The sequence below is a fragment of the Kutzneria buriramensis genome, from assembly GCF_003387475.1.
GTDB lineage: Bacteria > Actinomycetota > Actinomycetes > Mycobacteriales > Pseudonocardiaceae > Kutzneria > Kutzneria buriramensis.
Genome location: NZ_QUNO01000007.1, coordinates 460,528 through 518,198 on the forward strand (window position 1 = coordinate 460,528; position 57,671 = coordinate 518,198).

Genomic DNA, 57,671 nt, shown 5'->3' on the forward strand with positions numbered 1-57,671 from the left:
GGCGTTGACCAGGACCAGCGCGTCCACCCGCTCGGAGGCGTCCAGGGCCAGGTTCCACGCGATGTTGCCGCCCAGCGAGTTACCGACCACGGCGAAGCGCGGTACTTGCAGGGCGGTCATGAACCGGGCGATGGTTCCCGCGTAGGTCCGGACGCGGTAGTCGCGGTCGGGACGTGGTCCCGTCCGCCCGAATCCGGGCAGGTCCGGGCGGATCACGTCGTAGGACGCCGACAACAGTGTTGCGACCCGCTCGAAGCCCTCCAACGACGACCCGCTGCCGTGCAACAGCACCACCGCAGGCCCTTGACCTGCGCGTTCGTAGTGAACGCGCAGGCCGTCGACCGAAACTGACTGCGTGTGGGCGCTCTTCATAATGGCAACAGTGTTGCCGTTATTGTGCCGGGTGTCAACCTGTGGTCATACTTTCGGGGTGTCGAGATCCTCCCTGTCAGCCGAAGTCACCGCGTCCGCACGACGATCGCGGGGCCGTCCTGCCGTCCCGTTGGACCGGATCCTCGCCGCGGCGCTGCAGCTCGTCGACGAGGAGGGCGCCGAGGCGCTGTCCATGCGGACCCTCGCCCAGCGGCTCGAATCCGGCACGGCCACGCTCTACCGTCACTTCGGCAACCGGGCGACCTTGATCACCCAGGTCATCGACCGCGTCTTCGGTGAGGTCGACCTCGACTCGCGGGCACTGGCGGAGCTGGGCTGGGACCAGGCCTGCCAGGCCGTCGCCCAGGCGATGTTCGACACGCTGGGCAAGCACCGGAAGCTCGCACCCCTGTTGATCGAGCAGACCCCCACCGGGCCGAACGCCATGGTGCTCCGGGAACGGTGCCTGGCCGTCCTGCTCGATGGCGGCCTCTCCCCGAGCGTCGCGGCGCGGGCCTATGCCACCCTCTCGCGGTACGTCCTGGGCTTCGCCATCCAGCTCACCGGAACCGGGAACGACGCCGAGCAAGCGCGGGTCTCGGCGCACTTCCACGACCTGCCGTCCGCGGAGTTCCCGGCCACGCTCGCGGTCGCGGACTCGTTGCCGGTTCCGCTGGAAGACGAGTTCACCTTCGGGCTGGAGCTGATCGTCGACGGGCTGCGTCAGCTGCACGCTCCTGCCCGGTGACGTCGTCAGCGCCTGCGCTGGGGTAGCACCAGCCTTCGTCGTCCTGTATCAACCGGGTGAGCCGGTGCCCCAATCGCATTTCGACATCCGAGTGCTCCGCGAGGGCCGTCCGGAGCTGCTTGTCCAGCAATGGCTGGTAGATCGCCGAGATCCACGGATGTCCCTGGAGCTTTCTCCATCGGCAGCGCAGATCCAGCACCGAACTTCTCGGACTTGACTTCGCGTTAATGGGTGTGCACGTCGCTGGACGATGTAGCGTAACGGTCTTTTCGGTGGCGTCGGCGGCTTCCGCGTCACCAGACGAGTGCACTCGGTCGGTGCATGATCGGTGCGCTGCCAGAACCCGAACTCGCCGCGGGTGCCCGACGGGTTCGCCGTGCCGCAGTTCATACCAGGGGTCGGCCAGGTCGGTCCGGTTCGGGCCGAACACCTCACAGGCGATCGCCAACTCGAAAAGCGGCATGTCGTCGATCACTGCCAGCGCGACCGGCCCGGTGCCCATGCCCCCAGCCTACGGCAGGAATTTTGCGGATACGGGCAGTCCTGCCACTCGTCACCACCACACCGTGATTGGCATTGTCCTCGGCCGTGAGGCCCATGAACGTCGTCGAGCTCCGGCAGTACACCCTGCGCCCTGGGCAGCGAGACGTGTTGATCGACCTGTTCGACCGCGAGTTCGTGGAGACCCAGGAGGAGGTGGGGATCCGCGTCATCGGCCAGTTCCGCGACGAGGACGAACCGGATCGATTCGTGTGGATCCGCGCTTTCCCTGACATGGACGTCCGACGCGACTCGCTGACCGCGTTCTACGTCGAGGGAGTTGCCTGGCGGGAACACCGCGCCGCGGCCAGGGCCACCATGCTCGACACCAGCAACGCCCTGTTGCTGAGCCCGGCCCGGCCCCACTCCGGCTTCACGCCGATGTCCCCACGCCCCCCTGCGGGCGCGGACACGCCGCCGGAGTCCCGGATCGCGGTGACCATCTACGCCCGCGACACCGCGCTCGACGAGGACTTCCTCAGCTTCTTCGAGGACGGCGTGGCGCCGGTAATGGCCGCCACGGGGGCAACGCCGCTGGCGTACTTCGCCACCAAGACCGCGGAGAACACCTTCCCCACCCTGCCAGTCCGCGAAGGGGAGAACGTCTTCGTCTGGCTAGCTGCCTTCACCAACACCGCCCAACGCCGGGAACACGAGCGACAACTGGCCCAGTCCACGCGGTGGCACCAGAAAGTGCTACCGGACCTGTCACAACGGCTCAGCGCCCCACCACAACACCTCCGGCTAGCTCCCACCGCACGGTCCCAGCTACGGTGACGGCCGCGCGTGCGCACTCTGACGCCGCTGGTCGAGCGTGCGCGACACGTCCGCTGGCCGATGGGTGGACGAGGCCCGGCAGCGTCACGTCTGTTTTCCGCCGGCATCGGGCTCCGACGGTCCAGCACGATGGGGACGTGCACCACAACGTTGACCTCAAAGTCCTCTACTTCGGCACGCCAGTTGTGCTGATCAGCACGCGCAACGCTGATGGAACGGCGAATCTCGCGCCCATGTCGTCGGCGTGGTGGCTGGGCCAGCAGTGCATGCTCGGCATGAACACCGCCTCGCAAACCACCCAAAACCTGTTGCGGGAGCGCGAGTGCGTGCTGAACCTGCCGTCCTCGGATCTCGTGGACAAGGTCGACCGGCTCGCTCTGCTGACCGGGTCGCCAGTGAGGACACCGCACCGCATCGAGAAGGGCTACCGGTACGAGCCGGACAAATTCGGGGCCGCGCGCCTCACCCCGCTGGCCGCCGATCTGGTCGCCGCACCGGTCGTGGCCGAATGCCCGATACAGTTGGAATGCGAACTGGTGTCGGGCACGCCGTTCGACCGCGACAACGAGATCACCGCGCACACCGTCCGGGTGGTGCGCGCACATGTGGACGAGCGGCTCGTCGTTCCGGACACGCAGCACATCGACCCGCTCAAGTGGGATCCGCTGATCATGAAGTTCTGCGAATTCTTCGGTGAGGGCATCCGGGTGCGCTCATCACGGCTGGCCGTGGCGTGGCAGATACCGCAGACCGCACACGCTCGCCGAGTCGTCGCGGCCGACGCTCACCCGCACCGATGAGCGCTCATTGGTGGCGAGGGAATCCAATGCGTGCCGGATTCCTCCGGCGGCAGTTCGACAGCGTTGTGAGGATGCTCGAGGGCCCACTGCGCGGTCGACACGGCCGTAAGGAGGCCTGTCGCCGTTCGGGTGGACCCTTCGAGCGCCTCGACGAGGTGTCGCCGGCGCGATCCGGTGCGAGCTCGCCTGGAGTTCCGCGAGCCTGCTCGCGCTCACCCGCCGCTGGAGCGGCTCGTCACCGCCGGATGCCCCGGCCGTGGCGTAGGTGACTTCGGCTGGCTGCGTCAGTCCAGACAGAACTCGTTGCCCTCGGGGTCGGTCATCACGATGAAGCCGGTGCCCATCGGGGGAGCGGGTTCGTAGCGACGTACCCGGGTCGCTCCCAGTGCGACGAGCCGGTCGCACTCGGCCTCCAGCGCTGCCATTCGCTCCTCTCCCCGGAGGCCGGGAGCGGCCCGGATGTCGAGGTGGACGCGGTTCTTGGCGACTTTGTCCTCCGGCACCTGTTGGAAGAACAGCCGCGGGCCGTGCCCGGTCGGGTCCTCGAGGGCCGATCTGGTGTTGCGCTGGTCCTCCGGCACGCCGATCTCTGCGAGGAAGTCGTCCCACGCGGCCAGTGGGTCGGCGTCGGCGGGCAGATCGACTCCGGGCGGACTGGGATGGACGTAGCCCAGCACCTCGCGCCAGAACCTGGAAGGCTGGACACGGCGCCGGACCACCGCTCAGGGACTGGCCATGAGAGCAGAGCACGAGCCCTCCGAGCAACGACCGCCAACCACCAACTGCGGGCGCGCTGAGTGGACTGTCAGCCAACAACTCGGTGGAATCGTCGGTGCTCCACAAGACCGCGGCGCCCACCGTGAGCCCAGTGCCCCCAAGACCACCGAGATCCTGCCTCGTCATCGCCGCGCGGCGCCCTTCATCAATGCCGACCAGCCCGCGGCGACATTTCCTGGCAGCCCCACGCAATCGATCACTGCGTGTCCGTTTGGATGCCTCAGTCGGTGATGGTCACAACGTGCTTGCCCACGACACCGCCGCGCTCGAAGGCCGTGTGCGCGGCGGCGATGTCGGTCAGCGGGAACACGCTGTGCACCACTGGCAGGAGCGCACCGGAGGTGACGTGGGCGGCCAGGTCACTCAACAGGGCGGAGTCGGGATTGGCGCTGAACGCGCGGATGCGTCGGGAACCGTGCACCGCCGACGCCGCGATCGCGGCCAGGGCACGGACCGACAGTCCGACGGTGACCATCCGGCCGCCCTCGTCCAGCCTGCTGCGGTAGCAGCGCAACTCGGAGCCGACCGTGTCGACGATGACGTCGAACGGTCCGATCTGGTCCGAGGTGGTGCTGCCGTAGTCGAGGACCTCATCGGCCCCCAAGTCACGTAGTGCCGTGGCATGACGGCCACGGGCCAGCGCGGTGACGCGACCGCCCATCGCATGAGCCAGCTGCACGGCCGCGGTGCCGACACCGCCGGCCGCGCCACGGACCAGGACCCGCTCACCGTCGGCCAGTCCGACACAGTCGCGTAGCGCGATCAACGCGGTGCTGCCCGCGACGACCAGGGACGCCGCCTCCACCGCCGTGACCCCGGTCGGGGCGGGGCTGATGCGGCCGGCGGGAACCACGACGTACTCGGCCGCCCCAGCCACGGTGTGCCGCTTCCGGGGATGCACCATGCCCCACACCCGGTCACCCGCGCGGCAGCCCTGCACACCTGGGCCCATGCCGACCACGACACCGGCGAAGTCCAGGCCGGTCCCGATGGGGAATGTGCTGCCCGACACCACCTTTACCCGACCTGTGCGCACGAGTGCGTCGTGTCCGTTCACGCTGGAGGCCTCGACCGCCACCAGGACCTCGCCGGTGCCGGGCGCGGGTCGGTCGATCTCGCTGACCCGCAGGACATCCGGGGTACCGAAGCTGGTGATCTGTGCGGCCTTCATCCGGGGGTTCCTTCCGCGATCCGGCTGGGGTGGCACCGATCCTGAGTCCTGCTCGAGATGTAATGGTTGGTTCGCCTTGTCCCTAGGTCTGCCAGACCCACCGTCGTGGGGCGCCGCTCGGGCATACTGGCCCGGTGACCGACGACCCCCGCCGCGCGCTCGCCGATTTCCTGCGGACCCGGCGAACCCGGGTGCGGCCGCAGGATGTCGGATTGGAACCGGGTCCGCGGCGACGCGTCGCGGGGCTGCGCCGGGAGGAGTTGGCCCTGCTGGCCGGGGTGAGCACGGACTATTACCAGCGCATGGAGCAGGGCCGTGACGTGCGGCCCTCTGAGCAGGTGCTGGACGCCATCGCCCGGGCGCTGAACTTCTCTGCCGAGGAGTCCCGGCACCTGCACAGCCTCGCCGCGGCCGCGCGTACACCGCCCCGCCCCGCACGCTCGTACCCGCCGGAGGAAGTGCCGGCGTCCACGCTACGGCTGCTGCACACGACAACCTCGCCGGCCTTGGTCGTCGGCCGCTTTCTGGACGTGCTGGCCTGGAATCCGCTGGCGGGTGCCCTGCTGGGCGCGTTCACCGATCTGCCGTGGGTCGAGCGAAATCTGTTGGCGTTGTTGCTGGGCCCGGAGGCCGATCAGGCGTGTCCGGAGCGGGCGGCCTCGGTGGCCGAGCTGACCGGGATGCTGCGGGCTCAGGTCGCCGCCGAACCAGGTCATCCCCGCGCGGTGGAACTGGTGGGTGAACTGGCGGTGCGCAGCGACGAGTTCGCGACATTGTGGGCCCGCCACGACGTGCAGGACACCACTCGAGGTCGGATGCGCGTCTGTCATCGCCTGGTGGGGGAGTTGAACCTGGACTGGGACGCCTACCCGATGCCGGGCGCCTCTGGGCCCGTGCTGATCGTCTACACCGTCGAGCCGGGCGGCCCGGACGATGAACGACTCCAACTGCTGGCGGGCTTGCTCGACACCGCCGGTGCGGGCGCGTGACGCGTACGGCGGTCGTGATGCTCCGGCCTGCTCGCCACTGACGCCAATGCCGTCGCCGCGGGAGCCGGTGAACGGCTACGGCGCCTGGTCGATCAACAACGATGCGATGTTTCTGCGGGCGAGGCCCTGTCCAGCGCCTGCACACCGACAGGGCCGCTGGCGCGCTGGCCTACAGCTATGACGAACTCACCCGTCGTCAGGCGAACGTGCTGCACGTCGAGTCCGTAGCGGACACGGTTTCGGAGTGCGGTTCTAGGTTGCCGCGCAGACGCAGGAGACGGACAAACGCCGCAGATGCGGTGGCCGGGTGAGCTTGAGGGTCCGTAGCCATGTCGCCGATCATGAGGTGTTCGGCAAGCTCGGCGGAGTACTGGCTCGCCGGGCCAACATACCGTGCCGGCTGGTAGCGAGGGTGGGTCTGTCAATCCCAGGACACAGCGAACGACCGTGATCCCGAGACAGGCCTGCAAGATCTGTGGCATACCTGCCGATCACGGAAGGAACCTGCCATGCAGGCCGCGCAGATCGCCCGGTTCCGAGCACTCGACGTGCTACGGATCTTCGACATCGAACGTGCCGGATAAGGCAGTGCTCGGATTTCGACTCTTCCTCGGCGACCCCGTGTTCGCCCGGTTGGCCCATGCGATCAGGGACGGGGTGCTTCTTGCTTGCTGACAAAGGAGTTCTGACCGTCGACACGATCCGTCTGGGCCTGGCCGCGAGGGACAAGGCCGACGCGATCGACCAGTGCGGCGCGGTGTTGGTGGAGGTGGGCGCCGTCGAACAGCGGTACGTCGCGGCGATGCACGAGCGCGAGTGCACGGTGTCGACCTTCGTCGGCCAGGGCACGGCCCTTCCACACGGCAGCGCCACCGCTCGCCGGCACGTGCGGCGGACGGCCGTCGCCGTGCTGCAGTTTCCATACGGCGTGGACTGGGACGGCGACCACGTGTCGATCTGCGTCGCGATCGCCGCCGTCGGCGATGAGGACAGCGACCTGCTGTCCACGCTGGCTACGATGCTGCTCGACGAGTGGCGGATCACCGAGCTGCGTCTCGCTCGCGACGCCGCGACCGTGATGGGGTTGTTCCTGCCGCCCGACGTCAGGCTGGATACGCGCCCGTCAGTCGCGCGGTCGCGAGTTCCACCCTGGACCGGTAGCCGGTCCGCTGGAACAGCCGGCTCAGCGTACCTTCCACACCCTTCTCGCTGATCTGCAGCACCGGGGCCGGTTGTCGGTTCCTGAGCCTGTCGCCCGTAACGCCGCCCGGCCGTCGATGGTGCGGCTCTTCGTCACCCTTCGGCGGAAGCCCTGGACCCCGCGCACCCCGCACACGAGTGGATCCTCAACCACTACGACAGCCTCACGACCTGGCGCACCGCCGCCGTGTTGCCACGATGGACGGCCTGCAGCAGCAGCGGCGCGCCACGAGCGCGGGCTTCGACATGGCCGAGGAGTTCCGCCGCTACGTCGAGAGCCCGAAACACACCTGGAAGGCCTGAACTCACGCCCGGTCGGCGTTTGGACCGCCACGTCAACGTCATGGGCCAACACGCGATCCTCCCGTCGCAGCCTGCGCGGGGCCTGCTGCCGTTGCACGGCCCGGCCACGGTGGAGGAGAGCGACATCGACTTTTGACCGTGCGTGACCTGGAGAACACGGTCCGATGCTCCTGGTGGCGATCGAGAGTCCGGTGCTGGACCAGACGGTCCTGGTCCGCACGGTCACCGGCAGGCAGGGTCTGGTGGCGCAGTACAACAATGTCGCAGTGACGGTTGGCGGCCTTCGACGTGGAGGACGACCTCATGCCGTCGCGTGGAGTGCATGAAACGGATCCGTGCATTCGGCGTGACCGTGTGCGGACTTGCGGGTGTCGGGAGCGGGCCGGTGACCGGCGGGCTCGGGTGTGGGAGGCGCCGCGGGCCGGCTTCTGCGGAACGGGGCGAACGACCACAGCAAGTTCCTGGCCCCGCAGGCTCCCGACTTCCGGCCTGGGCACTCCGTCCGAGGCGGCTCGTGATGTTCATCGTCGGACTCTGCTGGACGCACCATCGACATAGCTAAAAGGTGTATGGTTATGTCAGGGTAGTGGCAGCGAGGTCCGTCGATCCGTCCAGTGCGAGGAGTAGCCATGGCACGGCAGGCACTTCGGTACGCGGTACGCGTTTCCGACATGGCGGAGTTGCCGACTCCGTCACCCGTGCAGTCGCCGCGCGGCGAGGTGCCGCACTGGTCGCCGATGGCCAGCACGCTCATCTACGGCGACACCGAGGCCGTCCTGGTCGACCCGCCGCTCGCCGCCTATCAGGCGGAGTCTCTGGCCGAGTGGGTGGCGGCCTTCGAGCGTCCGCTGACGGCTATCTATTCCACTCACGGCCACGGGGATCACTGGTACGGCACCAGCACGCTGCTCGAACGCTTTCCGAACGCTGTGCCGTACGCCACCGACGGCGTCATTGCGGAGATGCACAAGGGAACGCCTGGCGGGCAGCCGAGCGCCTTGTTCGCCAGCCTCTTTCCCGGCCAGCTCCCCGACACCCGGGTGACCGCCCGGCCGCTTCCCGACGGCGGGCTCACCGTCGACGGGCACGAGCTGCGCGCCGTGGAAGTCGGTCACAGCGACACCGATCAGTCCACGGTGCTGCACGTGCCGTCGCTCGGCCTCGTCGTCGCGGGCGACGTCATCTACGACAATGTGCACCAGTACCTCGGGGAATCCGCCGACGGCGGCTTGGAGGCGTGGCTGCGCGCCATCGACGTCGTCGAGTCGCTGGAACCGCGTTCCGTGGTCGCCGGTCACAAGGACGAGAACGCCGGCCGCGGCAACAGTCCGGTGATCATCGACGAGACTCGGCAGTACCTGCTCGCGGCGGCGGAGATCCTGGCCGGCGAGCCGACTCGGCTCTCCTTCTTCGACCAGGTTCTCGCGCGTTTCCCGGACCGGGTGAACCCGACCACCGTGTGGCTGTCGGCGCTCCGCCAGCTACCGGCCTAGGGCGTGTCTGACAAAGCTTTGGTCCACGTGACCACGGCGTGCAGGACGATCGCCGCCCGGTAGACCACAGCAAGCTTGTCGTACCGGGTGGCGATACCCCGCCACTGCTTGAGGACAGCGAAGCCATGCTCGATCACATTGCGGCCCCGATAGTCCGCCGCATCGAACGCCGGTGGTCGGCCACCCCTAGACCCCCGACGAACTCGGTGTCCGGCCTGGTCGGCCGGCTCCGGGATGACCGCACGAATCCCACGCGAGCGCAGATGAGCCCGGATCGCCCGCGACGAATACGCTTTGTCACCCCGTACCCGGTCCGGCCGGGTCCGCGCCCGGCCTCGACCCAGACGAGGAACCCGCAGATGCCCCATCAGATACGGAAACACCGGGGCATCGCCGGCCTGTCCGGGGTCGATCAGCACCGCCAACGGCCGACCGTGCCCGTCCACCAGATGATGGATCTTGGTGGTCCACCCGCCCCGTGAACGTCCCAGCGCGTGATCAGGCGGCTCAGTCAGCGGATTCGTGTAGTTCGACCCAGCCCCCTACGTCCCGGGTGATGGCAGTGGCGTGCTAGTGGGCCCGGGCGATCGTGGAGTCCACCGACACCGACCAGTCGACCTGCCCGGCCGCATCAGCCACCGCCAGCAGGCGGGACAGCAGCACATCCCACGTGCCGGCGGCCGACAGCCGACGGTGCCAGGTCCAGATCGTCTGCCACGGCCCGAACACCGCGGGCACGTCCCGCCAGGCGATCCCGCACCGGTAGCGGCAGATGATGCCTTCGATCATCGACCGCGCGTCGGCGAACGGCCTGCCCTGCCGATGCGTCCGCGCCGGTAACAGGTCCTCGATCAACGCCCACTGCTCGTCAGACAACAGCTGGAACCGTGTCATGACGATCAGGATCCCAGCACCCACCAAGATGTTTGTCAGACACGCCCTAGACCGTTGGCGTCCCAACACTTTCGGCAGGACGAACCGATCACCTGATCGGCCGGCTCGATCCCACATGGGACACCTTGGTTCACGGCGTCTTCTTGATGAGTTTGCCGTCGGCTCCGACGACGAACCACGCGTTGTCGACGTTCTGGCCGTCGACGTCGCCGGGCCCCTGGTCGCCGACGTAGTAGTAGAGCAGCCACGAGCCGTACTTGGCTTGTTCGACGCCGTCCGTTCGTTTGGTCTCCGACAACAGCTTCCCGTCCACGCCGTCGCCCGGCGTGAACGCCTTGTCGGAGACCAACGCGGGCCAACTGGCCAGACAGTCTTTCGCGCAGGCGCTGTTGCCCGTTTGGTCGTTGGTGAACGCGTAGAGCGTTCTACCCGACAGGTCCGTGAGGATCGGCCCCAGACTGGACTGCCCGACCCGCACGCCGACCGCGTCTCCCGGCGTCGGGCCCGCCGCAGTGCTGGTGGGCGACGTGCCGCAGGCCGCGAGGCCGCTGAGCAGGACAACGCCGAGCAGGGCGAGACGAGCGCGCATGATTGCTCCCTGATGAGGTCGATCGTGGATTCGTGACACACACGGACGGTCGGTGGCTTCGGTTCACTACGAACTCGGATGAACCGGTACGCGCCGGAGTTCGTGTTGGTGTCGAATCAACTCCTCAGGTCCGTCCTGAAAGGACACATCATGCGAGTGCGCATCCTGGCGCTCACGGCGTTGACCGCCGGTCTCGGCCTGCTCGGCGCGGCGGCGGCCGCCGCGGACCCGATGCCGGGAATGCCCGGCATGGACATGCCCGGCATGACCGACAGCAAGGCGCCGCCGACACCGGTCCCGTCGCTGTCGTCCGCGATCGACCGGTCCAGGCAACGACCGGTGTTCCTGGCGGCACAGCTGAGCGGGGCCAACGAGGTGCCGGTCGCGGGCAAGCCGCCGGTCGGTGACCCGCGGGGCAGCGCCACCGGACTGGTGGAGATCCAGGGCGACAAGGTGACGTTCGCCTTCTCGTGGAAGGGAATCAGCGCGCCGACCCTGGGGCACATCCACCAGGGGGCGGCCGGCGTCAACGGCGACGTGAAGGTGCCGCTGTTCACGACGCCCATGCCGGCCAGCGTCACTGCCGCCGCGGGCGCAGTCACCATCACCGATCAGGCCACTGCCGACGGGCTACGGACCAACCCGTCCGGTTTCTATCTCAACCTGCACACCGCCCAGTTCCCCGGCGGTGCGGTGCGCGGACAGTTGGCCCCGCTGCACGGTTCTTCCGACCTGCTCCAGCTGCTGCAGGGCGGCGGCCTGCACGCGTTTCTCACCGGCCACCAGGAAGTCCAGGTCCCCGGGCAGCCGCCGGTCGGCGACCCCAGGGCGAACGCCGTCGCCTTCATCCAGCCCGGTGGCACGTCCGTCGGTTTCGCCTTCGCGTGGAACAACCTCCAGCCGACGCTCGCTCACATTCACAAGGGTGTGTTCGGGCAGAACGGCCCGGTGGTAGTGCCACTGATCGCCAGCGCCGTGCCCGCCGGCGTGTTCGCCGTCGCCGGCGCCGCGACCGGAGTGGACCCCGCGCTGGTCGCGGACATCGCCCGGCATCCGTTGCAGTACTACGCCAACCTGCACAGCGCGCAGTTCCCAGGTGGCGCGGCACGCGGTCAGCTGTTCTGACACGGCGGTGTCGCCCGTACGTCGAGGACCGACGGGCGACACTGGGCCATCCCCGAGCGCCGCCGACGAGGGAACCTGACATCCATCGCGGAACATCGCCGCCGCCGACCTACCGCGACCGCCGAGGACCTCACCCGCTCAGTTGGCAGACCCTGTGGTGAGTGCGCTGGCGGCGCACAGCGTTCCCCAGAGTCCGGCCACGGCGGCGGCTTTCTGCCGCGCCCGCTGGTCCGGCAACCCAGCCCGAGGCAGACGGCGTCGGCGAGGTCGCACGGCTTGGCCAACAGTGCTGGCCAAGCGATCAGGCCGACGCCGTATGCCGCGGTCACCGCGCCCAGCAGCCGGGGGAACACGGTCATCAGCGATTCTCCCCTTCAGGGTGGTTTGACGGCCGAGGACGTGCGCCAGCGCCTGGTGCACGTCCTCATGCCGGCGGAAGCGATAGCAGGCTGGCTGGCGCCGGCCAGCTCATCGGCGCCTTCGGCGCCGAGCAACAGGCATGGGCCCGCTATCCGAAACCGATCCGAAAACGATTCATCGCACAGCCGTGGTCGAGCGACATCGTTAGGCACGAGGTCGCCCGTCCCCTGCGCCCGGCAAACGGTTCACCGGATGGGGCTGAGCACCGTGAACTCGCCGTCGGCCCGCTCACAGAGCACGCGACCCACCGGGCTTGGCGCTGTGAGACAGATTGGCAGCTCCGCGCGACGCGCCAGAGGGGCATAGGAACCTGGAGGCTGAGTGCCTGAAAGACCTCCGGCGCACCCAGCCTCAGAGCGATGGACGGTTAACCACAACGCTCGCTCATGCCACGGGAGCCGCGCAGTGGTGTCCGCTCACGCCGACGAGCGAGCACGTGCAAGGATCCACCTCGTGGAAGCGGAGATCGTTTCGCGTGCGACGACCGCGGCAACAGCACTGGCGGGAGAGCTGCGTCTGCGGGTCGACGACGCAGTCGTGATTCACAATTCGAACAAACTCGCCCTACACCTGCTGCCGTGCGGCGTGTTCGCCCGAGTAGCACTGGTGGGGCAAGAGGTAGCTGCGCTTGAGGTCGAACTCGCTATGCAACTCGCTGGAACCGCGAGCCCGGTCGCCGCGCTGGAACCCCGGATTGCGCCGCGGGTCTACGAACGCGACGGCTTCGCCGTGACCTTGTGGACTTACTACGAGGTCGTGGCGCCTGACCTGCACTTCCCGGACGCATACGCAGACGTTCTCCGACGCCTGCACACCGGCATGCGATGCTTTGGGGCTCGCAAAGTCATCGTCGCAGGTGGAAGCCTGCGTGCACAGCCCCCCGGTGGCAGCTGAGATGCTGCCCCGATGATCGTTTCGATACTGTATCGAGCAACGCGCGCGCTGCTGTCCGTACCGGCGGTACTGCTGCGTAGGGACACCGCCACCAAGGCCGAACTGCTCGTGCTGCGGCACGAGAATGCGGTGCTGCGACGACAGTTCAACGGTCCAAGCCGCTACGAACCCGCGGATCGGCTCTGGCTGGCCGCGCTGTCGTCGCTACTGCCGCGCCACCGCTGGCGCAGTGTCTTCCCGGTCGCCCCGGGGACGCTGCCGACCTGGCATCGCAGACTGGTCGCCAGGAAGTGGACTACACCGCCCGACGCCAACGCACCGGCCGCCCACCTACTGTGGCCGGGCTCAAGAAGTTGACGCTGCGCTTGGCACGGGAAAACCCACGGTGGGGCCACCGCAGAATCCAGGGCGAACTGGCCTGGCTGGGGCATCGGATCGCACCGTCTACGGTCTGGAAGATCCTGAATGCAGCCGGTATCGACCCCGCTCCGCGCCGCACCGGCCCCAGTTGGCGTGAGTTCCTCACCGCCCAGGCCGAGGGGATCATCGCTGCGGACTTCTTCCATGTGGACACGATCACCGGCAGACGGCTGTACGCGCTGGCGTTCCTCGAGCATCACATCCGCACGCTCCACATCACCGGCGTCACCGCGCACCCGACCGCGCAGTGGGCGACCCAACAGGCCCATGACCTCGCCAACGACCTGGATAGCCGTGTCGAGTCCCTCCGCTTCCTCCTCCGCGACCGAGACAGCAAGTACACCGCCTCCTTCGACGCTGTCTTCGAAGCAGACGAGATGAAGGTGCTGCTCAGTGCGCCTCAGGCTCCGCGCATGATTGCCCACTGCGAGCGAGTGATCGGCACCATCCGCCGAGAGGTCCTCGACCACGCTCTCATCATGAACGAGGCCCACGCCGAACAGGTCCTCGCCGAATACCAGGAGCACCACAACAGGCATCGACCACACCGGTCCCGAGACCAGCGGCCACCCGACGCCCAAGAGCACCCCTGTCCCGTCCGGGACTTCGAGGCCCGCAGGGCTGGTACGCACCCGCGTCCTCGCGGGGGGTCATCAACGAGTACCGCTACGCCTCCTAAGCTGCAGCGACGACTTTTCGATGCTGATGGCCTTCTCGTGGCCGCCGGGCACGAAGACGGCCGGGTCGAGGATGGCACCGAGTTCGGCGAAGCCCTGGCCGGCGGCGGCGCGTGGTGTGACGCAGTCTCATGTGAGGTGGCCGAGCGTGTCGAGCTGCCGTCGGATGCGGTCGGCCTCCTGGGTCCGGTCCTGATCGCGGTAGAGGTCGAGCGCCTGCTGCCAGGCGGTGCGGGCTGGTTCACGGCGGCCGAGGGCGACGTGAGGGTGTCCGAGGGCGGCGAGGATATCGGCGGAGAAGAACGTGTTGCCGAGGCGGCGGTTCAGGGTGAGGGCCTGTTCATAGAAATCGACGGCTCGCTGGTAGTGGCCGGTGTGGTGCTCGATGTAGCCCAGGCTGTCCAGGGCGGCGGCGAGGCCATCGGGGTTGTCGTGGTGTCGGTGCAGGGTCACGGCGGCCTGACAGTAGGTGCGAGCGGTGTCGTAGTCGCCGAGGCGCGCGGCGTACCAGCCCACTGCGTTGAGCGCGTAGGCCTCCGGCACCGGCTGGTCGAGGGTCCGATACAGGTCCAACGCGCGCATGGCATGCTCCAGCGCCCGCTGGTCGTGTCCTCGTCGCGCCCAGGCTCTGGCGAGCTGGCGGTGGGTGTGGGCCTGCTCGACAGGTTCGCCGCCGATCGTCGTGGTGGCCAGGGTCAGGGCCCGGTCGAGGTGGGCGATCGCCTCGTCGTGGTGTTCGAGGCCGGCGTACGCGACACCGAGCAGACGGTGGGCGCGGATGAGGGTGACCGGGTCGGGCAGGTGCGCGGCGGCTTCCGTCGCGGCCTGCCACACCGCGAGCGCGTCGTGGCGGCGGGCTCGCCGGTCGTGGAACGTGCTCAGGGCCCAGGCGAGCTGCCACACCGTGGGATGCCACGCCTGCGCGGCGGCGACCTGCTGGGCGGCCAGCAGGTTGGCGTGCTCGGCCCCCAGCCATGCTGCCGCTGCCGACGCGTCGATCAACGGGTCGACGCCCGGGACGCGCGGGGTGGGCGGGAGAAGTTGGATGAGCGCACGGTGGGGGTCCAGCAGGCGGTCGGCGGTGTGGGCGGTGTCGGCGTAGAAGTCACACAGCCGGCGTAACGCCTCGTGCCGCTCGGCCGGGCTGTCATGGGTGTCGGCCTGTTCGGCCGCGTAGGCGCGCAGCAGGTCGTGGCTGGTGTACCGGCCGGGCGTGTGCTCGGTCATCAGCTGAGCGTGTGTCAGTTCGCCGAGGGCCCGGCGGGCGCGGTCGGCGTCGAGGGCCGCTAGTCCGGCCGCCGCCGGCAGGCTGACGTCCGGCCCCGGGTTCAGGCCCAGCAGCCGGAACAGGCGAGCCGCCGGCGGGCTGAGGGTCTGGTACGACCAGGAGAATACGGCGCGCACGTCCGCCGCGGCCTCGCCGACGGCGAGGGCGTCCAGGCGCCGGCGGGTGTCGCGCAGTTCGTCCACGAGATCCGGCAGCGGACGTGTCGGACGCAGGGCGGCGTGGGCGGCGGCGATGTTCAGGGCCAGCGGCAGACGCGCGCACGCCTCGATCAGCTCGCCGGCCGCCCGCTCATCGGCGAGAACGCGCTCGTGTCCGAAGCGGTGGATGAGCAGGATCCTGGCCTCCTGCTCGGTGAACAGATCCAGGGTCACCGGCACGGCGCCGTTCAGGGCGACGAGGCCGCCGAGCCGGTCGCGGCTGGTGACCAGCACCAGGCAGCCGGGCGCGCCGGGCAGCAGCGGCCGCACGTGCTCGACATCCCGCGCATTGTCCAGCAGCACCAGCATCCGCCGCTCGGCCAGCTGCGAGCGGTACAGCGCGGCCTGATCGTCGGGACGGGCCGGGACCAGCCGCGCGGGCACGCCGAGCGCCTCCAGGAACCCGCGCACCGCCGTAGCCGGCGCCACCGGCGCGCCGGACGGATCGAAGCCGCGCAGGTTGACATACAGCTGCCCGTCGGGGAAACGGTCGGCGTTCTGATGCGCCCAGTGCACCACGAGCGCCGTCTTGCCGATGCCCGCAGTGCCGCCGATCACCGAGGTCACCGCCGCCCCGCTTTCAGAGGCCTGACTCAGCAGCTCGGACAGCACCTTGAGCTCATCTGCGCGGCCGACGAAATGCCGTACGTCGGCCGGCAACTGTCGCGGCACCACGGACTGACCGGCCAGCGGCGACATGCTCGCCGAACGCGGCGACGTAAGCAGATCGGCATCCCCGGCCAGAACACGCTCGTGAAGCTGCCGAAGCTCGGGTCCGGGCTCGATACCCAACTGGTCTATCAGCACCTGGCGTGCGTCTTGATAGACCATCAGAGCCTCGGCCTGGCGCCCGCCACGGTACAGGGCGAGCATCAGCTGCACGTGGAAACGCTCGCGCAATGGGTGTTCGGCGATCAGGGTCCGCAGATGCGGGATCAGCCGGTCATGCCGTCCCAGGCGCAGCTCGGCCTCGGCCCTCCATTCCAGCATCTGCACGCGTTGCTGATCGAGGTGTGGCGCCCACGCGTCGCGTAGCGTCTGGCTAGGCACATCGGTCAGGGGCGTGCCGCGCCACAGGGCCAGCGCCTGGCCGGCTGCGGTCGAGGCCCTGGCCCAGTCGTCGGCGCGGATGGCCACACCCACGTCCTGGCAGAGCACCTCGAACCACGAGGCGTCCACTTCGTCGGCGGACGCCTCGATCAGGTAGCCGGGGGCACGCGTGCGGATCCGCGCCCCCGCCTCGGGCCCGAGCGCCCGGCGCAGTCGCACGATCAGGCCGCGTACCGCCGCCGGCGCCCCCGCCGGCGGGTTGCGGTCCCACACGATCTCGCTCAACTCGTCGACCGGCACCGGCTGGCCCGCATGCCACAGCAGCGCCGCCAACAGCGCCCGCAGCCGACCCGCCGACACCAGCGACGGTTCTTGCACATCCTCGGCGACGACCCGCAACGGGCCGAGAACCGCGAACCACACCGACGCCCCCTCGCCAAGACGGCGAGCCCCGACACTCGCCCCCGCCGGTAGCAGGCGATCTCACACGGATATCGCAGAGATCTCACACGACCTGACCACTCTAGTCAGGCGCCATCGGCCACACCAAACGACAGTGACGGACCACTGGAGCCACCATCACAAGAAAGGGACCCATTTCATGCGGAGACTTCGCGTCACACTGGCGGCAGTCGCGCTCGCCGGCCTTGGAGCACTCGGCGGCATCGCCACCGCCACCTCAGCCGCCAGGGCAGCGGAGCCGAGCGCCACGCCCGCCACCCTCAGGCGCAGCCGGTCCGATTCGACGCCGGCCAGTGGCTCGCCCTGCCACAGCTCCAGTGCGTCGGCGAAGTGGCTGGCGGCACGATCCCAGTCGGCCGCCGCGTAAGCGGCGTACCCGCGCTCGCACAGCGTCTCGAACCGGCGCAGGTCCAACTCATCAGCCCGGAGATCGAACACATAGCCCGGCGCGGCAGTCCGGATCCGCGGCGCGACGGAAGCGCCGACGACCTGGCGCAGCCGGGTGAGCATGGTCTGCAGCGCGGCGCGCACCTGCCGGGGCGGATCGTGATTCCAGACGTAGTCGGCCAGCGGGTCCACCGACACCACTGTGCCGGCGTGGACGATCAGCGCCGCCAGCAGCACACCGCCGCGACCGGTCGGCACCGGGCGGGTGACACCGTGGTCGTCACAGATCCGCAGCGGACCGAGCACGACGACATCCACGACTCCCCCCGAAGCCCGCCGGCCACGCACATGATCTTGTAAGCCACTGGTAAGCGGTCCGTATGCGTGGACCGGCAGTGTGGCCGCACGCCGTCCCGGTGGGCGGCCCGATACGGCGAGTCCACCGCAACCGTGGCGGAGGACTCACCTCTCGGCGATCACGAAACCCATGTGATCAAGCTCCACCGCACACGATTCGCGGCCCCTGACCGCCTCGCCATCCTCGTCGCGGCGTGACGCGGCGATCGGCGCCACCACCCGGGCCCGTCGGCGATCCCTGCTCCGCCGCGCCCACAGCAAGCCCTGGTGCACCACCTGCCCAGGGAACGACCACCAGAGGGGAACCCATGGGACTGGGAACGAGATATTTGCGCAGATTGTTGGGCGTCACGGTGCTCGCGGTGGCGACCCTGACGTTCGCGACCACGACCAACGCCAGCGCGGCGGCGCTGCCGATCCTGCACTCCGGCATGACCGGCACCGGACAGGAAGCGCATCAGTGCACGGTGATCGGAAATGACGGCACCACCGAGGGGGTGGTGTGCATCGACATCCTCACCGGGGTCTACGAGAGCAACAGCGGTCCTGGCACCTACGCCAAGGACCAAGCCGAGGTGTTCTGCCAGAACATGAACACCAACCAGCCGGTTCAGTGCGCGAATGCCCTGGTCACGTTCGGTCTCTACAACGCGGCCGGGGGTGCCAACTCCGGTACCTACGAGTGCGGGCACTCCTACGGCCCGTGTTCCGGCGGGCGCAACTACTACACCAACACGACATTCGACTACCCGTGGTCGAGCTGGTCCGACAGCAACTGCGCCGCCAACGTCAGCGGACCGACTTCCGTGTGGGCCGTGGCTTTCGGAAGCAATGACAACACCGTCATCGAACTTCCCGGCTCGGACAAGTACGTGTCGTTGACCAGTGGTAACGACGGAACCAACGAGTCCAGCGGCCACTACTTCATCTGCCCGTAGCTTTCGCTGCACTGCTCGCTGTCTCTTCGACCTCAAGGAGTTCACGTGCGGATTCGAACGATGGCCGCGGCCGCCGCGGTGGCGGTCACGCTGGTCCCGACGCTGGCGGCCACCGCCGACGCGGCACCGGCCAAGCCCCTCGTGTCCCCCGTATACTACCTCCACAGCGCCAATGGCGGTCACTGTCTCGACGCGGAGAACGACGCCGGCGGCCAACCGTGGAACGACGGCGACAAGGTCCAGATGTGGCACTGCATCGGCGCCGATCTGCAGCAGCAGTGGGCCTTCTACAGCGACGGCACCATCCGGAACAACAACGGGCTGCTCTGCCTGGACGCGGAGAACGACGCCGGCGGTCGGCCATGGAACGACGGCGACAAGGTCCAGATGTGGCACTGCCTGGCAGGTGACGCACAACAGCAGTGGACCTACTACGTCAACGGCGACGCCACCATCCGCAACGGCAACGGTGGCCTCTGCCTGGACGCCCAGACCGACGCGACCCACAGCCCGAGCACCGACGGCGACAGGGTTCAGGTGTATCACTGCATCAGCGGCGACGAACAGCAACGGTGGCTCTGGGAGCAGGTCTGACAAGGCCCGAGGCCGGTCGGCATCGCCGACCGGCCTCACGGTGGTAGGGCCGTTCGGCTCTTGACGATGATCAAGCAGCCGAGAGGTCCCGGGCATTGCACCTAGCTTGAGTTTAACCTGTTCGGCTGTGGGGTCCCAGAAGTCGGCCCACGCATCCGACCTGCGACGACAGGCACGATCAGCGGACACGGCATGATCGCCGGTCGTGGCGGTGCGTCTGCTCTACCTGATCTTCCTTCGGCGTGCGGGACTGCTGGTGCTGCTCAGCCGCTCGTCAGCATCCAAAAACGCCGAGTTACTGGTGCTCCGCCACGAAGTCACCGTGCTGCGCAGAAGCAACCCGAAACCGCGCCTGGACTGGGCCGACCGGGCTGTGTTCGCCGCGCTGGTCCGGCTGCTGCCCACAGGGCTCCGGCTACACCGGCTGGTCACCCCGGGCACGATCCTGCGCTGGCATCGGCGCCTGGTAGCCGCGAAGTGGACCTACCCACACCGCGTCGGCCGTCCGCCCATCGACGACGCGATCACGAGACTGATCGAACGCATGGCCACCGAGAACCACAACTGGGGCTACAAAAGGATTCAAGGCGAGCTACTCAAGCTCGGCCACCAGGTCAGCGCCTCCACCATCCGACGGATCCTGAAACGAGCGCGCATACCTCCCGCTCCGGACCGGCACACCGACACATCCTGGCGACAGTTCCTGTGCACGCAAGCCTCGACGATACTGGCGTGTGACTTCTTTCACGTCGACTGCGCGCTCACCCTCAAGCGGATCTACGTGTTCTTCGTGCTGGAAGTCGGCAGCCGCTACGTCCACATCCTCGGCACGACAACCAGTCCGGACGGCACGTGGACCACCCAGCAGGTCCGCAACCTCGTGATAGACCTCGGTGACCGAGTCGACGAGTTCAGGTTCCTCGTCTGCGACCGGGCAGGCCAGTTCACGGCCTCGTTCGACGCCGTCCTGACCGACGTGGGCATCACGACGGTGAAGATCCCGCCGCGTTGCCCACGGGCGAACTGCTACGCGGAACGGTTCGTGCGCACCGTCAGATCCGAGCTCACCGACCGCATGCTGATCCTGAGCCAGCGGCATCTGCGCGCCGTGCTCGCCGATTACGTCCGGCACTACAACGGTCGACGGCCGCACCGGTCCCGCGAACTTCGCCCATCACGGCCGACCCACCCGGCGGCGCCCCTCAACTCCCAGTGGATCAAGCGACAGCGGCTCCTGGGAGGCCTGATCAACGAGTACGAGCAAGCCGCGTAAAGCTACTGGTCAGAGCCGGTGGCTGACTTTTGGAACCCCACAGGCTGGTGGGCCACAGCGGCACGGCGGTGACGGAGGCGGTCTACCGCCACCAGATCAAGCCGGTGATGGAGGAGGGGGCGACGGCGATGGACCGGATCTTCCCGGGCAAGCCGAGGCCGTAGTCACGCAGATAGTCACTCAGCAAGGCAGAGGCCCTGCCACCTGTGATGGTGGCAGGGCCTCTGACCTGCTACTTCGACCGTCGGGACGACAGGATTTGAACCTGCGACCCCTTGACCCCAGTCGTGCCCGAATGACGCGCTGACCTGCGGAAACAGAGAATCTCCTGCGTGCTGTGGGTCTGTTGACGGCGGATGATGGGGGATTGATGCCGTTGCCGTAGGTACGTCGCTCCTGTTTCGCTCCTGCTCCTGCAGACCTACGAGACCGTCACGGTGGAGTTGTCTCCGGATTTGGGTTTGCTGCTTGACCTGCATGGACGTAGTTTTCGGCACGCACAGGATCGACCCGACCATGGACGCAGCCGGGATGGCGCACCGAACCGCAAGCATCGTCGCGTTCGTCTGCCTTCCGCTGGCCGTGCTCGCTTCGGTGCGCCGGGCGTTCCCTTACGCACCACGACGGCGACTGACTGCGCGGCTGCCGGAACCCGGACAACACGGTCCGGGCATCGACACCGGCCCCGAGCAGGGCGACATTGCCCACTGCGGCTCCTTCGTGATCGTTGCGGTTCCCCGGCCGAACACACATCGACACGACGACGCCGTCCCATGAGGTCGGCTGATCAACTCTCACCCTGCCGGACCAGCGCGAACCCACCCGGACGATAAAGAACAAGCTTAGGCCGGTGGAAGGCGGGCCGGCCGGCTCGGACCGCGACACAGATCCCGGCCGCCCCGAGCCCGAGGACGGCGGCCGGGATCAGGACGCGGAACCAGTCGTGTGTGCCGTACAAGGCGGACAGGTACGCCCCGAACACCGTCAACACTGCCCGGATCGCGTGCGGGGGCGCACATCGCGCCATGCGCACATCGCCGCAGGGATGGCGGTTGCAGAACTTCCCATCACCGTGGGACACGACGCCGGAAGAGCGTAGCTGTCGCGCGCGGAGCGTGGGCACCCTGGTGTAGGCAGGTAGAAGTGGCTCGTCGCTGGTCATGATCTAAAGAAGATCGAACTTCGATGGTGGTACGGGCCGGTAATGACCCGTACCACCAAGGCTTCCCGTCGACACCCTCGGACTGCGCCCAGCATGAGCAAAACGGACACGAGGCGACCACGCCGAGGCCCTGGAGGTTGCTGTACTCCTCTGCCGTACCGTCACCGCCTGGCCCTCGCAGACGGTGACGGTGCCGGCGTGGCCTGCGCTCGCTCAGGTGACCCGCGCGGCCACCAGGGTCTCGAAGGTAGAGGGCCGCAGGCCATCGGTACGGCCGGCGAAGTACCGCTGCTGGAGGTCTGCACGTGCGGGGTGGTCCACGACCTTCAGCCCGCACCGGCTGACCAGCCTCTCGATCTCGGATACCGGCCAGCCAGGCTGAAGAGGCTCGCCGGCAGCAGCCGCGATCGGCGTGTAGATCCGGGCGAATTCCGTCCCCGCGTCGTCGAGCACACAGTCCTCGGCCCGGTAGGAGAACACCACCTCAGACCCGGGAGCAGCCGCCGCGATCGTGCGCAACGTCGACTCGATCGCCGGTGCCGTCAGGTAGGGGGCGACGCCCGTCCAGCAGAACATCGCCGGCTGCGCCCAGTCGAACCCGGCCGCGCCCAGAACATCCTGAACCGGTCCGGCCTCGAAATCAGCCGGCACGAACACCTGCGAGGCGCTGAGCGGCAGGCCGAGCTCCCTGACCCGCTCGAGCTTCCAGGCCTGGGAGGCAGGGTGATCAACCTCGAACACCGTCAGCTCGCCGAGCAGATCCGGCCGTCGCCACGCGAACGAGTCAAGTCCCGCGCCGAGAATCACGTACTGCGTGAAGGCACCGGCTGCCAGCCGGTCCTCGGCGTACCGGCTGCGGGTGCAGACAGCCGCGCGGGACTCGCGGCGGACCGGGCGGGGGAACAGCGGATCGAACTGGTCTCGCAGCTGCTGCCATACCGGGCCGACAAGCACCAGGGCCAGCACATCGTCCAGTACCCACGGCGACGCCGTCTCCAGGCGAAACAATCCACGCGACACGGCCGCAAACATCGCCGTCCTGCTCGGCGCGCTTTCCATGCATTCCTCCTCGCCGGCCAGAACCCAGCATGCTGGCCACGCCCGCGCGCCCCGCGCATTTCACAGGATGCGCCTGAAGCGCCCTGACGGCCACAGCCAGATCGCCTGGCAGCCACGATCTGCTCGCCATCGGGATCCTCCAAAACGGCCGGGCACGCCGGCATCACAGCCGCCTGCACGCCACCACGTCCGGGACGCCACCAGGACCCCCGAGACCCTCCGACTCGACCCGGCGTGAATAGAACGGACATAACGCTATGCCGAGGCCTTGCGATTCCACTGCCTGTAGGATCCCGTTCCGCAGTGTTCCTCGACGGCGTGAACACCACACTGGCGGCGCGCGGTCCGAGTCCACTCAGAGCCCGCTCACATCACAGGTATCCCACGGTGCCGGCGGCACTCTTGTGCCCGCAGGTTCACTTGGAGGGCCGCGTGGAAATTCGGCTACTTGGGGCCATGGAGGTTCGCCTGCGCGGCCGGCCGCTGGCGCTCGGACCGCGCCAGCGGCGGCTGGTGCTCGCGTTACTCGCGTGCGAGGTCAACCGCGTGGTGGCGGTTGGCCGCCTGGTCGAGTTGGTGTGGCCGTCTTCGCCGCCCCAGTCTGCGGTGCATGCCATCCAGGTGAACGTGTCCGGTCTACGGTCCGTGCTGGCGGATACCGGTGGCCAGATGACGCTGGAGACGCACGGCGCCGGGTATCTACTGCGCGCCGATCCGCTGTCGATCGACCTCCACCGTTTCACCGCGCTGCTCACGCAGGCCCGGCAGACCAACGACGATCTGGGTCGAGTGGCGCTCATTGACGAGGCGCTCGCGCTGTGGCGTGGTCCGATGCTCGTCGACACCGCCTCCGAGTTTACCCAGCACCGGCTCGGCGCAGGACTGTTTGAGGCGCGCCTGGTCGCCATCGAGGACCGTCTCGATGCGCTGTTGCGGGTCGGTCGGCACGGCGAGGTTGTCGACGAATTGATTGGCTTGGTCGACGCTCACCCGACCCGCGAACGGCTGATCGGGCAGTTGATGCTCGCGCTGTACCGGGGCGGGCAGCCCGGCCAGGCGCTGGAGGTCTTCCGCCGTGCCCGCAAGCATCTCGCCGACGAACTCGGCATCGACGCGGGCGTCGAGCTGCGGCAGCTGGAGATGGCCATTCTCAATGCCGATGCCGCGCTCGCCCGCCCTTCACGGGCCGCTTCGGCTCGGTCCAGCCCGCGGTTGGGGTCCGGGAGCATGTTCGTCGGTCGCCGTCGCGAGCTGGCGCAGCTGGCCGAATGGCGGGCCAAGGCGATGTCCCGCCAGACCACGGTCGTGCTGCTGGAGGGTCCGGCCGGCATCGGCAAGAGCACGCTGCTGGACTCCTTTTCCAAGGCCGGCAAGGTGTTGCGCGGCAACGGGGTCGGCGACGAGGGTGCGCCGGCGTACTGGCCGTGGCGGCAGGTCTTCCGCCAATGGCTGGCCGGCGTGGAGCCGACCGTGGCCGCCGACACGCTGGGCGACGCCGCCGACAAGATCGCCCGGATCGTGCCGGAGCTGCACCGGTTCGCCGGTCGCGCCACCGAACTGCGGCCCGCGACAGCCGAGGAGCGGTTCGCGCTGTTCGACCAGGTCACCGAGTTCGTCACGCGGATGGCTGCCGACGGTCTGGTGATCGTGATCGACGACCTGCACTGGGCCGACCCGGCCTCGCTCCTGCTGTTCGGCCACCTCGCCCGGAGCGTGCACGCCCGACTGCTGCTGGTCGGGGCGTTCCGCCCGTACGAACTGCGCCAGATCCCCCGTGGCGTCGCCGTCCTGGCCGAGGTCACCCGGCTTCCCGGGGCCCGCCGGCTCGAACTGACCGGCCTGTCCACGGCGGAGGTCGCCGAGCAGTTGACGGCAGAACTCGGCCGGCCGTGCGAGCCGGACGAGGCCGCGACGGTGGCCCGCCGCACCGGCGGGAATCCTTTGTTCGTCAGGGAAATCGGCCGCCTTCGCCGTACTGATCCGAACGCCGTGCCGACCGGCGCCCGGGACGCGATCCACCAGTACCTGAGCGTGCTGTCCCCATCCTGCCGAGGGCTGCTCACCACCGCGTCCGTACTATCGACCGACATCGACCCGGTGGCGCTCGCCGCCGTGTCCGACGCGACCATCGAGGAGGCGCTGAACGCACTCGACGAGGCCGTCGCCGCCTCGGTGGTGGACCCGGGTTACCGGTTCGCGCACGACCTCGTGCGGGACTGCCTTGCGCTGGACCTCGCCGCCGCGGACCGGGCGCGGATCCACCTGCGGGCAGCGGAGGATCTCGAGGCCCGCAACGGCCATCCCGCTCAGATCGCCCACCACCGCCTCGCCGCATTGCCTCTGGGCGACGCGGCGGCCGCCACCGCCGCCGCGGTGCGGGCCGCCGAACAGGCGGTGTCCCAACTGGCCTACGAAGACGCCGTCCGCCTCTACGACGAGGCGATCCGCGCCAACGGCGGACCCGACGTGAATCTGCTGATCGGGAAGGCGACCGTCCACTACCAGTACTACGACGACGAATCTGCCCGCCAGGCCCGCGCGCAGGCGGCGGAGCTGGCCCGGGCCACCGGTGATGCCACCGGGTTGGCACGCGCCGCGCTGGGCCGGCTCGAACGGGCGGATCCGACCTGGCAGATGGATCCGGCCTGGCTGGACACTGTCATGCCGTGGTGCGAGCAGGCGCAGGCCGAGCTGCCCGAAGGCGACAGCGTGCTGCGCGCCCGGCTGCTCACACTGTGGGCGACGATCACGTTCTCGGCCGGCGACGAGAACGCCGCCGTGTGTGCCGTCGACGCCGCGTTGGCGATGGCGGAAAGACTGGGCTCGCCGGAGGCTCTGGCGGCCACGCTGTGGGCCCGGCAGCATGTGAACTCAGGCCCGGACGGCAACCACGAACGGCTCGCCCTAGGCACCCGCATGATCGGCCTCGCCGGCCGCATCGGCAGTTGGACCGCCGTGTGGGGGCATCTGTGGCGGTTCGACGCCCTGATGCAGTTGGGCCGCGTGCCCGAGGCCGATCTGGAACTGGACTTGCTCGAACCGGTGGTTGCCCGGCTCAACCGCCCGGTCGACCGCTTGCATCTGCACCGCAGCCGGGCCGGTGTACTCCAGGGACGCGGCCGGTTCACCGAGGCCGAGCGGCACCTGGCCGAGGCGGCCCGGCTCGCCGAACGCGGGCGGAACCCGTACGGCATCGCGGTGATCGCGATGGGCCGGGCGTTCATCGGCATCTCCACCGACATCGCGCCCGGGGCGGTCCCGGAGGACGTGCTGGACCGGGGCTTCGGCTGGCGGATCATGGCCCGGATCGCGCTGGCTGCGGTCAGTGTCGAGGTCGGGGACCTCGACCGGGCGCGTGAGATCTACCGTGGGCTGCCGCCTCTGGCCGAGGTGCCCAAGCCAGCCTGGTTCACGGTGCTGGTCCTCGCCCAGTATGGAGGGGTCGCCGCCGCGCTCGGCGACGTCATGACTGCCGACGCCGTGTACCGGGAGCTGCTGCCGCACGCCGACCTGCACATCACCGCCGGTGCCGGCGTGATGCTGACCAGCGGCTCGGCGCGGCACATTCTCGGTCTCACCGCCGCTGTGTGCGGCCGCATCGACGACGCCATCGACCACATGAGCACCGCCGTCGCCGTGAACACTGAGGCCGGGTTGGACGCGTGCGCCGCCGATTCCCGCTGCCAGCTCGCCCGGCTGCTTCGGCAACGTGGCGATCATGCCGAAGCCCAGCGGCACGCTCGGGAGGCCCACGCCGCCGCCGTCCGGCTAGGCATGCCGCGCCTCGTCGCCCGCGCGACCGCGCTGATGTGATGGACGAAAAGAGGACAGGTCCGCGCCGTCACTGCCGGGGGATGCCGCCGCACCTCGATGGCATGCTCAGCGCGCTGCGCAACGACCCCCATCCGCGCCCGGGCAGCCGGCGACGCTGCCCAGTACGATTGCCTTGGCGCCAGTCATGGTTCGCCCCATCGCTGCTGGACCTGCTCGCGAGTGGCCACGTCAAAGGAGTGCTGAATGGGGGTTGCTCGCGTTTCTCTGGTCGTCGGTGCCGCGTTGCTCGTGGCGACAGCGGTACTCGGTCTCGTCCCCATGACCGTGCCGCTTGACCGCGGGCACAGTGCGCCAACAACGTTGTCCTGCGGCACAGCACTGGCGGAGTCGGCCGAGTATCAGTCACTTCGGTCGGGCGGCGCACCTGAGACCACGCCATCGGCGTACGTTTTCATGTCTGCCGAGCAATACCAGGCTGTGTCGGCTTGCCGGAATGGCTTGCGGAACCTTCGGATCGCGGCTGGGGCTGCCTTGCTGCTCGCCATCGTGTGCGCCGTGGTCGCGCTGACCGCCTGGCGCCGAACCCGACGTCAGCTGGACCCGTCCTAAGGGCTTCTCATAACCCGATGGCAGACGCGACGCCGTGATCGTTAATCGTGGTGGGATGCAGGTGATCACGGCATAACGCCCGGAGTGGATCACGCCGTTCACCGGCCTACAGCCCGGCCAGTTCCGCTAGCTCGTGCGCGTCGTGGCCCAGCGCGGCGGGGACGAGATCGCCGACGGCCGCCCTAGCCGACCGCGTGCTACTGGTCGCCGCCTACTGGCGCACCAACCTCACGATGCGCCAGATCGGACCGCTGTTCGGCGTCTCGCACTCCGCCGCCCATCGCGTGATCGACACCCTCGACCCGCTACTGGCACTGCCCCCGGTCCGGTGCCGCCGGATCGACCAGGTCGCCATCGTCGACGGAACCTTGGTCCCCACTCGTGACCACCGACTGGCCGCACCCAGCAAGAATTACAGCTACTCCGCCAACGTGCAGGTCGCCATCGACGCCGACACCCGTCTGGTCATCGCCACCGGCGACCCATAACCGGGCAACCGCAACGACTGCACCGTCTACCGCACCTCCGGCATCGACCAGAAACTGGCCGGCCGCCCGGTGATGGCTGACGGCGGCTACCAGGGCAACCCCGACGTGATCATGCCCCACCGCAAACCCGCCGACGGCACACTGACCAACTGGCAGGAAGATCTCAACGCCATCCACCGCAAGGTCCGCGCCCGCGTCGAACACGCGCTGGCGCGGGTGAAGTGCTGGAAAATCCTGCGGGACTACCGACGCGCGGCCAGCACCCTGGCGGACACCGCCTCGGGCATCGCCCACCTGCACAACCTCCCCCTCACGGGCTGACCGCGAGTCGGTCAGTGGTCACTACCAAGAAAAGTCACGAGACACCCTTAGCTCGGCCCGGCTTAGCTTCCGGCCATGGCGATGACCAGTTGCCGCCCTTCGGACGCTGCTCGCACTCCAGCGCCGTCAGGGCGGGAATCGCCTCGGCCAACGGGACCGTACGGGCGATGGGCAGGCGCAGGGTCCGGGCCACCTCCTCCAGGTCGCCGGTCACCGGCCGGCCCATCATCGCCCGGAACGGGCCGGGCAGTGCGCTTCTGATCATTTTGGCCGGGGTTGGGACGATGTCGACGATGGTTCCGCCGGGCTTCAGCAGCGTTCGGGCCGCGGCGAAGGGAAGCATGCCGGGCGTGTCGAGGACGAGATCGAACCGTTCCGCGAGGGCGGCCGGGTCGAAGCCGAAACCCACGACCGGTTCGACGCCGAACTCGCGGGCCTCGTCGGTCGCTGGGTTGCGGCAGCTGCCGGCGACCGAGGCTCCCCGCGCCCGGGCGAACTGGGCGGCGGCCCGGCCCACACCGCCCAGGCACCCGTTGACGAAGACCGCCTGCCCGGGCCGGATTTCCGCCGCGGCCTGGTAGGCGGTCACGCCCACGGTCGGCAGGGCGGCGGCCTGCTCGCACGAAAGGTCCACCGGTTTGAGCACGACCGCCTTCTCCGGGGCCGTCACCATCTCGCCGAACGCCCCCGCCTGCCGGAACCGAGCCGGGCCGAGTACCGCGTCGCCGGCCTTCAGGCGGGTGACGCCGGCGCCGACCGCCTCGGCGACTCCGGCGAAGTCGTGCCCCATCGCCCGGGGAAAGGAGCGGCCGGTCATCAGCTTCATCTCGCCGTTGCGCATCTTCCAGTCCAGCGCGTTGGAAGCCGCCCCTCGGACGCGTACGAGAACCTCATCCGGACCCGGGCGTGGTGGCTCGAACTCAGCGAGCCGCATCACCTCCGGGCCGCCGTAGCGGTCGTATTGAAGGCGCTTCACGAGGCGTATTCGTTCGAGATCTCGGTGGCGTAGTTCTTCCAGAGCGGTTTCATGGTCTCGGCATTGACCGGCTGCCCGGAATCGATCATGGCCTTGAAGTCGCGGAAGTACTGCACATACAGGTCCGGCGTGAAGGTGTTCAGCATGACCGCGTTCTCGTCGCCGACGTTGGCGAACGTGTGCGGCGCCCCGGTCGGCACGATGACCCAGGTGCCCGGCCCGGCGTCGTATTGGTCCTCGCCGACGGTGAACCGGAAAGTTCCCGCCAGCACGTAGAAGCCCTCGTCATGCTGGGCGTGGCGATGCTGCAACGGGCTCGGGGTGCCTGGCGGAATGGTGACCTCGGCGAACCCCAGCCGGTGGCCGGTGTGCTCGCCGTTCTCCAGGATACGGATCTGCTGTGCCCCGCTGCCGAGGATCTCGCCCTCACCGGGGCGGACGATGTTTACCTTCGCCACGACTTCTCCTATTGCTATTGCCTGCCTTGGTCACCACCATCCTTTCCCGGGCAGGCTGTGCGCGTCTTGGTCGTCTGTGCACGGTTGCTGGTTACCAGTGCGCGGGCGTTGTAGCCGTACGTCGCCTTGAAGAGCTTGCTGAAATGGGTGGGATCGGAGAATCCCCACCGGGCGGCCACAGCGGTGACAGTGCGTCCGCTTCCGGTCAGCTCGGCTCGGCAGCGCTCCAGGCGGCGACGGCGGATCAGGGCCGCGACGGTGAGCGGCTGGTCCTCGAACAGCTTGTGCAGCCGGCGTACTGAGATGTAGTGGGCCGCGGCGATGCCGGGCGGGGACAGATCGGGATCGGCCAGCCGGGCCTCGATGTAGCCGGTGATCCGGTCCCGCAGCCACTCGTCCGGGGCCGGTTGTTCGTCGCCGAGCCGGGCCTCCAGCGCGACCGCGATCAGTTCGACGACGGCCGCCGCCGACCGCAGCGCCTCCGCCTCGCGGAACTCGGTCGCCGACCGCGCCGACTCCCGGGCCAGTACGGAGACGAGAGCGCCTGGGCCGTAGCTGCCGTCAATGCGTACGCCGATGAGCTGGTCGATCTGCGCGGGCCGGATCCGAAGCTCCCGGCGCGGAACCAGGATGGTGACGTGCGCCGCGGCGGTGCTCTCGAACCGGAGCGTACGCGTGGGATCGAGCAGCACCAGGTCGGTCGGCCCAAGTTCGGCGTCGCCGCGCCCTTGCTCGATCCGCGTCCGGCCCCGGGTCATCACCTTGACCGCCAGGTTCTCGCCGTCGGAGGCGTCGCGCTCCCGCCCGATGCAGGAGCTCTCGGGCGTGTCGAGGGAGACCAGCCGCAGCGGCCCGAGGTCGCGGGTGGCGATCCGGCCCCGGAAGCTGGCCCCGGCCAGCTTGTTGACCAGCGGCGGAAACCCGCTGGCGGCCAGCTCGTCCTGGAACGTCTCAAGGTTGCCGATCACCGGTCAACGATAACGGCGACACTTCTGCTCGGGCACGGTGTTCGGCGGGCGTTAGAGCGGAGCCGGCACGCATCTGCTCTACCAGGCTCTGGTGCATCGTCTCAGGTTCGATGTGTGACCAGAGTAGGAAGGTGTTTGAGATCCTGTCCGCTCCCCAGTGCCACTGACCTCCGGCAAAGTCGATCAGATGGCACGCGACCACCGGTACCCCTCGGACCTGACCGACGCCGAGTGGGCAGTGATGGAGCCCCTGCTACCACCACCGACAGCACATCCCCAAGACGGACGCCGGGAGAAACACCCACGTCGCGACATCGTCGACGCGATCTTGTACGTGGTCCGCTCGGGCTGCTCCTGGCGGCAACTGCCGGTCGACTTCCCACCCTGGGAGACCCGTGCTGGGATCGCCGGCAGGGACAGCAGGCGGCGAACTGCTATGCCGAACGGTTCGTACGCACGGTCAGATCCGAGCTCACTGACCGCATGCTGGTCCTGAACCGGCGGCATCTGGACACCATGCTCGCCGAGTACGTCCGGCATTACAACGGTCGACGGCCGCACCGGTCCCGCAAGCTCCGCCCCTCCTCGGCCGACCGACCCGGTGACGAACCTCAACTTCCAGCGGATCAAACGACGGCGGCTCCTCGGAGGCTTGATCACCAGGTACGAACGCGCCGCGTAAAACTACTGGTCAGCACCGGTGGCTGACTTGCGAAACCCCGCAGGTTCGGCGCGACGCTGAGGAGAACCGGGAGCGGCTGCTCGCCGTGGCCGCCCCGATCGCGCTGCGCGAGGGCCACACCGTGCCGCTGGCCGCGATCGCCGCCCGCGCCGGTGTCGGCGTCGCCACGCTCTACCGCAGCTTCGCCGACCGCGACGCGCTGTTGTATGCCTTGCAGTTGCGCGCCTACGGCATTCTCAACCGCATCCTCGACGAAGTGGAGCCGCTCGGCTTGTCCGGGCTGGACTCGGTCGGCGAGTTCCTGACCCGGGCGTTGGCCGTCGGCGACCAGCTCGTGTTGCCGCTGCACGGCGCGCCGCCCCTGGTCAGTGCCGAAGCCACTGCGGCGCGGCAGGCGATCGACCGGCGTCTGGAGCGGTTCATCGAACGCGGACGGGCCGAGCACGGCATCCGGGCGCCGGTCAACGCCACCGACGTCATCGTGTTCAGCGCGATGATCACCCGCCCGTTGCCGCACAATCCCGGCTGGCCACGGCTGGCCGCCCGGCAGGTCGCGAACTTCCTCAACGGCCTGGCCGGCAACGGCCCCATCGAAGTGCCCGGACCGGCCGTGCCCCAGGCCGAGATCGAACGGGCCTTCGCGTCCGACGCGTGGGCCGACGACTGACCGGTGGCCGCTCGGGCGATCAGGTCTTCGTGCCGGGCTTGGCGACGGTGTCGACGAAATCGCCGATGGCGGCGAGGGTCGCTGCTGGGTGGTCCCGCGGTGAGCATCCCCGGAACCGTCCAGGCCACTCTCGGACTGTTCAGCTGGAGCGGCTTGGCGTTCATGGTCGGTGTCTCCGCGGCGCCGAGCGTGTTCCTACTTCGTCGCCCGTGCCCGCTTGCGTCGGGGCAGCTTGTCGAAGATCGCTGCCAGCCGCTCGGCCTGCTGGAACGCTTCCTGCGAGCGGGTGGGGTCCTGCTCGATGTGCGTCAGCGCCTGGGTACCCAGGAAGTACGCCACCGCCGCCCGCCCCACCACCCGCGCATCGACCAGCCGCGCCAGCGGTTTGCCCCGCAACAGCGTTCGCAGCACCTCCTCGGCCAGGTCTTCCCAGCGACGGGTCTGCTCGGCGACCGCTACGGCCAACGCCGTGCCGGGACGCGCCGCGGTGACCAACTCCTGCACCGCCTGGACATGTCCGGATTCGGTGTCCTCCGCGTACAGCGAACGCACCAGCCGCACCATGGCGGCGGCACTGGTCACGCCGGTCATCGCCGCCCGGTACTGGGCCTCCCGCGCCGCGCTCGCGTACGCCGCGGTGGCGACCAGCAACTCGTCCAGATCCGTGAAGTGGTAATAGATCACCCCCGGCGCGAAGCCGCCCAGCGTCGCGATCGAGCGGGCGGTCGTGCCGGCGTACCCGTGCACGCCCAGGGCGGACACCGTGGCCCGGAGGATGCGGTCACGCGCCTCGGATCGCGCACTCGTCACGGCACGACCACCGGACGCACGCCGGCATGAGTCAAATAGGGATCGAGCCGGCGGCTCAGCTCGGCCAGGTGATGACTGGGCACCTGCGGGTAGAGGTGGTGTTCGAGGTGGTAGGTCAGTTCCAGGAAGATCGCGGGAATGATGCGGCCTCGCAGGGTTCTGGTCTGGGTCAACGGCTCCGTGCCGTAGCCGTGGTGCGGCAGATAGACGGTCAGCAGCGGGTAGACCCAGCTGCCGACGATCGCCATGATCGCATAGACCAGGACGCCAGGAGTCGCCGGCCACAGCAGCACGCCCGCCACGACGGCGGAAACCGGCGCCAGCGCCTCGACCGCGAGCCAGGCCCGATCGCGGCGCCGCGCACGCCGGAACGACCACATCCACAGCCGCACCAGGAACACCGGGCCGTAGCAGAGCGCACCCACAAACGACAGTTCGGCCGGGTATCCCTCGGGATCCTCGGGGCTGGGAAACAGCTCGTGGTGCTGGCGATGGCTGATCCGGTAGGAGTGCCCGCTCTCCAGCAGCACCAGGCCCAGCACGAAGAGCCAGCGGTTCGACGCGGTCTCTGAGAGGCCGAGCGTCCGATGCACGACGTCGTGCGTCACCGTCACGACCGCGACGAAGATCCCGAAGACGACCAGCGGGGTCGGCCACCACCAGCCCAGCCAGGCCAGGAGCGCGAAGCACGCCACCCCGACGAACGGTCGAGCCAACGCGACGACGCGCTGCCGTCGCGTGGTCACGAGCAGGTCGGCGCCGAGTTCGGCCAGCGTGGGCAGAGTCATCGGATCCTCCGGTGGTCCCGGCGAACGCCGTCGGCGACGATGCGGCTGCCGAGCACGCACGCGACCGTGCCCAGGCCGGGCCAGGTGGTGTCGCCGACCAGCCACATTCCCCGCCCGCCGAGGTCGTGGGGGATGGCGAACTGGTTGGAGTTGCGGATGTTCTGCCGCACCCCGCCGACCGCGCCGCCCGGACGGAAGGCGAAGCGTTCGAACGTTCTGGGCGTGCCCACGTCGGACACCACCGCACGCTGCCCCAGGGCGGGGTAGACGCGACGGGAGAGTTCGATCAGGCGTGCGCCGATCTCCTTCTTGCGCAGGGCGTATTCCTCGCCGCGTAGATCGGCCCATTCGGACAGCTCGGTGTGCGTGGAGATCATGACCGCGCGATGGCCGCGGGGCGCGCTGTGCAGGTCGCCGGGCGCGGACACGGAGACGAACATGTTGTTGCCGTCCCCCAACGGTTTGTCATATGAGTGCAGCAACTGATGGTGGGTCAGCCGCTGGCCGTCGACCTCGGCGTCGGGTACGCCCAGGAACGCGATGATCGCGCCTCCGCAGGCGTTCCGGTCCCGGCGCAGGTAGCGGTGCAGCCGGCGGGCCACCGGCTGGTCCGCGCAGATTCGTGCCGCTGTGGGTGCCGGCACCGCGAGCACAACCTGGCGCGCTGTGCGTTCCCCACGCGGGCCCCGCACCACGAAGGCGCCCGGCTCGCCGTGGACACGTGACACCGGGCTTCCGGTGCGCAGTTCGCCGGCAAGGCTGCGGTAGTGCCTGACCAGGTCCCGCCAGAAGCCGTGCATGCCGCCCTCGTGCCGGGTCAGGCCGGCGCCGCGGATCGTCACCCCCAACGCCGAGTTGATCAGCGGCGCGCGGTCCACGACGCTGTGCACGGTGTCTTCGACGAGCATGCCGAGCAATCCCGCCAGGGCGCGGTCACCGCGCAGCCCGTAGCGGCGCAACGCCTCGCCCAGGGTCACGGTCAGGAACCTGGCCAACGGCAGGCCCCGCACGCCGACAATGCGCACGTCGTGCGCGACGTCCCGGACACTGCGCAGCGGCACCCTGATGCCGTCGCGACTCGCCCGCCAGAAGACCTCGGCGAGCCGGTCGAGCAAGTGCCAGAAATCGCGGTGCGCCGGGTCGTCGCCGAAGGCGTGCAGCCGCTCCGCATGCCAGGCCGCGGGATCGCGGCTGAGGGTGACTTTCCGGTCCGGCAGCCACGCCTGGTAGCCCTGGAGTTGTTCGCCCCGAACCGGTGGGGCTCCGATGGTGTCGAGCAGTTCTCCGCCGACGCCACCGGGCTCGAAGTCGACCAGCGTCGTCGCGCCGACGTCGAAGGAGAAGCCACGATGGGTCCAGTAGCCGGCGCATCCGCCCACATGCCCGTGCGCCTCGAAGACGACCGTGGACAACCCCTGCGCCTGCAACCTCAGCGCGGTCGCGAGGCCGGCGAGGCCCCCGCCGACGATCGCCACGTCTTTCGTGTCCGAGCACCGCGTACCCGAGTGAACCGACGTTTGAACATCTGTTCTGAACACATGTTCAAAGATGGCGTCCGCCGGCCGATTCGTCAAGGCCGAGCAAGGATCGACAGTCCGCGCCAGGTCAGGCCGGGTCGGATGGGCCTGTACGTCGCCCTTGACGTTCGGCCGTCGGTCGCCGGGTGTCCGGCGTCGTCGACCACGATGCGCCCGCGGTGGCCCGCTCAGCGTTGAAAGCCGGCTGTAAGCAACGGCCGGCCAGACTGGGCGCGCACTTGACAACACGTACCGTCTGGGGCCTGATGCCGTGCATACCGTGACCCGATTCTGCCTGCGCCACAAGGGCTTCGTCATCCTGGCATGGCTGGTCCTCGCCGTGCTCGGCGCACTGAGCACCGGTCCGGCCGTCGACCGGCTGACCCACTCCTTCGCGACGCCGGGCATGGCCGGCTACGACACCAATCTGCACCTGCTGCAGACCCTCGGCATCGACGGCAATGAGCAGCCCAGCATCGGCGTGCTCACGTTGCCCGCCGGGCAGGGCATGGACACCGCCGCCGGGCGGGACATCGCGGCCAGGACTTTCGCCGCGGCGAACCGCGCGGGGCACCTGGCCGTGGCGGACTACGCGAACACCGCGAACCCGGCGCTGATCTCCGTCGACGGCCGGACCACGTGGGCGGTGTTCGACATGCCCAACCCCGACCTCCCGTCCGGGGCTGGGGTCATGGACGGCATCGAGCCGGCGCTGAAGGCGGCGGCGCCGCCCGGCGTCACCGTCTCGGTGACCGGGTTCGAGCAGATCCAGACCACCGGCGCAAGTTCCGGCGGTCCCAGTGTGCTGGTCGAGACCGGGATCGGGGCCGTCGGCGCGCTCGTGGTGCTGCTGTTCGTCTACGGCTCGGCGATCGCGATCGTGCCGCTGCTGATCGCGATCCCGTCGATCCTGGCCACGTTCCTGCTGATCCTCGGACTTGAGCAGGTGACCGATGTCAGTTTCTTGGTCGAGTACCTCGTCGCGGTGATGGGGCTGGGCGTCATCGTGGACTACTCGCTGCTGCTGGTCACCCGTTGGCGGGAGGAGCGCGAGGCCGGCAAGTCGTACGAGGAGGCGATCCTCGCCGCGAGCCCCACCGCCGGCCGTGCGGTCGTGCTCAGCGGACTGACCGTCGCGATCGGTCTGCTCGCGCTGGTGGGGCTGCCGGTGCCGTTCCTGCGCAGCATCGGTCTGGGCGGCATGCTGATTCCGCTCGTCGCGATCACCGCGTCCGTCACCCTGCTGCCGGTCATCCTCGCGACGGTCGGCCCGGCTCTGGACAAGCGCCGCGTGTGGCGGGGGTCGACGACGTTGAGCCGGGGCTGGCAGCGTTGGGCCGGCGTGATCGTGCGCCGCCGCTGGCTCGCGGGCATCGCCGGACTGGTCATCGTGCTGGGGCTGGCCGCCCCCTCACTGGCGATGAACACCGGGCAGCCACGCGCGAACTCGTTGGGCGGCACCGGGACGGCGGCCCAGACGCTGCACCAGTTGGAGGGCGTCGGGGTGCCCAGCGGTGTCGTCTTCCCGATCCAGCTGTTCACCCACGGTGGATCGGCTGCCGCCGACCAGGCCGCGTCCATCGCCGCGACGACACCCGGCGTGTACGCGGTGCTCGCGCCGGCGACGCCGTCGTTCCGCCGCGGCAACGACGCCCTGATCAGTGTGATCCCGATCGACGAAGGCAACACCTCAACCGGCGTTGCGACCGTCGCGCGGCTGCGCGCCGCGCTGTCCGGTGTCCCCGGTGGCGTCGAGGTGGGCGGCAACACCGCGCAGAACTCCGATTTCACCAGCGCGGTCTACGGCAACTTCCCGCTCATGCTCGGTGCCATCGCGCTGCTGACATTCCTGTTGCTGGCCAGGGAATTCCGCTCGGCCGTGCTGGCCGTCAAGGCGGTCGCGGTCAACATGGTCTCACTCGGCGCGTCCTTCGGATTCCTGGTGCTGTTCTGGCAGGACGGCCTGGGCTGCGACCTGCTCTACGGCGTGTCGGCCACCGGCTCGATCCGCAACTGGATTCCGATCGTGTCGTTCGCGTTCCTGTTCGGTCTGTCCATGGACTACGAGGTCTTTCTCCTCGCCCGCATGCGTGAGGAGTACGACCGGACCGGATCGACCCGGGAGGCGATCGTCGGCGCGCTGGCCCGCACCGGACGCCTGATCACCTGCGCGGCGGTGATCCTGGGCATCTCCTTCGCCTCGCTGTCCGCCGCACCGGACGTCGTCGTCGAGATGATCGCCACCGGCCTCGGCGTCGGGATTCTCGTCGACGCCCTGGTCGTGCGAACCCTGCTCGTGCCCGCCCTCGTGGCGGTCATGGGCCGCTGGAACTGGTGGCTGCCCGAGGGGCTCGCGCGACTGCTGCGGGTCCGGCCGCCCGTGTCGGCGCCGATGGAAACCAAGCACGCCATCGAGGTCTGAACCGACAAGGAGCACACCGTGACAGACCACATCGCCGCACTCGCCGCGTGGGACACGCCGGCTTTGAGCAACGCCGTGGACGCGCTGCGGCTGCGACCGAACACGCTCGGCCACACCGACGGCTCCCTGTCCCGTATCACCGGGACCACGCCGATGGTCGGGCGAGCCGTCACCGCGCGAATGGTCGCGCGGGAACCCGGTGACGACGGCATTCCCGTCTCGCGCCTGCACCAGGCGATCTCGACGACGGACGGCCCTGTTGTCGTCGTCCTGCAGGACTGCGACACCCCAGCCGGTGCGGGCGCGTTCCTGGGTGAAGTCAATGGCAGTCTTCTTGCGGCACTGGGCATCGCCGGCCTCATCACCAACGGCCGGGTCCGAGACGTCAGGGAACTGAGCCGGTTTCCGTACTCCGTGCACGCGGCCGGCCTGTGCGTCGGCCGCGCCCACATGCGCCTGACCCACGTCGGCGGCGAGGTCACCGTCGCCGGCATGACGATCCGCCCGGGCGACCTCCTGCACGGCGACGAACACGGCGTCCTGGGCATCCCCCCGGGCGCCGTGCCCGACGTGATCGCGAAGGCGCGACTGATCCGCGGCGACGAACAGGACGTGATCGAGTGGTCGCGCTCCGCCGACTTCAGCGTCGAGAAGTTGCTGTCCCTGCGTCGCGTCCGCCACTGATCCCACGGCCAGGACAGGAGCCCGTCATGCACAACGACATCGCATCGCCCTCGGCGATCGCCGACCGGCTGGACCGGCTGCCGCTGTCCCGCTGGCACCGCAGGATGGTGCTGCTGATCGGGCTCGGCGCGTTCTTCAGCTTCTTCGAGGTCGCACTCGGCAGCTTCTTCGGCGTCCTGCTGAACACCCAATGGACACTGACCGCGGCGGACAAGTCGATGATCGTCGGGTCGGCGTTCCTCGGCGAGATGATCGGGTCGCTGACGCTCGCGCCGCTGGCCGACCGATTCGGCCGCCGCAGGATGTTCCAGGTCAACCTGATCGCCTACGCCGCACTGTCGCTCGCGGCCGCCTTGTCTCCGAACCTGACGGTGTTCCTCGTGCTGCGCGTGCTCACCGGAATCGGGTTGGGCGCCGAACTGACCCTGGTCGACACTTACCTGTCCGAGTTGCTGCCGGCAAGGCGACGTGGCCGGTACATCGCCTGGAGTTACACCTTCGGACTGACCGCCGCGCCGGTCGCCGGCATTCTGGCCAAATCCGCCACCGGGACCATCCTCGGCCTGGCCGGCTGGCGTTGGCTGCTGATCCTTGCCGCCGGTGGCGGCCTGGTGGCGTGGCTGTCCCGCCGGCGCCTCCCCGAATCGCCCCGCTGGCTGGCCACCACCGGCAGGCTCGCCGAGGCCGATCGCGTCGTCACGGCGATCGAGCGGGAGACCGGGGCCCCGCTCGACGATCCCGCTCCCGTCCCGCCGGCCGCCACGCGCCCGGACCCGGGCCGGTACCGACGCCGCTCGGTGCTGATGTGGCTGATGTGGATCTTCACCCCGATCGGCTTCTACGCGTTCGCCTCGATCGCGCCGATCGTGTTGCTGGCCAAGGGATTCGACCTGGCGCACTCGCTGACCTACTCGGCGCTGACGGCCGCCGGCTACCCGCTGGGCTCGCTGGCGAGCGTGTACCTGACCGAACGGTTCGAGCGCAGGACCCTGGTCATCGCCTCGACACTGGCCGCCGCCGCCTCCGGCGTCGTGTTCGGGCTCGGGACCGTCACGGGCGTGATCATCACCGCCGGCGTCGCCACCACGGTCAGCACCATCGTCCAGTCCAACGCCGTGCACATCTACCAGTGCGAACTGTTCCACACCGCCAACCGCAGCACCGCCATCGGCATGCCCTACGCCGCGTCCAGGCTCATCAGCGCACTGCTGCCGTTCGGAGCCATCGCACTGTTGTCCGCCGCCGGCGCCAGCGGCCTCTACCTCGGCTGCGCGGTACTGCTGGTGGTGATGGCCATCGTGGCGCGGTGGCTGGGCCCACGCACCAACAACCAGCGGCTCGACGAGATCTGAGCGAGTCGCGCCGGATATGGGAGGCTGGACTCGTGCGCATCCTGGTAGTCGAGGACGACCCCGACATGGTGGCCTCACTGACCTGGGGCCTGCGGGCCGAGGGCTACACCGTGGATGTCGCCGCCGACGGCGAGGACGGCCTGTGGAAGGCGCAGGAGACCGCCCATGACGCGATCGTCCTGGACGTCATGCTCCCACGCCTGGACGGCTACCAGGTCTGCCGGCGGCTGCGCGACCAGGACATCTGGACCCCGATCCTCATGCTCACGGCCATGGACGACGACCTCGACCACGCCGAGGGGCTCGACAACGGCGCCGACTGCTACCTGGCCAAGCCCTTCGCCTATCCCGTCCTGCTCGCGAACCTGCGCGCGCTCACCCGGCGCGGACTGCCCGCGAGGCCGGCCGCGCTCAGCGCCGCCGGCCTCACCCTCGACCCGGCCAGCCGCACCGTCACCCGTGACGGCGTGCCCGTCGAGCTGACCAGCCGCGAGGTGGCCGTCCTGGAGTACCTGATGCGCCGGCGGGGGCGCGTGGTGTCCAAGACGGAACTGCTCCACCACTGCTGGGACGCCGCCTACGACGGCGGCCCGGCCGCGGTGGAGGTGCACATCCACCGGCTGCGCCGCAAGATCGACCCGCCGGGCGGGCCTGCCACCATCCAGACCGTGCGCGGCGAGGGATACCTCATCGCGGCCGAGCCCCGGTGAGCACTCCCGCACGACCGGACGGCCCCAGGCGCCGCCGGTTCGGCGCCCGGACCCTGCGGGCCCGCGTCACCGTCGTGGCCAGCCTGGGCATCACCGCAGCCGTCATGCTCGGCGTCGCGCTGCTGTACCTGTTGCAGCGCGAGTCCCTGCGCGCGAACATCGACGGCCAGTTGCAAACCTACGCCACGCAGATCGCGCAGGCCGGCGCCGATGGCACATGGCCGGTCCCACTCCCACCGTCCACGCTGGACACCCACGCCGAGGCGCAGGTCCTCGCCGCCGACGGGCGAGTGCTCGCCGCCAGCCGCGGCCTGACCGGCGCCGACGCCGTGTACCGGTTGCCGGCCGGATCGTCGCAACCCGTGCGGCAGAAGGCCGCCGACGCCGTCCTGCCCACCGACATTCGAGTCGTGGCAGTGCCGACCACCGTGCACGCCGCGCCCGTCACGATCGTCGCCGCCACGTCGACGGGTCTGCTCAGCATGCTCGACACCGAGGCGGCCAGCCGGCTGCTGCTGGGCATCCCGGTCACGCTGGCGCTGGCCGCGGTGGCGGTGTGGCTGATAGTCGGCCGGGCGCTGGCCCCGGTGGAGCGGATCCGCCGCGCCGTCACCGAGATCACCTCCGCCGACCTGACCCTCAGAGTCCCGCAGCCGGACACCGACGACGAGGTCGGCCGGCTGGCCCACACCATGAACGACATGCTCGGCCGGCTCGACGATGCCGCCCGCCGGCAACGGCGATTCGTCTCCGACGCCTCTCACGAGCTGCGCAGCCCCCTCGCGGTCATCCGCACCACCCTGGAGGTGGGGCTGGCGCATCCGGACACGGCGCCGTGGCCGACGATCGCGGCACGGGCGGCCGACCAGACGGCTCGACTCGACGACCTCCTGCACCAACTGCTCGCCCTCGCCAAGGCCGACGAGCGGCAACTGGTCACCCACCGTCAACCGGTCGACATCGGCAAGTTGCTCGACGGCATCCACACCACGGTCGCGCCGCACCGCGTCGAGATCGCCGTGCACACCACGCCCGGACTGGTCACCCGCGGCGACCCCAGCCAACTGCAACGGTTGTTCCGCAACGTCATCGACAACGCCACCCGCTACGCCGCGCACCGCGTCGAGATCGCCTGCGACCGCACCGACGGTCACATCCGCGTACACGTCGACGACGACGGGCTGGGAATCCCCGTCGCCGACCGGGATCGGGTGTTCGACAGGTTCGTCCGGCTGGACTCCAGCCGCGACCGGGCCAGCAGTTCGACGGGCCTCGGCCTCGCCATCGCCCGCGAGATCACCCGCGCGCACGGCGGCACGATCGCCGTGACCGACGCACCCGGCGGCGGCGCCCGCGTCGTCGTGGTCCTTCCCTCGGCCGAGCCGGCGGAAAGCGTTCTGTAAGCCACCGCGGCGCAGGCTTGCGGCACATCCGATCGGACCTCATGGAGTGCCTGATGCCCCGTGCCGCGCAACTCGAGCGGGTCGCGACGAAGGTTCCCGAGATCACCGCGTCGTTCTGGGTGATCAAAGTGCTCACCACCGGCGTCGGTGAGACCGCGTCGGACTACCTGTTCCACCAATTCGCTCCGCTGGTCGCGATCTCGACCGGCCTCATCGGCCTGGTCTCGGCGCTCATCGCCCAGTTCCGCGCGCGCCGCTACATCCCCTGGGTCTACTGGTCGGCCGCCGGCATGGTCAGCGTGTTCGGCACCATGGTCGCCGATGTCGTCCATGTGGGACTCGGTGTGCCGTATCTGACGTTGACCATCGTGTACTCGCTGGCCGTGGCCGTGCTGTTCGCGGCGTGGTACGCGAGCGAACGCACCCTGTCCATCCACACCATCGTCACGCGTCGGCGGGAATCGTTCTATTGGGCGACGGTTCTGGCCACGTTCGCCCTGGGCACCGCCGTCGGCGACCTGACCGCCAAGACGATGCAGCTGGGGTTCCTGGCCTCGGTCGGCATCTTCGCCGTGGCCATCGCACTGCCGGCCATCGCGCACCGCGCCTTGGGGCTGAACGCGATCGCGGCCTTCTGGCTGGCCTACATCGTCACCCGGCCGCTGGGCGCCTCCTACGCGGACTGGTTCGCCGGCCCCACTTCCGACGGCGGTCTCGGTCTCGGCACCGGTCCGGTGACGCTCGTGGGCCTGGTCGCGATCGTCGCCGCGGTGGTGTACGTGACGAAGCGGCAGGTCGGCGTGCCCGAGGCCGCGAACTGAGACCCGAGCCCTGCTCGACCACAGGAGAACCTCATGTCGAAACCAGTCAATCGGCCGCGCAGCGTGGGTGTGTTGGTCCCCACGGGGATGCTCGGCGCGGGCTTTCCGCCCGCGACCATCACCCGCGGCATCTCCCTCGGCGCCGACGTCATCGCAGTGGACGGCGGGTCCACCGACTCGGGCCCCTACTATCTGGGCGCAGGCCAGGCCAAGACCACCGAGGCCGCGGTGCGGCGAGACCTGCGGCTGCTGCTGCACGCCGCGAACGACGCCGGAATTCCGCTGGTCGTCGGCTCGTGCGGCACCAGCGGAACCGACGCGGGTGTGCGGTGGGTTGCCGACATCGTCCGCACGGTCTGCGTCGAGGCCGGACTCGACGTCCGGGTGGCGCAGATCTTCAGCGAACTGCGGGCCGAGCAGTTGCTGCCCAGGCTGCACGAAGGCCGTATCCATCCGCTGGCGCCCAGCGGCCCGCTCGACGCCGCGACCTTGCAGCGGTGCGAGCACATCGTGGGCGCGATGGGGCACGAGCCGATCGTGCAGGCGTTGCACGCCGGCGCGGACGTGGTGCTGGCCGGGCGGGCCACCGACACCGCTCTGTCCGCCGCGGTCCCCCTCATGCGCGGCATGCCAGCGGGTCCGACCTGGCACATGGCCAAGATCGTCGAGTGCGGTGGGCAATGCACCACCAACCCGCGCTCCGGCGGCGTGTTCGCCCGTGTGGACGAGACCGGCTTCACGATCGAGCCCTTGGATCCGACTGCCGCGTGCACACCGACCTCGGTGGCAGCGCACATGCTGTACGAGACTGCCAACCCCAACACGATGCGTGAACCAGCCGGGGCCATCGAGGTCACGGACGCCCGCTACATCGCGCTCGACGACCGCACCGTCCGGGTGGAAGGCTCCCGTTTCGAACCCGCCGACCAGCACACGATCAAGCTGGAAGGCGCGGCCATCACCGGATACGAGACGGTCTCCTTCGCCGGCATCCGTGACCCGCGCATCCTCGGTTCGCTCGACGAATGGGCTGCGCTGCTGATCGAAACGCTGACCGAACGAGTGGCCACCGTGCTCGGCCTCACAGCCGGCTCCTGGGACGTCGATCTCCGTCTCTACGGCCACAACGCCGTACTCGGCGACCTCGACCCGGACACGGCAACCCCACGCGAGGTGGGGGTCATGCTGCTGGTGTCCGCACGTGAGCAGCAGATCGCGACCGCGATCTCCAAGCTCGCCAACCCGCTGCTGCTCCACCTTCCCCTGCCGAGCATGCACTACCTGCCCTCGTTCGCTCTGGCCACCTCGCCGGCCCACACCGACCGCGGCGCGGCGTACGAGTTCGTGCTCAACCACGTGGTCGACGTCGACAGCCCGACGGAACTGTTCCGCACCCACCTGACGGAGCCCGCCCATGCCTGACCCGACGCACATCCCGACGACGCTGGACGACCTGGCGTTGGAGGTTCGGGCGAAGAACGCCGGCCCGTTCTGGCTCACCCTCGACGTGTTCATGCCCGACGACGCGGGCTACCGCGTCGCTGACGCGCTCATCACCCCGGATCTGATCGCCCGCCTTTACCACGTCGCGGTCGAGTCGGTGCAGATATTCCGGCTGCCGCGGCTGCGGGTGGTCAAGGTGTCCTTCCCCAGGCCCGTGGTGCAGGGCAGCCTGCATGACCGGGACATGCACGCCGGACAGCACCACGTGCCACTGGCCAACCTTCCCGTTCCGTCGGGACGCCATCCCTGAGTCCGCTTTCGAGGCCGGCATGCAGATCCTGCTTGGTCGCATCCGCCGCCTCACACCGGTCCGACAAGAACGCCGATGAGCCGTGGACCGCGATGCTCGGTGGCCTCTGCGCCGTGTGGGGCACCACGGGTGTGGCGCCCCACACGCCGATCAGCAGCCCTGGTTGGCGATCAGGACGTGGTAGGCGTCCAGGTCGTACTGGTAGCCCTTGACGTTCGGGCCGTCGGTCGCCGGATCACCGTGGTCGTCGACCAGTATGTTGTTCTGGTTGAGGGCGTGGCTGACGTAGCCGTGGTGCAGCTTGTAGATCAGGTCCGTGCTGCCGACGTCGTAGCGTGCCGCCGCGGTGGCCGCCGAGCAGCTGAAGCCGCCCAGCGCCGTCATGGCCAGCCGGTCGCCGGTCACGTTCATCCAGCCCTCGAACGTGTACAGCGCGGAGCTGCGCAGCCCTTGAGAGTCCGTGGAATTGAACTCGTGCCCCATGCCGAGCTTGCCCTGGACCGGGCTGGTTGTGCCGTCGGCGATGTGGGCAGGCCCGTTCACGCTGGTCACCGTCTGATCGAAGGTGGCAGCCGCGAGGGTGTTCCACAGGCCCATGAGGTCGGAGCTGTGCACTCCACTGTAGACGAACGCCCGCCTGATCGCGGAGTTCGCGGCGGTCCCGACGGTCGCGAAGCAGCCTCCGGCGTTGGTCAGGCCGGCGGCGTTCAACTGCGACGCCTCGGTGGCGTCGTCGAATCCGGTCAGCATCGAGTCCCAGGCGGACGCGCCGAAGAACTGGATCGCGGCGGCTTCGACGTCGACATAACCGTCCCGGTAGTTGGGGTTGTTGCCCTTGGCGAAGTTGCCGAACCCGCAGATGCCCGATGAGAAGTTGTTGGCATCGTTGTACGTGTAGTTGCCCGCGTACCCCATCGCCGCCTCGAGCAGGGACACCTTGTTCTGCTCCGTGGAGGTCAGCTCGCCCCACGCGGGACCGTTCTTGAGCAGCAGCAGGCCCTGGGCGACCGGTGCGTGCGCCCAGCCCTCCAGGCCGCCGTCCGCGTCGGGCTCGTTGCCGCCGGCGATCAGGTGCCGCACCTGACCGAGCAACGCGCTGTCCACTGTGGTCCCGCCGGTCGACTTGGCGCCCGGCTGCTGCTTGTCCACCAGGGCCAAGTACTCCAGCACCTTGGCCGAACCGATGACGACCGGGTTGGTGCCCGGCCGCGGCACCGCTGAGATCGGCTTGGCGAAGGCGATCGGCGCGGCCGCTACCGCGCTGTCGATCTCCGTCTGGCTGAACGCCGTGCCGCCGGACGACTGCGTGGTGGCGCTGACCGGTCCGCTGGGCCCGGACTCGACCCCGGCACCGTCCACGGCGGTCACCACGTATGTGTGACTGCTGCCCGGGGCCAGGCCGGTCACCGTCGCCGAGGTCGTCGTGGCGGTGGTGACGAGATTGCCGCCCTCGTAGACCTTGTATGACGCTGCCGGGTCGCTGCCCGACGGCTCGGTCCAGGACAACGAGATGCTCGAGGTGGTCGTGCCGGTCACGGCCAGCCCGGTGGGTGTCGCGGGACCGTTCGAACCGGATTGGGTGGACGCGGTCACCGGTGCGCTGTTCGGGGACAGATTGCCGGCCGCGTCCACGGCGGCAATGGTGTAGGTGTGACTGCTGCCGGCGGCCAGGCCGGTCACGGTCGCCGAGGTGGAACTTGATGTCGTGACGAGCGTCTGCCCCTCGAAGACGTCGTACGACACCGCTGGGTCGCTGCCCGACGGCTCGGTCCAGGAAATAGAGATCGTGGACGTGGTCGTGCCGGCCACGGTCAGTCCCTTGGGTGTCGCGGGCGTCGGATTGCCGCCGCCTTGGCCGTTGACGGTCACGTTCGTGGGTGCGACGTACGCGCTGCCGTAGTCGCCGCTGAAGGTGACGGTGGCGTTGCCGTCGTTGGGGATGGTGGCGTCGGAGCTGGTGTTGGTCAGGGTCTGGTGGTTGCCGTTCGTGGTCAGGGTCGCGTTCGACACGGTCTCGATGTTCATGCTCGGGTCGAGGTCGAACTGGACGTTCCACCCGGTGACCGCGGCGCCGGAGTGGTTGGTGATGGTCGCCTGGTCGGTGTAGCCGCTTCCCCAGTCCTTGGTCTTGGCGATGGCGACGGTCAGTGCGTTGCCGCCACCGCCGCCCGTTGTGGTGCCGGTGGCCGAGCCGCTGGGCGGCGATTGGGTGCCCGCCGCGTCCACCGCCGTGACGGTGTAGGTGTGGCTGGTGCCGGGCGCGAGCCCGGTGATCGTGGCGGTGGTCGTGGTCGGACTCACGACCACCGTCGAGCCGTCGTACACCTTGTACGACACCGCCGAATCAGCGTTTGACGGTTCGGCCCAGGACAGGCTGATGCTGGAGCTGGTGGTGCCGGTGACCGTCAGACCGACCGGAGTGGCCGGTGTCGGAGTGCCGCCGGAGGTGCTGCCGGTGACCGGAGCGCTGCGGCCGGACTCGTGGCTGGCGCTGTCGACGGCGCTCACCGTGTAGGTGTGGCTGCTCCCGGCCGGGAGCCCCGTGATCGTGGCGGCAGTCGACGTCGGGCTGGCCACCACCGTCGATCCCTCGTAGATCCGGTAGGACGCGGCCGGGTCCTGACTGGACGGTTCGGTCCAGGACAGGCTGATGCTGGAACTGGTGGTGCCGGTGACGACCGCGTTGGTCGGGGTCGCGGGCGTCGACGGGACGGTCCCGTTCTGCGGGTTGGGATCCAGCGTGAAGTCCGCGAACTCGTCGGTCGTGGTGTGCGTCGGGCTCCACGACGTGTCGTGTCCACCGTGGAAGGTCGAGAAGAACACGCCGGAGAAGGCGCCCGGCAGCGGCTGGGTGGTCTGGCAGACCGGTGTCGTCCCGCCGTCGCTCCAGATGCTGATCTGACCGGTCTTGACGTTGACCAACTGCTCGATCGAGTGCCAGTTGCCGTCGGCCGGGAACGTCCAGTTGCCCAGGCACAGATCCGCCCCGAAGCCGCTGCCGGACGCGGTGTAGAAGTACAGCTCGCCCTTGGGCGCGCTCGAACTGCCGCCCCGCCACATGTATCGGGTAGACCAGCCGGTGCCGCAGTGCTGGCCGCCGCTCTCACAGCCGGGCTGCCCGCCGTAGAGACCGGGCATCTTGCCCGCGGTCTTCTTGCCGAAGTCGAACCCCACGGGGAACTTGTAGTAGTACTTCAGGTCCAGGGTCGGGCTGGTGGCCAGCACGGACTGCCCGTTGCTGGCGAGGTCCTGGTAGAACTGCCCGCCGCCGAGCCCGCAGCCGCAACTCGGTGGGCCGCTGGGGGCCGGGTAGGTCACCTTCAGCGCCTGGCCGCCACCCGGGGCGGTGGGGTCGCTGACCGGTTGCAGATTGTTGTAGCCCCAGTTGCAGGGCGCGGTGCTGGTGGCGCCCTTGCACTGGGCGCTGTCGGACGTCAGGCCCCAGGAACTGTTCCAACTGGACGTGTGGAAGTTGTCGAAGGTTCCTGTCCAGGCAGGGGACGAGGCTGCCGCGAGGGTGGTGTTCGGGGACGCGGCCGACATCGAGGCGACGACCAGTATGCCGACGACGACGGCGACGGCACACCCCAATCGCGAATACAGGCAGGAGAGTAGACGATTCATCTGAATCCTTGCGCGCGGAGTGGCAGTACCTCCGGCCGCGGTGCGACCAGCGGGGCGGCGGTGACCAGCTGTGCGTGGCCCGGTGTTATCCGGACCGAGCGGACAGTAGCGCGCACAATCGATCGCATTCAAGAATGTCAACAATGTTCATGAACGTAAACGCCGACGGATCGATACTGCGCCCAAAACGGACGGCCGACGGCGGTGATTTTCACAATTATGAACGTTGTGCGAATTGGCAGGAAAGTTTACATACGATGAAATGTCGCAGGACTTGGCTGATCGGACTGGAATTTGAGGCCGGGGGAGTGGGCGACGATTCCGTGGGTCGATTCGGCTGGCCGTCGAGCCCCGTCCAGCAGGGGAAAGCCGGCGGCACCGGCCTGCGGGCCACCGGGCGTGAGCCGGTGCTGCCCCGTCACGCGCGATTAGCGCGTCACGCCGCACCGTCGTCGCAAGACCTCGCGATCAGCGACGCGTGGGAGTGGCGGTCAGGATTTAGGAAATGACACCGGCTCGCTGTGCGCCCGATTGTTCACGCCGAGCGCCTGCACGGCCCGTCGTCCCGAGGTCGCGAGCAGCGAGGCGTCCGAGCCGACACCGACGAATCGGAAGCCCTCGTCGGCATAGCGTCGGGCGGTGACCGCGTCGGGCGCCAGGATGCCGGCCGGAATCCCGGTCGCGAGAACGCGTTTCAGGGCATTGCGGAACACCGGCGCGGAGGTGTCGCCGGGAACGCCGAGGTCATGGGAGAGATCGCGCGGGCCGACGAAGAGCACGTCTATGCCGTCCACCGCGGCGATCTCCTCGATCTGCGCGATGGCGTCCCGGCTCTCCACCTGGATGACGCACAGGCCCGGTTCGGCGTCCAGCATCTCCGGCCGCAGACCGAATCCGCACGCCCGGTTGTAGGTCGCCACACCGCGATCGCCCGACGGCGGGTACCACATGTGCCGCACGGCCTGTCTCGCCTCGGCCGCCGAATCCAGGCGCGGCACCATCACGCCGGCCGCGCCGAGGTCGAGGGCGCGGCCGGCGCGGATGCGCTCGCCGGACTCCACCCGCACCAGCACCGGCACGCCATGAGCCTGGGCCGCCAACTGCTGCGGCAGGAACGCGCTGGCGTCGCCACCGCCGTGTTCCAGATCCACCAACAGCCAGTCGAACCCGGCCAGCGCGCACACCTCCGCCGCCAGCGCCGATCCCAGACCGAGGAACGTGCCGAACACGGCATCGCCGGCCAGGAGGCGACGGCGCAGGGCACTCATCGCGTCCGCCCGGACAGCGCCTCAACCAGTTTCAGCAGCGCCGTGTGGTCCAGCGCGCCGTCGCCTCGCGCGCGTACGGCGGCCATCAACTGGGCGACCACCGCGCCCAGCGGCACGACGACTCCCGCGTCCCGCGCGACTTCCAGCCCGATGCCGAGGTCCTTGTGGTGCAGGTCGACGCGGAAGCCGGGCTCGTACCGGCGGGCGAGCATCGACTCGGCGCGTCGGTCGATGATCCGGTTGCCGGCGAGGCCGCCGCCCAGCACCCGAAGCCCGGCTTCCACGTCCACGCCCGTCGCGTCGAGCAGCACGATGGCCTCGGCGACCAGTTCGATGGTGCCGGCCACGACGAGTTGGTTGGCCGCCTTGACGGTCTGCCCGGCGCCGTCCGGGCCGACGTGTTCGATGGTGGTGCCCAGCGCGTCGAGCACCGGACGGGCTCGCCCGAAGGCTTCGGGCGAGCCGCCGACCATGATCGACAGTGTGGCGTCGATCGCCCCCTGCTCGCCGCCGGACACGGGCGCGTCCAGGGTGCGGATGCCGCGCGCGGCGAACGTGTGGGCGACGGCGACGGAGGTCTGCGGACGCACGGTGCTCATGTCGATGTAGAGGGCGTCAGGCTGTGCGGCCGGCAAGATCTCGCCCAGTGCGACCTGCTCGACGTCCGGTGAGTCCGGCAGCATCGTGATGATCACGTCGGCGTCGCGCACGGCGTCGGCGACGGTCGACGCCGCCCCGCCACCCGCCGCGACGAGGCGTTGAACGGCCGCCCGGCTCCGGTTGTGGCCGGTGACGGCGTGGCCGGCCTTGACCAGGTTGGCCGCCATCGGGCCGCCCATGATCCCCAGTCCGATGAACCCGATTCGCATTGGCCCTCCTCCTGCGGCGGCAGTCGACCGTCTCACGCGGCGGACCCCTTAGACCCACCAGCATCACACCCGATTCAGAACCGTGACCAGGATTCATGTACGCGCACGGATGTTCCGCCGAACGGCGCACATGCCCGTCGTGGTTGGTCCACTGCCCATCGCTGTCCGCAGTGGACACGCGGACAGGAGCGGCTCACCCGCGCCTGCCGACCCGCGCTGCGGAAAGCCACACCGCCGAACACGTCCGAGGGCCAATGGACACCCAGATAGGCCCGGCTGAATCCGACAGCGGCGGCTCCCCGCCACGACGATCAACCGGTACCGGGTGGGGAAGCGCCGGGCCAGCACGAAAACGGCCACACCGGCCGCCGGTGTCGCACCGGTGGTGTGCCCCGAGGGAAACGACAAGCCGGACGCGCGAACTGCCCAGTCGGCGACCGGTGGCCGCGCGCGGGCCGCCAGATCCGAGATCAAGGTCCGTGACACGATTCCGGCAACCAGCAGCATCACGGGAACGAGCAGTCCGTCACCCTGATCGACCACCAACTCGACCGCCTCTTCACCACACCACCCAACACCGAAACACATCGGTAGAGCAGCACAACGGTCGAGCTTGCCTCACCTTCCAAACGTAGAGCCCGAGCCGTCCGTCCGTAGGATCGGCGAGCCCGCCGCTCGACAGCAACAGGCAGCCGAGGAGTCATACCCGCTGATCGGCATGAGCGGATGGTGCCAAGCAAGCTCCTCGTCCGGAGCTGCCTGCGAGACCCAGGTTCAACGGGACCAAGTAACGCGTCGGGGACATTGCTTGAGGCGGCAGGAATCTGGGCGCGTTCATCTGTACACGACTGAGCAAGCGACTCAGTACGCCGGCACGGCCCGAAGGCATACCTCCGACGACTCGGACTCGTGCCCCCAGAGTAGTCCTGGCCGGCGGGAGGTTCATCTGCCCGAGGGGCCCCACCATGACGGCTGCCGCAGGTCGGGCTGGCCATCGTGGCGCGGCTGCCTGCGCACCGGCGAGGAGTCGTGCGACGTCCCGCACGGGCCCAAGCAGCCCGATCTCGCCGGCGTGCCGGACTGACTCACCCGGGCCGACGGCCGCCGTAGCGGAGGCCGTCGATGAGCAGCCCGACCATCTGTCGGCTGTGGTCGACGCCCCGGTCGGGCACGGGCTGACAGAGCGACGCGATGGCACGCAGCAGATCCTCGGCGGCGACGTCGTCGCGGATGGAGCCGTCGGCGGCCGCGGCGTCGAGCAAGGACTGGAGCGTGGGGCCGAGGCGGGCCATGAAGTACTCGGGCAGACCCTGGAAGGCCGGGTCGCCCGAGTGCAGCGCCGACGCGAGCCCCCGCTTGGTGTGCAGCAGCTCGCCGAACCGCTCGACCCACTTCGCCAGCGCCACCACCGGCTCGTGCTCGGCGCTGAGCGCCGGCCCGGTCTCGGCCACCGAGTCGATGCCACTGCGCACGACCGCCTTCACCAGGTCCGAGCGCTGTGGGAAGTGCCGGTACAGCGTGCCGATCCCGACGCCGGCCAGGTCGGTGATCTCCTTGGCCGGCGCGTCCACGCCGGAGGTCGCGAAGACCTTACGCGCGGCTTCGAGCAGGGCTTCGGTGTTGCGCTGGGCGTCGGCCCGCCGGCGTCGCCCGCTCGGGCTGATGTCCTGGGTCACTGCTCCACCTCGCTTGCGTAACCGGAAAGCCATTCCGTATAGTTCCGGAACAGCTTTCCGCTTACCTTCAGGGTAGGGCATCCCCGCGGGATGCCGCCCGCCACTCGGGAGTCGCGCCATGCAGTACCGAACGCTCGGCCGCACCGGCATCAAGGTCAGCCCCTACGCCCTCGGCGCACTCATGTTCGCCACCGCCGTCGGCAACCCCGATCCCGACGACGCGGCCCGCGTCATCCACCGCGCCCTGGACGCCGGCATCAACTTCGTCGACACCGCCGACGTCTACGGCGACTCGGAGGAGGTCGTCGGCCGGGCCCTCAAGGGCCGCCGCGACGACGTCGTGCTCGCCACCAAGTTCAGCCGCCCCACCGGGCAGGACCCCAACCACCAGGGCGCCTCCCGGCGCTGGATCGTCACGGCGGTGGAGAACTCCCTGCGCCGCCTGCAAACCGATCACATCGACCTGTACCAACTGCACCGCCCGGACCCGGACACCGACTTCGAGGAGACCCTGTCCGCGCTGACCGACCTGATCCGCTGCGGCAAGGTCCGCGCCATCGGCACCTCCGGGCTGCCCGCGTCCGACATCGTGGAGGCCCAGTGGGTCGCCGAGCGGCGCGGCCTGGCCCGGCCGCACACCGAGCAGCCCGCCTACTCCCTGCTCAACCGCGGCGTCGAACGTGAGGTGCTGCCGGTGGCTCAGCGCTACGGCATGGGCACGCTGGTCTGGGGCCCGCTGGGCCAGGGCCTGCTCACCGGTCGCGTCCGCAAGGACGGTCCCAACGACCTGCGCCGTGCGCACATGTTCCAGCACCTCAACGACCAGCGGCGCCTGGACGTCGTCGAGCAGCTCATCCCGGTCGCCGCCGAGGCCGGCCTGCCCATGACCCACCTGGCGATGGCTTTTGTCATCGCGCATCCCGGCGTCACCAGCGCGTTGCTCGGGCCCCGCACCATGGCCCACCTCGACGACCTGCTCGCCGGCGTCGACGTCGCCCTCTCCGACGACATCCTCGACCGCATCGACGAGATCGTCCCGCCCGGCACCGACATCGGTCGTCTCGACCAGGAGTACCGTCCACCGGCCATCGCCACCCCGGGCCGGCGTCGCCGCCCCGCGGCCGAGCGCTCCGCCGCCTGACCGTCGACAGCTCGCCGGCGTCGCGACCTGATTGATGCGTTGTCGCCCGTCGGTAGCAGCATTGTGAAGGTCAGGTGGGCAGTCCCAGGATCCGTACGATGCGTTCGGCGGCGGCGCCCACGGTCAGGAAGTCGTCTCCCAGTGGTTCGACGACGAGCCGCCTGACGTTGGCGATGTGGTTGGGGGCCGCGGATTCCAGTGCCAACGGGTTACTGCAGCGACGGCACGTGGGTCTGGCCGGACGCGACCCTCTACTACCTGGAGCGGCACGGACTGGCGCCGGACCCGGAGTTTCGCGTGCACATCAAGCGGGCCGGCGCCCCGCCCGCGACGCTGTCCCGCCTCCAGCGGCACGTGGCCCTGGACGCGTTGCTGGACCGTCAGCCGCGGCTGGACTTCCCACGGTGACGAGCCGGGCCACCCGGCTCCGGCCGCCACCTGCGTCGTCCCGGTGGTTGCCGCACCCGCATCCGACAGTCGGCATGAGCGCGCATCACAGGGCCACGTCGTCGCACAGGTTCGGTGAGACGGGCCAACTTCGATGAGACGACTTGCACCCCAACGGGTATCTCCTGGGCATGCCGACTTCTCGTTAGCCGGTTTCGTCGCCGGGCCTGTTCCGTCGGCCGAGCGATCATCCCTCAACTGAACAGGCGAGGGGCGAGCGTCAGCCGGCGAAGTTGTGTGCCACAACGCCGCGCGATCACCCCGCGTTCAGTAGCCGACGGTGAAGCGGCGCTGCACGAAACGCGGAAGCTCGACTTCGTCGAGAACGGCGACGGCTGCATCTTCGGCGGATATGCGACTGCGACCCTCGGCATCCAGGACGGGTTGGTCGCCGCCGACCCGGAAACGGCCGGTGCGTTCGCCCGGGGCGATTTCCACGGCTGGACTGAGGTAGGTCCAGCGCCGATTGGAGGTGCGATAGAGGTTCAGCGCGTCCCTGTGGCCGCGCATGGCCGCAGCATATTCCCTTGGCAGGCCGAAGCCGTCGATCGCGGCATTGAGCAGCGCGTCGGAGTCGGCGAACACCAGGCCGGGCTTGACTTCGAGACTAGCGGCGCCGCCGACGACGATGAGCCGGATCTGAGAACGGCTTTCCAGTGCGGTCGGCAGCGCCGTGGCCGTCCGTGCGTAGATGCCGGGGTTGGCGATTGCCCGTGCCACGGCATCAGCGGGGTCGCTGGCGGCGTTGCCCGCGCCAAATGCACTGATCAGGACGTCGAGTCCGGGTAGGACCGCGGCGATACCACCGGCATCGGTGGCATCGACGTTCTTCCATCGGATGTCCGCACGATTGTCCTGAATACCAGAGACGTCGCGACTGAACGCCGTGACCTGGTGCCGGCGGTCGAGTGCCTCCGTGACGATTCGGCTGCCGATAGTGCCGGTGGCACCGATAACTCCGATTTGCATGATTCTCCTGTTCGTGTGAAGATCTGGTCGATCTCCTATTCACACTGGCCTTCGCCGGCGTGCCGGCCTTGTTGGCGGACGCCGCAAAGGGTGGCTGCGATACGGAACAGCTGTGAGCGTTCCGGCGGCCAATTCTCCTGCCCGTCATGGTAGTCGAATGCACAACTGTAAATCTGCTGAATCATACAGTCGGCGGCGTCGGCTGAACCGAGCATGAGTTCGCAGAACAACCGCAGCTGTGCGTGCAGCGCGGCGTCGTGCTTGTCGGTGTTTCCCTGTTCGGCCATGCGTTGCCTGGTCAGAGTCCGAACAGCGGAAACAGCCCGGAGCCGTGGAACGCCACGATCCGGCTGACGCCCTCGGCGGTGACCGTCACTACGTGCAGCGCGTGTGGACGGTGCACACCGTCGTGGCCGCGGGCGTACACCGCGAACGCGGGCTGTCCATTGGCGGAGGTCGCGACCACTTTGACTGGACCGATTATCCGCATCTGCCTGAGCAGGAAAGCCACGATGGTGTCGCGGCCTTCGAACCAGGTCGCGATCGGCGGCATTTCCCATCGCGCGTCTTCGGTCAGCACCGCGACGAGTTGATCGACATCCGCGGTTTCGAAGGCGGTGACGTAGCGGTCAAGCAGGGCTCGCTGCGCTTGTTCTGTGGGTTCGCTCAGGCCGTCCTCGCTGAGCGGGACCTGGGCGCGCGCTCGCTGCAGCGCGCTGTTGACGGCCGCTCCCGTCATCTGCAGCAGTTCCGCGACCTCGGTGGTCCGCCACTGCAACACGTCGCGCAGGATCAGCACGGCTCGCTGTCGCGGTGGCAGCTGTTGGAGTGCCCCGATCAGAGCGAGCCGCATGCTCTGCCGTTGCACCACGACGGTTGCCGGGTCGGTCGGCGAGGCGGTGAACAGGAGGTCGGGCATCGGCTGAAGCCACGGCACCTGCGAGGTCGGCTCGACCAGCCTGGCCTCCGGATCTGCCTCGGGGGAGCCGAGATCGGCGGGCAGCGGCCTGCGCCTGCTCTTTTCCAGCGCCTTGAAACACGCCCGGGTCGCGATGCGGTAGAGCCAGGTACGCAATGATGATTGGCCCTTGAACCGGTCATATCCCCGCCAGGCGTCGAGATAGACGTCCTGAACCACTTCTTCGGCCTCATCGACCGACCCGAGCAGGCGGTAGCAGTACGCGAGCAGCTCGCGTCGGAACGGTTCGCTCAGCCGTCCGAAGTCCTCGTTGCCGGTCTGAGACTCAGTCATACTGTGCATGATCCGCGCCCTGGGTCGGTGGTGCGGGGCTGACTGGGTGGCTCGGTCGGGCCGTCGTGGTGTCGCCGGCGTTGAGATGCGCGGGATGGGCGGCTTGCTCGACCTTCAGCCACGGCATCCGCATGCGGTCAGCGGCCACGGCGTCCCGGGCGCGGGTCAGGTCTTGCTCCTTCGCCAACAGCCGCAGGCGCGCGGCTTGCCGTTCCACTGGCGCAACAGCCCAAGCTCGGTGCGTGCTGTTCATCGCGATGTCCTTGTGTGGCAGGGAATTCGGCTCAACTGGCGGTGATGTCGGCCATGTCGATAGCGACCATGACGATCTGGTCGTCGCCCATCGGGGCGTAGGCCCGTCGGGTGGCTGGGATGATGATGCCGTCGATGTCGCGGTAGTCGGCGGCGTCAAGCTGTGACTCGGTGCTCGGATCGACGATGTCGATGGTGAAGTCGTGGCGGCGCAGCAGCCCGTCCGGGCCGAAGCAGAACACCTGTTTGCGGGTGTGGGTCTTGATGTGGTCGGGGAAGGTCACGTTCAGCCGCCGCCAGGTTTCACCGTCGGCCTCGACGGGCGCGATCTCTTCGCAGACGAACCCCGGCCAAGTGAACAGGAACGGCGCGGTCAGGTACGTCCACAGTGCTTCACCGGTGAAGTACGCGAGATGTAGGTCATCCCACGGCGTCTGGAACTGGTGGCCATCGAACGACCGCTCCGGATCGTCGCGCGCGTCGACAACCGTGCCGACGGGTTGCTGCAGGACGACCCGGTCGGGCTGGAAGAGCGACCGACGGTTCTGACCGACGAAGTCCATGGTCAGCCGCTGCCGTGTCGTGTCCACCTCGAAGCGGACCTCCTTCAGCGCGTCAGCCTTTCCCTTGACCTGCCAGAAGGCCCCGGTGATGGCGGCGTCGACGCGGATCGCCCGGATCCGGTTCCACCGCTCCAAACCACCGTGCGCGGCGACCACGCTAGTGAGTAGGTCGTTCACTGCTTTGCTCCTCTGTTGGGGCCGCCCCGGCCGCCGTTATGGAGGCCGGGCGATCAGTCGACGATGAGTCCGCCGGTCAGGTTGGCAACGGTGCCGGTCATCGCGGATGCCTGGTCGGAGGCCAGGAATGCCGCGACCGCGGCGAGTTCAACCAGTTCGGTGGGGCGCTTGCGGTGGGTCATCGCGCTGGCGGCGGCGGTGAACTGGTCCTTGGTGATGCCCATCGCGTCGGCGTGCAGCCCGTACACGACGTCGATGACCGGTGTGTCGACCATGCCGGTGGTGCGCAGGCAGATCGAGCGGACGCCGTGCTGGGCCCATTCGGCGGACATCGCGCGGTTGAGCGCTTCCATCGCCGCCCAGCCGACACTCATGCCGCCGACCAGGGGCAGGCTCACCCGGGCGGGTTCGGGTGTGTGCATCATGATCACTCCCGATCCCTTGGAGATCATGTGCCGCGCGGCGGATTTCGCGGTCACGAAGTGGGCCTGGGTGTATGTCGTGATCGGCAGCATGAAGTTGTCGACCGGCAGGTCGGTGAGCGGGATTCCCTGCAGCCCCCGCGGGGAGATTCCGATCGCGTTGAACGACACGTCGATGCTGCCGCCGTCGACCACGACGGCGTCGAGGTGTTCGGTGACGGACTTCTCGTCCAAGGCGTCGACCACGGCGGCCTCGACGGCTCCGCCCGCGGCGGCGATTTCCTTGGCGACGGTCCTGACGGTGTCGAGAGTCCGCCCGGTCAGGAAGACCCTGGCGCCTTCGTGGGCGAATCGGCGGGCGACCGCGCCGCCGACCGCTCCGCCCGCGCCGTAGACGACGACGTTCTTGTTTTCCAGCAACATGTTTCCTCTTTCTTGTGATTCACGCCAGCGCGTGAAGTCCGTGCCCGGTGAGCTGGTACTCTCGCGGCTCGTCCAGGTTGCCGGTGTCCTCGCACAGTCGCGCGATCTCGGCACCGACGATGGCCGGCGTGAGTAGCGGTTCGAGTGCTGCTGCGAATGTGGCGGTGTCGATTCCCTGGCGCTCGGCGTAGGCGGCGACACCGGCGGCGCCGAGTTCGGTGGCCGGCGTGATTTGCGGCAGCACGGCGGCGAAACGGATAGCGAGGGCGGCACGCCGGGATTCGTCCGCGGCATACGAGGCGAGGAATCGGATCATCGCTTTCGCACCCGCGTATCCGCCGCTCAGCGGTGAGCCGCGCAGTGCGGCGCCGCTGGACATCGCCACCACCAGGCTGTTGGGCGCCAGCGGGTGTCGCAGCGCCGCGCGGA

At 69.0% G+C, this 57,671-nt stretch carries 52 protein-coding genes and 3 pseudogenes (2 of these 55 only partly in view); 28 read left to right on the forward strand and 27 right to left on the reverse strand.

The genetic code is table 11. The annotated features are described in order from the left end of the window. Positions 1-294, reverse strand: partial view of an alpha/beta fold hydrolase gene (locus BCF44_RS22820; protein WP_211353165.1) — the beginning only. It extends 423 nt beyond the left edge of the window; the window shows 294 of its 717 coding nt (coding positions 1-294); its start codon is at positions 292-294; its stop codon lies beyond the left edge, outside the window. Between the two features lie 208 nt (positions 295-502). Between BCF44_RS22820 and BCF44_RS22825 the strand changes: the two genes are divergently transcribed. The 3 genes from BCF44_RS22825 to BCF44_RS22840 all read left to right on the forward strand — a co-directional run bounded on the left by BCF44_RS22825 (position 503) and on the right by BCF44_RS22840 (position 3,237). Then, positions 503-1,120, forward strand: coding sequence for a TetR/AcrR family transcriptional regulator (locus tag BCF44_RS22825; protein ID WP_211353166.1), 618 nt, complete (start codon positions 503-505; stop codon positions 1,118-1,120). Between the two features lie 597 nt (positions 1,121-1,717). Then, a complete protein-coding gene (locus BCF44_RS22835) occupies positions 1,718-2,437 on the forward strand; it encodes an NIPSNAP family protein (RefSeq protein ID WP_116176477.1) in 720 nt (239 codons plus the stop codon). Positions 2,438-2,574: 137 nt separating this feature from the next. Continuing rightward, the gene (locus BCF44_RS22840; RefSeq protein WP_116176364.1) at positions 2,575-3,237 is read left to right on the forward strand and encodes a flavin reductase family protein; all 663 of its coding nucleotides are present in this window, start codon (positions 2,575-2,577) and stop codon (positions 3,235-3,237) included. A 284-nt stretch (positions 3,238-3,521) separates the two neighbouring features. Here the strand turns inward: BCF44_RS22840 and BCF44_RS22845 are convergent, their stop codons facing one another. Together BCF44_RS22845 and BCF44_RS22850 are read right to left on the reverse strand one after the other, a co-directional pair. Next, positions 3,522-3,956, reverse strand: a complete 435-nt coding sequence (locus tag BCF44_RS22845) for a VOC family protein (protein ID WP_116176365.1) — start codon at positions 3,954-3,956, stop codon at positions 3,522-3,524. Positions 3,957-4,234: 278 nt separating this feature from the next. Continuing rightward, positions 4,235-5,185: an NAD(P)-dependent alcohol dehydrogenase gene (locus tag BCF44_RS22850; protein ID WP_116176366.1), complete on the reverse strand. Its 951-nt coding sequence runs from the start codon at positions 5,183-5,185 to the stop codon at positions 4,235-4,237. A 134-nt stretch (positions 5,186-5,319) separates the two neighbouring features. Between BCF44_RS22850 and BCF44_RS22855 the strand changes: the two genes are divergently transcribed. The 3 genes from BCF44_RS22855 (at position 5,320) to BCF44_RS22870 (ending at position 9,170) form a co-directional block, all read left to right on the forward strand. After that, positions 5,320-6,174 carry a helix-turn-helix domain-containing protein gene (locus BCF44_RS22855; protein ID WP_116176367.1) on the forward strand — a complete coding sequence of 285 codons (855 nt, stop codon included), beginning with the start codon at positions 5,320-5,322 and terminating at the stop codon, positions 6,172-6,174. Between the two features lie 664 nt (positions 6,175-6,838). Further along, on the forward strand, positions 6,839-7,387 hold the full coding sequence (locus BCF44_RS22860) for a PTS mannitol transporter subunit IIA (RefSeq protein WP_342775632.1): 549 nt from the start codon (positions 6,839-6,841) through the stop codon (positions 7,385-7,387). 919 nt (positions 7,388-8,306) lie between these two features. After that, positions 8,307-9,170, forward strand: a complete 864-nt coding sequence (locus BCF44_RS22870; protein WP_116176370.1) for an MBL fold metallo-hydrolase — start codon at positions 8,307-8,309, stop codon at positions 9,168-9,170. On the opposite strand, the gene BCF44_RS59255 is transcribed toward BCF44_RS22870, so the two are convergent. From BCF44_RS59255 to BCF44_RS22880, 3 genes are all read right to left on the reverse strand, one after another. After that, the gene (locus tag BCF44_RS59255; protein ID WP_379797591.1) at positions 9,167-9,616 is read right to left on the reverse strand and encodes a transposase; all 450 of its coding nucleotides are present in this window, start codon (positions 9,614-9,616) and stop codon (positions 9,167-9,169) included. The two genes, BCF44_RS22870 and BCF44_RS59255, sit on opposite strands and share 4 nt — an antisense overlap. Before the next feature lie 124 nt (positions 9,617-9,740). Continuing rightward, positions 9,741-10,064 carry a transposase gene (locus tag BCF44_RS59260; RefSeq protein ID WP_379797595.1) on the reverse strand — a complete coding sequence of 108 codons (324 nt, stop codon included), beginning with the start codon at positions 10,062-10,064 and terminating at the stop codon, positions 9,741-9,743. 130 nt (positions 10,065-10,194) lie between these two features. Then, a complete protein-coding gene (locus BCF44_RS22880; protein WP_116176371.1) occupies positions 10,195-10,653 on the reverse strand; it encodes a COG4315 family predicted lipoprotein in 459 nt (152 codons plus the stop codon). Between the two features lie 150 nt (positions 10,654-10,803). Between BCF44_RS22880 and BCF44_RS22885 the strand changes: the two genes are divergently transcribed. The 3 genes and pseudogenes from BCF44_RS22885 to BCF44_RS59265 form a co-directional block, all read left to right on the forward strand. Then, positions 10,804-11,778 (forward strand): CHRD domain-containing protein, encoded by a 975-nt coding sequence (locus tag BCF44_RS22885; protein WP_170217690.1) that lies wholly within the window; start codon positions 10,804-10,806, stop codon positions 11,776-11,778. Positions 11,779-12,651: 873 nt separating this feature from the next. Then, positions 12,652-13,092, forward strand: coding sequence for a hypothetical protein (locus BCF44_RS22895; RefSeq protein ID WP_211353167.1), 441 nt, complete (start codon positions 12,652-12,654; stop codon positions 13,090-13,092). An 833-nt stretch (positions 13,093-13,925) separates the two neighbouring features. Then, positions 13,926-14,024, forward strand: a pseudogene (locus BCF44_RS59265) (integrase core domain-containing protein); the annotation flags it as partial. 294 nt (positions 14,025-14,318) lie between these two features. Here BCF44_RS59265 and BCF44_RS57740 read toward each other — a convergent pair. Together BCF44_RS57740 and BCF44_RS22920 are read right to left on the reverse strand one after the other, a co-directional pair. Further along, positions 14,319-17,147, reverse strand: a complete 2,829-nt coding sequence (locus BCF44_RS57740) for an AfsR/SARP family transcriptional regulator (RefSeq protein ID WP_246015429.1) — start codon at positions 17,145-17,147, stop codon at positions 14,319-14,321. 156 nt (positions 17,148-17,303) lie between these two features. Further along, positions 17,304-17,891 (reverse strand): AfsR/SARP family transcriptional regulator, encoded by a 588-nt coding sequence (locus BCF44_RS22920; RefSeq protein WP_147328595.1) that lies wholly within the window; start codon positions 17,889-17,891, stop codon positions 17,304-17,306. Positions 17,892-18,259: 368 nt separating this feature from the next. Here BCF44_RS22920 and BCF44_RS22925 point away from each other — a divergent pair, with 368 nt between their 5' ends. The 4 genes from BCF44_RS22925 (at position 18,260) to BCF44_RS58600 (ending at position 20,899) form a co-directional block, all read left to right on the forward strand. Next, positions 18,260-18,868 carry a hypothetical protein gene (locus BCF44_RS22925; RefSeq protein ID WP_147328596.1) on the forward strand — a complete coding sequence of 203 codons (609 nt, stop codon included), beginning with the start codon at positions 18,260-18,262 and terminating at the stop codon, positions 18,866-18,868. A gap of 45 nt (positions 18,869-18,913) precedes the next feature. Next, positions 18,914-19,462: an RICIN domain-containing protein gene (locus BCF44_RS22930; RefSeq protein ID WP_147328597.1), complete on the forward strand. Its 549-nt coding sequence runs from the start codon at positions 18,914-18,916 to the stop codon at positions 19,460-19,462. A 205-nt stretch (positions 19,463-19,667) separates the two neighbouring features. Then, complete coding sequence (locus tag BCF44_RS57745; protein WP_116176377.1) at positions 19,668-20,735, forward strand: integrase core domain-containing protein; 1,068 nt, start codon at positions 19,668-19,670, stop codon at positions 20,733-20,735. Between the two features lie 29 nt (positions 20,736-20,764). Continuing rightward, positions 20,765-20,899: a hypothetical protein gene (locus BCF44_RS58600; protein WP_281283146.1), complete on the forward strand. Its 135-nt coding sequence runs from the start codon at positions 20,765-20,767 to the stop codon at positions 20,897-20,899. Positions 20,900-22,110: 1,211 nt separating this feature from the next. On the opposite strand, the gene BCF44_RS22955 is transcribed toward BCF44_RS58600, so the two are convergent. Beyond that, positions 22,111-22,956, reverse strand: a complete 846-nt coding sequence (locus BCF44_RS22955) for a class I SAM-dependent methyltransferase (protein ID WP_116176379.1) — start codon at positions 22,954-22,956, stop codon at positions 22,111-22,113. Positions 22,957-23,412: 456 nt separating this feature from the next. On the opposite strand from BCF44_RS22955, the gene BCF44_RS22960 reads away from it, so the two are divergent. Continuing rightward, the gene (locus BCF44_RS22960) at positions 23,413-26,769 is read left to right on the forward strand and encodes an ATP-binding protein (RefSeq protein WP_116176380.1); all 3,357 of its coding nucleotides are present in this window, start codon (positions 23,413-23,415) and stop codon (positions 26,767-26,769) included. Positions 26,770-27,427: 658 nt separating this feature from the next. Then, positions 27,428-28,148 (forward strand): annotated as a pseudogene (locus tag BCF44_RS22965) (transposase family protein). A gap of 34 nt (positions 28,149-28,182) precedes the next feature. On the opposite strand, the gene BCF44_RS22970 reads toward BCF44_RS22965, so the two are convergent. Genes BCF44_RS22970 through BCF44_RS22980 form a run of 3 tightly spaced genes read right to left on the reverse strand, consistent with a single transcriptional unit; the run spans position 28,183 to position 30,550 of the window. After that, on the reverse strand, positions 28,183-29,124 hold the full coding sequence (locus BCF44_RS22970; protein WP_246015430.1) for an NADP-dependent oxidoreductase: 942 nt from the start codon (positions 29,122-29,124) through the stop codon (positions 28,183-28,185). Next, positions 29,121-29,582, reverse strand: coding sequence for a cupin domain-containing protein (locus BCF44_RS22975; protein ID WP_116176382.1), 462 nt, complete (start codon positions 29,580-29,582; stop codon positions 29,121-29,123). Before BCF44_RS22975 ends, BCF44_RS22970 begins: the two co-directional genes overlap by 4 nt. A gap of 14 nt (positions 29,583-29,596) precedes the next feature. Further along, the gene (locus BCF44_RS22980; RefSeq protein ID WP_116176383.1) at positions 29,597-30,550 is read right to left on the reverse strand and encodes an AraC-like ligand-binding domain-containing protein; all 954 of its coding nucleotides are present in this window, start codon (positions 30,548-30,550) and stop codon (positions 29,597-29,599) included. A 187-nt stretch (positions 30,551-30,737) separates the two neighbouring features. On the opposite strand from BCF44_RS22980, the pseudogene BCF44_RS22985 reads away from it, so the two are divergent. The 3 genes and pseudogenes from BCF44_RS22985 to BCF44_RS22995 all read left to right on the forward strand — a co-directional run. Next, positions 30,738-30,965 (forward strand): annotated as a pseudogene (locus BCF44_RS22985) (transposase); the annotation flags it as partial. Next, positions 30,935-31,258: a transposase gene (locus BCF44_RS22990; RefSeq protein ID WP_246015452.1), complete on the forward strand. Its 324-nt coding sequence runs from the start codon at positions 30,935-30,937 to the stop codon at positions 31,256-31,258. The pseudogene BCF44_RS22985 and the gene BCF44_RS22990, both read left to right, overlap by 31 nt. A gap of 59 nt (positions 31,259-31,317) precedes the next feature. Then, the gene (locus BCF44_RS22995) at positions 31,318-31,899 is read left to right on the forward strand and encodes a TetR/AcrR family transcriptional regulator (RefSeq protein WP_170217691.1); all 582 of its coding nucleotides are present in this window, start codon (positions 31,318-31,320) and stop codon (positions 31,897-31,899) included. A gap of 195 nt (positions 31,900-32,094) precedes the next feature. On the opposite strand, the gene BCF44_RS23000 is transcribed toward BCF44_RS22995, so the two are convergent. The 3 genes from BCF44_RS23000 to BCF44_RS23010 are packed head-to-tail and all read right to left on the reverse strand — an operon-like array spanning position 32,095 to position 34,972. Beyond that, a complete protein-coding gene (locus BCF44_RS23000; RefSeq protein ID WP_116176385.1) occupies positions 32,095-32,709 on the reverse strand; it encodes a TetR/AcrR family transcriptional regulator in 615 nt (204 codons plus the stop codon). Next, positions 32,706-33,497, reverse strand: a complete 792-nt coding sequence (locus BCF44_RS23005) for a fatty acid desaturase (protein WP_116176386.1) — start codon at positions 33,495-33,497, stop codon at positions 32,706-32,708. The genes BCF44_RS23000 and BCF44_RS23005 overlap by 4 nt, the downstream gene beginning before the upstream one ends. Further along, positions 33,494-34,972, reverse strand: a complete 1,479-nt coding sequence (locus BCF44_RS23010) for a phytoene desaturase family protein (RefSeq protein WP_211353168.1) — start codon at positions 34,970-34,972, stop codon at positions 33,494-33,496. The genes BCF44_RS23005 and BCF44_RS23010 overlap by 4 nt, the downstream gene beginning before the upstream one ends. 322 nt (positions 34,973-35,294) lie before the next feature. On the opposite strand from BCF44_RS23010, the gene BCF44_RS23015 reads away from it, so the two are divergent. Genes BCF44_RS23015 through BCF44_RS23050 form a run of 8 tightly spaced genes read left to right on the forward strand, consistent with a single transcriptional unit; the run spans position 35,295 to position 44,159 of the window. After that, positions 35,295-37,436: an MMPL family transporter gene (locus tag BCF44_RS23015; RefSeq protein WP_147328598.1), complete on the forward strand. Its 2,142-nt coding sequence runs from the start codon at positions 35,295-35,297 to the stop codon at positions 37,434-37,436. An 18-nt stretch (positions 37,437-37,454) separates the two neighbouring features. After that, complete coding sequence (locus BCF44_RS23020) at positions 37,455-38,120, forward strand: RraA family protein (protein WP_116176389.1); 666 nt, start codon at positions 37,455-37,457, stop codon at positions 38,118-38,120. A 26-nt stretch (positions 38,121-38,146) separates the two neighbouring features. After that, positions 38,147-39,472: an MFS transporter gene (locus BCF44_RS23025; RefSeq protein ID WP_116176390.1), complete on the forward strand. Its 1,326-nt coding sequence runs from the start codon at positions 38,147-38,149 to the stop codon at positions 39,470-39,472. Positions 39,473-39,504: 32 nt separating this feature from the next. Beyond that, positions 39,505-40,182 (forward strand): response regulator transcription factor, encoded by a 678-nt coding sequence (locus BCF44_RS23030; protein ID WP_116176391.1) that lies wholly within the window; start codon positions 39,505-39,507, stop codon positions 40,180-40,182. Next, positions 40,179-41,585, forward strand: a complete 1,407-nt coding sequence (locus BCF44_RS23035; protein ID WP_116176392.1) for a sensor histidine kinase — start codon at positions 40,179-40,181, stop codon at positions 41,583-41,585. The genes BCF44_RS23030 and BCF44_RS23035 overlap by 4 nt, the downstream gene beginning before the upstream one ends. Positions 41,586-41,638: 53 nt before the next feature. After that, positions 41,639-42,406 (forward strand): COG4705 family protein, encoded by a 768-nt coding sequence (locus BCF44_RS23040; protein ID WP_211353169.1) that lies wholly within the window; start codon positions 41,639-41,641, stop codon positions 42,404-42,406. 33 nt (positions 42,407-42,439) lie between these two features. After that, positions 42,440-43,828 (forward strand): acyclic terpene utilization AtuA family protein, encoded by a 1,389-nt coding sequence (locus tag BCF44_RS23045; protein WP_116176393.1) that lies wholly within the window; start codon positions 42,440-42,442, stop codon positions 43,826-43,828. Beyond that, positions 43,821-44,159, forward strand: coding sequence for a DUF4387 domain-containing protein (locus BCF44_RS23050; RefSeq protein ID WP_116176394.1), 339 nt, complete (start codon positions 43,821-43,823; stop codon positions 44,157-44,159). The genes BCF44_RS23045 and BCF44_RS23050 overlap by 8 nt, the downstream gene beginning before the upstream one ends. 150 nt (positions 44,160-44,309) lie before the next feature. Here the strand turns inward: BCF44_RS23050 and BCF44_RS23055 are convergent, their stop codons facing one another. From BCF44_RS23055 to BCF44_RS23070, 4 genes are all read right to left on the reverse strand, one after another. Next, positions 44,310-47,783, reverse strand: a complete 3,474-nt coding sequence (locus tag BCF44_RS23055; protein WP_147328599.1) for a fibronectin type III domain-containing protein — start codon at positions 47,781-47,783, stop codon at positions 44,310-44,312. 491 nt (positions 47,784-48,274) lie between these two features. Continuing rightward, positions 48,275-49,051: an HpcH/HpaI aldolase family protein gene (locus BCF44_RS23060; protein ID WP_116176396.1), complete on the reverse strand. Its 777-nt coding sequence runs from the start codon at positions 49,049-49,051 to the stop codon at positions 48,275-48,277. Then, positions 49,048-49,920, reverse strand: coding sequence for a 2-hydroxy-3-oxopropionate reductase (locus BCF44_RS23065; protein WP_116176397.1), 873 nt, complete (start codon positions 49,918-49,920; stop codon positions 49,048-49,050). The genes BCF44_RS23060 and BCF44_RS23065 overlap by 4 nt, the downstream gene beginning before the upstream one ends. A gap of 1,085 nt (positions 49,921-51,005) precedes the next feature. Then, complete coding sequence (locus BCF44_RS23070) at positions 51,006-51,596, reverse strand: TetR/AcrR family transcriptional regulator (protein ID WP_246015432.1); 591 nt, start codon at positions 51,594-51,596, stop codon at positions 51,006-51,008. Positions 51,597-51,714: 118 nt separating this feature from the next. Here BCF44_RS23070 and BCF44_RS23075 point away from each other — a divergent pair, with 118 nt between their 5' ends. Then, positions 51,715-52,737: an aldo/keto reductase gene (locus BCF44_RS23075; RefSeq protein WP_116176399.1), complete on the forward strand. Its 1,023-nt coding sequence runs from the start codon at positions 51,715-51,717 to the stop codon at positions 52,735-52,737. A 70-nt stretch (positions 52,738-52,807) separates the two neighbouring features. On the opposite strand, the gene BCF44_RS58610 is transcribed toward BCF44_RS23075, so the two are convergent. Next, entirely contained in the window at positions 52,808-52,942 is a 135-nt protein-coding gene (locus BCF44_RS58610) for a hypothetical protein (protein WP_281283147.1), read from the reverse strand. Between BCF44_RS58610 and BCF44_RS23085 the strand changes: the two genes are divergently transcribed. Then, positions 52,936-53,145, forward strand: coding sequence for a hypothetical protein (locus BCF44_RS23085; protein WP_116176400.1), 210 nt, complete (start codon positions 52,936-52,938; stop codon positions 53,143-53,145). The genes BCF44_RS58610 and BCF44_RS23085 overlap by 7 nt on opposite strands. A 306-nt stretch (positions 53,146-53,451) precedes the next feature. Here BCF44_RS23085 and BCF44_RS23090 read toward each other — a convergent pair whose 3' ends face one another. The 7 genes from BCF44_RS23090 to BCF44_RS23120 all read right to left on the reverse strand — a co-directional run. After that, positions 53,452-54,153 carry an NAD(P)-dependent oxidoreductase gene (locus BCF44_RS23090; protein ID WP_116176401.1) on the reverse strand — a complete coding sequence of 234 codons (702 nt, stop codon included), beginning with the start codon at positions 54,151-54,153 and terminating at the stop codon, positions 53,452-53,454. Positions 54,154-54,188: 35 nt separating this feature from the next. Then, a complete protein-coding gene (locus tag BCF44_RS23095) occupies positions 54,189-54,440 on the reverse strand; it encodes a hypothetical protein (RefSeq protein WP_116176402.1) in 252 nt (83 codons plus the stop codon). Between the two features lie 11 nt (positions 54,441-54,451). After that, positions 54,452-55,405, reverse strand: coding sequence for a sigma-70 family RNA polymerase sigma factor (locus tag BCF44_RS23100; RefSeq protein ID WP_116176403.1), 954 nt, complete (start codon positions 55,403-55,405; stop codon positions 54,452-54,454). Next, positions 55,398-55,658: a DUF899 family protein gene (locus BCF44_RS23105; protein ID WP_116176404.1), complete on the reverse strand. Its 261-nt coding sequence runs from the start codon at positions 55,656-55,658 to the stop codon at positions 55,398-55,400. Before BCF44_RS23105 ends, BCF44_RS23100 begins: the two co-directional genes overlap by 8 nt. A 31-nt stretch (positions 55,659-55,689) precedes the next feature. Next, positions 55,690-56,376, reverse strand: coding sequence for a hypothetical protein (locus BCF44_RS23110; protein WP_246015434.1), 687 nt, complete (start codon positions 56,374-56,376; stop codon positions 55,690-55,692). Positions 56,377-56,450: 74 nt separating this feature from the next. Next, the gene (locus BCF44_RS23115; protein ID WP_116176406.1) at positions 56,451-57,242 is read right to left on the reverse strand and encodes an SDR family NAD(P)-dependent oxidoreductase; all 792 of its coding nucleotides are present in this window, start codon (positions 57,240-57,242) and stop codon (positions 56,451-56,453) included. 19 nt (positions 57,243-57,261) lie between these two features. Then, positions 57,262-57,671, reverse strand: partial view of an SDR family oxidoreductase gene (locus BCF44_RS23120; protein WP_211353170.1) — the 3' portion only. Its footprint extends 352 nt past the window's final position; the window shows 410 of its 762 coding nt (coding positions 353-762); the start codon falls outside the window, past its right edge — the gene reads right to left on this strand; the stop codon is at positions 57,262-57,264.

What these genes read in the sequence shown, in the direction of transcription:
- BCF44_RS23045 (WP_116176393.1), top strand. Translation starts at nt 42,440, where the DNA reads ATGTCGAAACCAGTCAATCGGCCGCGCAGCGTGGGTGTGTTGGTCCCC.
- BCF44_RS23090 (WP_116176401.1), bottom strand. Translation starts at nt 54,153, where the DNA reads ATGCAAATCGGAGTTATCGGTGCCACCGGCACTATCGGCAGCCGAATC.
- BCF44_RS59260 (WP_379797595.1), bottom strand. Translation starts at nt 10,064, where the DNA reads ATGACACGGTTCCAGCTGTTGTCTGACGAGCAGTGGGCGTTGATCGAG.
- BCF44_RS23065 (WP_116176397.1), bottom strand. Translation starts at nt 49,920, where the DNA reads ATGCGAATCGGGTTCATCGGACTGGGGATCATGGGCGGCCCGATGGCG.
- BCF44_RS23005 (WP_116176386.1), bottom strand. Translation starts at nt 33,497, where the DNA reads ATGACTCTGCCCACGCTGGCCGAACTCGGCGCCGACCTGCTCGTGACC.
- BCF44_RS23100 (WP_116176403.1), bottom strand. Translation starts at nt 55,405, where the DNA reads ATGACTGAGTCTCAGACCGGCAACGAGGACTTCGGACGGCTGAGCGAA.
- BCF44_RS22885 (WP_170217690.1), top strand. Translation starts at nt 10,804, where the DNA reads ATGCGAGTGCGCATCCTGGCGCTCACGGCGTTGACCGCCGGTCTCGGC.
- BCF44_RS23050 (WP_116176394.1), top strand. Translation starts at nt 43,821, where the DNA reads ATGCCTGACCCGACGCACATCCCGACGACGCTGGACGACCTGGCGTTG.
- BCF44_RS23040 (WP_211353169.1), top strand. Translation starts at nt 41,639, where the DNA reads ATGCCCCGTGCCGCGCAACTCGAGCGGGTCGCGACGAAGGTTCCCGAG.
- BCF44_RS22870 (WP_116176370.1), top strand. Translation starts at nt 8,307, where the DNA reads ATGGCACGGCAGGCACTTCGGTACGCGGTACGCGTTTCCGACATGGCG.
- BCF44_RS22955 (WP_116176379.1), bottom strand. Translation starts at nt 22,956, where the DNA reads ATGGAAAGCGCGCCGAGCAGGACGGCGATGTTTGCGGCCGTGTCGCGT.
- BCF44_RS23055 (WP_147328599.1), bottom strand. Translation starts at nt 47,783, where the DNA reads ATGAATCGTCTACTCTCCTGCCTGTATTCGCGATTGGGGTGTGCCGTC.
- BCF44_RS23025 (WP_116176390.1), top strand. Translation starts at nt 38,147, where the DNA reads ATGCACAACGACATCGCATCGCCCTCGGCGATCGCCGACCGGCTGGAC.
- BCF44_RS23060 (WP_116176396.1), bottom strand. Translation starts at nt 49,051, where the DNA reads ATGAGTGCCCTGCGCCGTCGCCTCCTGGCCGGCGATGCCGTGTTCGGC.
- BCF44_RS23095 (WP_116176402.1), bottom strand. Translation starts at nt 54,440, where the DNA reads ATGGCCGAACAGGGAAACACCGACAAGCACGACGCCGCGCTGCACGCA.
- BCF44_RS23115 (WP_116176406.1), bottom strand. Translation starts at nt 57,242, where the DNA reads ATGTTGCTGGAAAACAAGAACGTCGTCGTCTACGGCGCGGGCGGAGCG.
- BCF44_RS22960 (WP_116176380.1), top strand. Translation starts at nt 23,413, where the DNA reads ATGGAGGTTCGCCTGCGCGGCCGGCCGCTGGCGCTCGGACCGCGCCAG.
- BCF44_RS22850 (WP_116176366.1), bottom strand. Translation starts at nt 5,185, where the DNA reads ATGAAGGCCGCACAGATCACCAGCTTCGGTACCCCGGATGTCCTGCGG.
- BCF44_RS23075 (WP_116176399.1), top strand. Translation starts at nt 51,715, where the DNA reads ATGCAGTACCGAACGCTCGGCCGCACCGGCATCAAGGTCAGCCCCTAC.
- BCF44_RS22880 (WP_116176371.1), bottom strand. Translation starts at nt 10,653, where the DNA reads ATGCGCGCTCGTCTCGCCCTGCTCGGCGTTGTCCTGCTCAGCGGCCTC.
- BCF44_RS23105 (WP_116176404.1), bottom strand. Translation starts at nt 55,658, where the DNA reads ATGAACAGCACGCACCGAGCTTGGGCTGTTGCGCCAGTGGAACGGCAA.
- BCF44_RS22835 (WP_116176477.1), top strand. Translation starts at nt 1,718, where the DNA reads ATGAACGTCGTCGAGCTCCGGCAGTACACCCTGCGCCCTGGGCAGCGA.